Origin of the sequence: Thermoflexus hugenholtzii JAD2 (genome assembly GCF_900187885.1) — a bacterium.
GTDB lineage: Bacteria > Chloroflexota > Anaerolineae > Thermoflexales > Thermoflexaceae > Thermoflexus > Thermoflexus hugenholtzii.
In genome coordinates this window covers 1-44,881 of sequence record NZ_FYEK01000007.1, presented here as the reverse complement: position 1 = coordinate 44,881, position 44,881 = coordinate 1, and the positions used below count along the sequence as shown (strand labels likewise).

Here is a 44,881-nt window from a genome sequence, read left to right as displayed (position 1 = left end):
TGCGGGCCCCCAGCAGCCGCACCTCCCCGGTGGCGTGGAACCCCTGGTCGAGGAACACGCTTTCCTCCACCGTCATCCGATCGGCGCTGAGGGCGTCCCCGTTGGGGTTCTCAAGCCGGGCGCCGCGGCAGATCAACGATCCCCCGATGCGGGCCCCCAGCAGCCGCACCTCCCCGGTGGCGTGGAACCCCTGGTCGAGGAACACGTCTTCCTCCACCGTCATCCCATCGGCGCGGAGGGCGTCCCCGTTGGGGTTCTCGAGCCGGGCGCCGCGGCAGATCAACGATCCCCCGATGCGGGCCCCCCGCAGCCGCACCTTCCCGGTGCAGATCAGACCGGATAGAATCAGAGCGCTGTCTACGACCAGTCCATCCGCGTGAAGCCCCTGCGTGTAAGAGCCGGAGAGGTCGATCCTTCGGGTCCGGGCGTCCGTCAGGAGGATCCCTTCGGGGATGGCGCAGCGGATCAGGAAAAGCCGGTGAGGCAGCGTGGCGCCCTCAAAGTCCAGAGGGCCTTGAATGCGCGCCCCCCGGATGCGGATGCCTTTCGGAGGGACGCAGGCCGCCGCCTGCGCGTCCGTGCACAACCAATAAAGCAGAGCCGCGCGGATCGTCCGCTCCGGCCCCCAGGCGGCCCCCTGCGCCGGATCGTTCTGGCTCTCGTCGGGGGAGGAGAAATCGGCCTCCTCGCCGCCTGCCACGCGCTCCAGGAGCTGCCGCTCCGCCGGGGTGAGCCCCTCTCTCAGGCGATCCGGGAGGATCCCGTCCAGGCGCATGCCAAAACCTCTCCCTCTCGGTCAGATTCGATAGGGATTCGGCCGGATAGGCTTTCGTTCTTTATCCGGGCATCGCCCGGAGCGGAAGGCCTAGCCCCAGGACCATGATCGTTATTAGGAGCGGCTTTCGCCGCGACCTCTTTCCCCATCGAAGGCAAGAGGTTGGGGGCGAAAGCCCCTCCTAATGGGAAGCGTCCCCGGCAGCCCATTATGGCCACAGCCCGCTTGGCCCACAAAACGCCATCCTCCGACGGCCGGGCTGGCCGAACGCGGGACGGGGTGGCCGTCCGCAAATGGGAGCACGAATCCCCGAATGGAGATGGGCGGGAAAACTCCGAAAGCGGAATTCGTGGATTCGTGCCCATCGCTCGCAGACGGCCCCCGATTCGCCCCCCACGCCGGGATTTGACAGGGAGGCCGCCCGGGGGTAAGATCTCCTTAGACCCCTCCCCCGGGGGGAGGGGATCCAGCCTGGAGGAGCCTATGGAGGCCAGGACGAAGGCGGAGGTCCTGCGGCGCCTGCGCAGCGTCGCCGGGCACGTGGAGGGGATCGCCCGGATGGTGGAGGAGGACGCCTACTGCATCGACATCATCCGCCAGATCCAGGCGGTGCAGCGGGCCCTGGCCAAGGTCAACGACCTGGTGCTGGCCCAGCACCTGCGGGCCTGCGTCACCACCGCCATCCGCGGCGAGGACCCCGAGGAGCGGGAGCGGGTGCTGGAGGAGATCGTGGAGGTCTTCGAGGCCGCCCAGAAAATCTGATCCCGGAGGTGAACGATGGAGACCCGGACCTTCGTGGCGCCGAACATCTCCTGCCATCACTGCGTCCAGACCATCGCCCGCGAGCTGAAGGCCCTGGAGGGCGTGCGGGAGGTGCACGGGGACGTGGCCACGCGACAGGTGACGGTGTCCTTCGAGCCGCCGGCCACCTGGGACCGGATCGTGGCCGTCCTCCACGAGATCGGCTACCCGCCCGCCGGCGCCTGAGCCTTCTAAGGTCAGGGGGCGGAAGGAAGAGGGGGGCTAGGATGCGAAGGATCTGGCGATGGCTGTGGATGATCGGGGTGGTGGGGCTGGTCGGGTGCGCGGGCGGGATGGCGGGATCGCCCACCCCCGTCCCCGCGCTCCCGCAGGAGACGCCGACCGCCGCCCCTGCCCCGACGGAGACGCCGATCCCCATCCCGACGCAGACGCCGACGCCTGCCCCGACCCCGACGGTGACGGGGACGCCGACGCCGCGCCCCCGCGCCGCCCTTTACAACTTCGTCCTGCCCGGCTGACCGGTGTGCGCCCGCAACACGCGCCTCGTGCAGGCGCTGCGACCACATTGGGAAGGGGACGTGGAGTTCTTCGAGGTGCGGGCGGACACCCGGGAGGGCCAGGCGCTGTTGCGCCGCTTCGGGATGCCCGGCACCCACGGGCTGGTGGTCCTCGACCGCCAGGGAACGGTGATCTGGCGTAGCTTCGGGCACGATACGACGCCGGAGCAGGTGGAGGAGATGCTGCGCCGGGCGACCCGCTGAAATCCATCGGTCATTTTCGATGGATCGAAGGATGCGACGCAAGGCGTCTCCCTTCGGGGGATCCTGAAGGAAACGAGGAGGGGCAAATGACAGCTGCGCCCCAGGAGGTGGTGCTTCCGATCATCGGCATGACCTGCGCCAACTGCGCCCGGACGGTGGAGCGGGCCCTGAAGCGGGCGCCCGGGGTGGTGGAGGCCTCGGTGAACTTCGCCGCCGAGCAGGCGGTGGTGCTCCTCGACCCCTCCGCGGCGGACCTCCGCCAGGCGGTGGAGCGCGTCCGGGCCGCCGGCTACGAGGTCGCCACCGCCACGGTGGAGCTGCCCATCCGGGGGATGGCCGACGCGAACGACGCCCAGGCCATCGAGCGGATCCTCCACCGCATCCCCGGCGTGCTGGAGGCGGCCGTCAACCTGGCGACGGAAAGCGCCCGCGTCACGATGATCGTCGGCGTGGCCTCGGTCCGTGACCTGATCCGAGCGGTCCGGGAGGCCGGTTATGAGGTGGTAGAAGCGGCGGGGGCGCTGGAGGAGACAGGCGGGGACGCCGAGCAGGCGGCCCGGGAAGCGGAGATGGCCCGCCAGCGCCGCCGCCTCCTCTGGGGGCTCGTCTTCACCCTGCCCACCTTCTGGCTGAGCATGCAGTTCGACCTGCTCCACAACGTCATGCCCGGGATGGCCCGGCCCATGGGTCTGGATGTGCTGTTGCTGCTCCTCAGCACCCCGGTCCAGTTCGGCGTGGGCTGGGATTTCTACCGCGGGGCCTACCGGGCGTTGCGGATGGGCACGGCCAATATGGACGTGCTGGTGGCCCTGGGCACCTCCGCGGCCTACTTTTACAGCCTGGCCGTGACGGTCGCCCTCCTTCTGGGGAGCACCGCCCTCGGCCGCTACACCTACTTCGAGACCGCCGCGGTCATCATTACTCTGATCGTCCTCGGGAAGTATCTCGAGGCCCGGGCCAAGGGGCGAGCGAGTGAGGCCATCCGCGCCCTGATGGCCCTGCAGCCGGAACGCGCTCGCGTCCTGCGGGACGGCCGGGAGGTCGAGATCCCCGCCGCCGAGGTCCGGGTGGGGGATCTCCTCCTCGTGCGCCCCGGCGAGCGCATCCCGGCCGACGGCATCGTCCTGGAGGGCCGCTCCGCGGTGGATGAATCCATGATGACCGGGGAGTCCATCCCCGTGGAGAAGAAGCCAGGGGACCGGGTGCTGGGGGGCACGGTCAACACATATGGCCTGCTGAAGATCGAGGCCGCCCGGGTCGGGCGGGACACGGTGCTGGCCGGGATCATCCGGCTGGTCCGGGAGGCGCAGGGGAGCAAAGCCCCCATCCAGCGGCTGGCGGATCAGGTCTCGGCGGTTTTCGTCCCCACGGTCATCGCCATCGCCGCGCTGGCTTTCCTGGGCTGGCTGCTGATCGGCGGGGCCGGCTTCACCCGGGCGATGGTCAACGCCATCGCCGTGCTGGTGGTCGCCTGCCCGTGCGCGCTGGGCCTGGCCACCCCCACGGCGATCATGGTGGGCACCGGCCGGGGGGCGACGATGGGGATCCTCTTCCGCAACGCCCAGGCCCTGGAGCAGCTGGGGAAGATCACCCTGATCGCTCTGGATAAGACCGGCACCCTCACCCGGGGACGCCCGATGGTCACCCGGGTGATCCCGGGCCCGGGATGGACCGCGGAGGAGGTCCTCAGGCTGGCCGCCAACGTGGAGCAGGGGAGTGAGCATCCGCTGGCCCAGGCCGTGGTGGAGGCGGCCCGGTCCCAAGGGCTCCCGCTGGAGAAGCCGGTTGGCTTCTCCGCCCTGCCCGGCCGCGGCGTGCAGGCCCACCTGAACGGCACCACCATCCGGGTGGGCGGGATCGCCTGGTTGCAGGCGGAGGGGGTGCGCCTCAACGGGCTGGAGGAGGCGGCCCGGGCGCTTCAGGAGCAGGGCCAGACCACGATGCTCGTGGCCCGGGATGGGGAGGCCATCGGGGTGATCGCCCTGGCCGACGCCTTGAAGCCCGAGGCGGCGGAGGCCGTCGCCGCCCTCCACCGATTGGGGGTCCAGACGGTGATGATCACCGGCGACAACCGGCGCACCGCGGAGGCGATCGCCCGGCAGGCTGGCATCGACCGGGTCTTCGCCGAGGTCCTGCCCGGCGACAAGGCGGAGATCGTCCGCCGCCTGCAGGCGGAGGGCCATCGGGTGGCCATGGTGGGGGACGGCATCAACGATGCCCCCGCCCTGGCCCAGGCCGATGTGGGGATCGCCATGGGGACCGGCACGGCGGTGGCGATGGAAACAGCCGATGTCACCCTGATGCGGGGGGACCTGCGCCTGCTGCCCCAGGCGATCCGCCTCTCCCGGGGCACCATGCGCACCATCCGCCAGAACCTGTTCTGGGCTTTCTTCTACAACGTGATCCTGATCCCGGTGGCGGCCCTCGGTCTGCTCCATCCGATGATGGCCGCGGGGGCCATGGCGTTCTCCTCCATCTTCGTGGTGACCAACTCCCTGCGCCTGCGTGGTTTCCGGGGCTGAGGGGAGGTAGATGGCGGACATCTTGCGGAGGTGCACCATGTCCATTCGGGGGATCGGAGGGCGCGGCCTGGCGCTCGGTATTCTCGGAATTCTCATCCTCACAGGATGCGGCACCTCCGCCCCGGCGCGTCCGCCGGGCGGGCTGGGCGGGGAGGTGATCACCGTCTACAAGACCCCCACCTGTGGCTGCTGTGAGGAATATGTCCGGTATCTCCGGGGCCATGGCCTCGCGGTCCACGTGGTGGAGCAGGATGACCTGGAGCCCCTCAAGCGGCGATGGGGGATCCCGGAGGCGATGTGGAGCTGCCACACGGCCCGGATCGGTCCGTATGCGGTCGAGGGCCACGTGCCGGTGGAGGCCATCGCCCGCCTGTGGGCGGAACGCCCCTCGGCCCTCGGGATCGCCCTCCCCGGCATGCCGCCGGGCTCCCCCGGGATGGGCGGCGCCCGGACGGGGCCGTTGACCCTCTACCTCATCGCCCCGGATGGCGCCGCTCATCCCTGGATGCCGTGGTGAACGCCCGCTTTCCGGGCCTCGCCGCCTTGTAGGACAACTGCGAACAGTTGTCCTCTCGCGTGGGAAGTGACCCGGCCGGCCCCTTGGGTTTAAAATGAGAGGAGAGCGCGGGTGTCTCTCTCATGCTTTCCCTCAGGCCTGGAAGCCTTTCCTCCCGAGGGAAAAGGGCGCTCGGAGAAAGGGGTGGGCGATGGCGGAGGTTCGGACGCTGGCGGAAGTGCTGGATGCGTTGACCCGGCCCGGCGAGCTCTACGAGCGGCTCCCGGACGGCTCGGTGCGCTGTTACGCCTGTGGCCACCGTTGTTTGATCCGTCCCGGCCGGCGGGGGATCTGCCAGGTCCGCTTCAACCGGGATGGCACCCTCTACGTCCCCTGGGGATATGTGGCCGCCCTCCAGGTGGACCCCACGGAGAAGAAACCGTTCTTTCATATCCTCCCCGGCTCTTACACGCTCACTTTCGGGATGTTAGGTTGCGATCTGCATTGTAGTTATTGTCAAAACTGGTTAACTTCCCAGGCCCTTCGCGATCCGGCCGCGGGGGTGATGCCGGAGGAGGTCACGCCCCAGCAGCTGGTGGCCCTGGCGAAGCGGTATGGCGCGCAGCTGGTGGGGAGCTCGTATAACGAGCCGCTGATCACCTCGGAGTGGGCGGTGGCCATCTTTAAGGAGGCGGTCGCCCAGGGCCTGCGGTGCATCTACGTCTCCAACGGCAACCTCACCCGGGAGGTGCTGGCGTATCTCCGCCCTTACCTGGTCGGCTACAAGATCGACCTCAAGAGCATGCGCGACAAAAACTACCGGGCCCTGGGGATGCCCCTGAAGAACGTCCTGGAAGGCATCCGCATGGTCTATGAGAGCGGCCTGTGGCTGGAGGTGGTCACCCTGGTGGTGCCGGGCTTCAACGACTCCGACGAGGAGCTGCGGGAGGCGGCCGAGTTCCTGGCCTCCATCTCGCCGGACATCCCATGGCATGTGACGGCCTTCCATCCGGATTACAAGATGACCGATCGGGACTGGACGCCGGCCCGGACGCTGATCCGGGCGGCGGAGATCGGGAAGGCCGCCGGCCTGCGCTACGTTTACGCGGGCAACCTGCCGGGCCGGGTGGGGCCTTTCGAGAACACGTACTGCCCGAACTGCGACGCCCTGCTCATCGCCCGCCACGGCTTTCGGATCCTATTCGATCACCTCAGCGGGCGAGGGACCTGCTATCGGTGCGGGACGCCCATCCCGGGGATCTGGCAGTAGGTGGCTGGATCCCCGGCTTTCCTCGTGGTGCGCGCCCAAATGGGGGAGAAGGGGGACATCGACGATGATCTCCCCGATACGGGCGGATGCCCACTCACGGATTCTGGATCTGAGAGAGGGATAGCGTTTTGGCACGCCTCCGGAAGCAGACCGCTCCCGAACGACGACGCGCCAAGGCCGGCGGGAAGGCCCGGGAGAAGGCCGGGGGCGCCCGCAAGCCGGCGTCTGTCCGTCCGTTCCGGCCCGCATGGCCGTTCTCCCTCACCCTGGAGCAACAGCTGGACCTGCTGGGCCTGATCCTTTTCCTGGGGGGGATCCTCCTGGGCCTCGGCCTGCTGAGCCTGGGTCCGAAGCCGGTGGTGGACGTGTTGATCGCTCTCCTCGGCGGAGGGGTCTTCGTCCTCCCCCTCGGGATGACGGCCAGCGGGGCGTGGCTCCTGATCCGGCGCTTCGAACAGGCCCCTCGTCCCCATCGCTCCCTGGTCCCGGGCTTGCTCATTCTCTCCGGATGGCTTCTGCTGACGCTTCATCTCCTCGGCGGGGCGGGGGGCGCGGCCGGGGCCACCCTCGCTCGCCTCCTGCAAGAGAACCTGGGCCCTGCCGGGACCTGGCTGGTCGGGTTCGGCATACTCTGGGCGGGCCTGATGCTGACCTTCCGCCTCCCGCCGGAGCGCCCGCTGGAGTGGGCGATCCGGGCGGTTCGCTCCCTCCGGGCGATCCGGCCATCGGCGGGCGCGGTTCGGATCCACCGCCCGACTCCTGCGCCTCCCCCGCCGGCTTCGCCTCCCGCCCCGCCAAACCCCCCGCCGCGGATCCTGGGGGAGGGCGCGCCGGAGGCCCTTCCCTCGGTGGGGCCTGAAGCCCAGGAGGAGCCGGAGGAGGAGCGCCTCGAGGTGCCGCTGCCCATCGCCTCGGTGGGGCCGAAGTGGACCCTCCCCCGGCTGGAGGAGATCCTGGATCCGGGGGAGGAGGTGGAGATCGACGAGGGCGAGCTCCGGGAGAAGGCGCGGATCATCGAGGAGACGCTGCGCAGCCTGGGGGTGGAGGCCCGCGTGGTGGAGGTCCAGCGCGGGCCGACGGTGACCCTGTTCGGCCTGGAGCCGGGCCAAATCTCCCGGGGCGGGCGGGCCACCCGCGTCAAAGTGGCCCAGATCGCCGCCCTGGCTGACGATCTCGCCCTGGCCCTGTCCGCGCGCACGGTCCGCGTGCTGGCACCCATCCCCGGGCGGGGCCTGGTGGGCATCGAGATCCCCAACGAGCGCCCCGCCCTTGTCCGCCTGCGGGATGTGATGGAGAGCGAGGCGTATCGCTCCATATCCTCTCCCCTGCGCCTCCCTCTGGGACAGACGGTGTCCGGGGAGCCCCTGGTCGCCGACCTTACGGCGATGCCCCATCTGCTGATCGCTGGGGCGACGGGCTCGGGGAAGTCGGTGGCCCTGAACGCCATCCTGGTTTCGTTGCTGTGCACCTGCACGCCCGAGGACCTGCGGCTGATCCTCATCGACCCGAAGCGCGTGGAGCTGACGCCCTATAACGGCATCCCCCATCTGTGGACGCCGGTGGTGGTGGAGATCGAGAAGGTTCCCCGCGTGCTCCAGGAGGCCATGCGGGAGATGGAGCGGCGCTACCGCCAGTTCGCCGCCATCGGCGTCCGGCACATCGCTGACTACAACCGGCGGATGGCGGAGCGGGGCGAGCCCCGCATCCCCTACCTGGTCATCGTGGTGGACGAGCTGGCCGATCTCATGATCACTGCGCCGGAGGAGACCGAGCGTCGGATCACGCGGCTGGCGCAGATGGCGCGGGCGACGGGGATTCATCTGGTGATCGCCACGCAGCGGCCGAGCGTGGACGTGGTGACGGGGCTGATCAAGGCGAACTTTCCGGCGCGGATTGCCTTTGCGGTGGCTTCGTCGGTGGACTCGCGGGTGATCCTGGACATGCCGGGGGCGGAGACGTTGCTGGGGCGGGGCGACATGCTTTTCCTGCCGCCCGACCAGGGCCAGCCCATCCGCGCCCAGGGATGTTTCGTCTCCGATGAGGAGATCCGACGCGTCGTGACGTACTGGAAGGGCATCCGGGGCCTCCCCCAACCGGCCCCGGCACGCCGGGCGTCTCCGATGCGTGTCCCCCGGCCGGCCCCGGAGCCCGTCCGCGAACCGCCGGCGCGCGAGCCGGAGGAAGAGGGGGATCTTGAGAGCGACGAGGTCCTGCTGCAGCGGGCCATTGAGATCGTGCGGCTTCACCGACGGGCCTCGATCTCGCTGCTCCAGCGCAAGCTGCGCATCGGCTACAACCGGGCGGCCCGCCTGATTGACCTGATGGAAGCCCGCGGATGGATCGGCCCGCCGGAGGAGGGCAGCCGCTGGCGGGGCCTGGAGGGACTGGAACCTCCTTCGGATCCGGGCGAGGACTCGTGAGGGGAGCGCTCCCCTTTTCCCTGCCATCGCCCTGGGGCTTCTCCTGCTCGCCCACACACCGATCCGCTGGGTTCCCGTCCGGCTGCCGCTGGATCTTCCGTCGCCCTGGAGCCCTGTCCGCGTGCTGGCGGCGGCGGTGGAGCAGGCCCTGCAAGGCGGGCTGGGGCGCCCGGCCGGCCGTCCCGTTCCGGAGGAGACGGTGGGGGGCAGCCTGTTCCTCCTGGGTTTCTTCCTGATCGGCCTGGCGTTGCAGCCACTGGATCGCACGATACCGCCTGCCCGTTTTGCGATCCCCCGGCAACGATCCCCGGACGATTCGCCGTGGCCGATGTTCCGTGTCGGCCTGGCTGTCACCGCTCTCACCATGTCCGTGTCCGTCTCCATCGGGCTGCTGATCCCCTCTGTCGCCCGCGGAGGGATCCGTCGGGAGCGGCTGATCCCCTACGTGATGGGAGCCAACATCAGCACCTTCGTAGACACCCTCTTCGCCGCCCTAATGCTGAGGAACCTGGACGCGGCGGGTGGGGTGCTGACGGAGATCCTGAGCGTTGGCTTGATCTCCCTGGGGATCCTCGCCCTGGGCTACGCATCTTACTGCCGCTTGCTCGCAGCCGTCTTCGAGGGCGGGCTGAGGCATCCCCTGCTCCTCGGGTTCTTCCTGACCGCCTTCCTCGGTGTTCCCCTGCTCTTGCTGGCCCTCGGATAGACCTCCCCGCTCCGCGCTATAATGGGCTGACGGAGGAAGCGCAGGCTTGGGGAAGGAGGAGCGTCGAATGCGCGTCACCGAGCCGGGTTACGTGCCGCCCTCGGAGGAATACTGGACAGCTCTGATGGAGCAGGGGGAGTTCGCGCGATGGCCGGCCCCGGAGGCCGAGCCGGAAGAGATCTGGGAGGGCCTGGGGATGGGGCAGGGACGCCCGATCCCGATGCCGGGGCCCTGGGATCTGGGGGCCGGGGAGCCGGACTGGCGGGCTGCCCGGGCCTGTCTGGAGTCGGGCCAGCCCCTTACCGTCACCGTGGTGGGCTACAACCGCGGCGGGCTGATCGTCCAGGCCGAAGGGTTGCCCAGAGGGTTCGTCCCCGCCTCTCATCTCCTGCACTTCCCCAACGCCCTGGACGGGCCCTCCCGCGCCTCCGCCCTCGCCCGGTATATCGGCCAGACCCTGCAGGTCCGGGCCATCGAGGTCGATGAGGTGGGCGGCCGCTTCGTCCTCTCGGAACGGCTGGCCCATCAGGATCCCCGCCGCGTCGAGGCCCTCTTTGCCGAGCTGCGGCCCGGCCAGGTCCGCCGCGGGGTGGTGACCAAGGTGACCTCCTTTGGGGCCTTTGTGGATCTGGGCGGGTTTGAGGGGCTGTTGCATCTCTCAGAGATGTCCTGGGGTCGGATCAACGACCCCGGGGAGGTGGTCCGCGCAGGCCAGGAGCTCGAGGTGCTGGTCCTGGAGGTCAACCCTCAGGAGCGCCGGGTGCAGCTCTCCCTCAAGCGTCTGCAGCCGGATCCCTGGGAGACCCTCCCGCAACGTTATCGGGTGGGCCAGGTGGTGGAGGGGGTGGTCACCACCGTCACGCATTTCGGGGCCTTCGTCCGCCTGGAAGAAGGCGTGGAAGGGCTTCTGCATATTTCGGAGCTGGGGGCGACGGTGGACCATCCCCGGGAGGCGGTGCGGGAGGGCCAGCGGGTGCGGGTTCGGATCCTGAGCATCGACCCGGCGGCTCGGCGGATCGCGCTGAGCCGACGCGGCCTGGAGGCCGACGTTTGATGGATCCGGAAGGATCTCGGTCAGGATGAAACGGCGCACGCGGACGATCCACGCCCGACCGGCTCGCGATCGCCCGCCCCGCGCGGGCCGGAACGGACAGTCCTCCTCGCCCACGCTGCCGGAGTGGGTTCGCCGTCTGGGCCCGCCCCGCTGGTATGGCACGCCGTCCTTCGGGCGACGGGAGCGGCAGATCGTCGCCTGGCTGCTGATCGGCCTGGGGCTGTTCTCGGGGCTGACCTTGCTGGGGCTCAGCCCGGGGCGGTGGAGCGATCTGTGGGCCGGGTTGCTGCGGCGCCTCTTCGGTTGGGGCAGCCTCCCCGTGGCCCTGATCTGGGTCGGAATGGGGGGCTGGATCCTCTTGCGGACGATGGGGCGGGCTCCGCTCCCGAACGGCTGGCGCCTCCTGGCCCTGGAGGTCGCCTCCTTGGGGCTGTTCGGCCTGGCCCACGGCCTGGCCTTGCTGGACGGCGGGGCGCCCTGGGAGATCATCGAGCGAGGCGAGGGTGGGGGAACCCTGGGCTGGCTGGTGTGGACGGCGGTCTCCGCACCGCTGGGACCGGGGGTGGGGATGATCTTTCTGATCGGACTGACCGGGGTGAGCGGCTGGCTCGCACTGGCCCGCTCCGGACGGCCTTCCCTGCCTCCGGTGGAAGCCCCTGCGCCGGCCGCGCCGGCGCCTCAGCCGGCCCCGACGCCTGCCAAGCCCCCTGCGCCCAAGCCTTCCCGGCCGGCCCCGACGGACCTGAAGATCGTCACCGCCTCGCCCTCCCGCCCCGCCCGGGTCAAGCGGGATCGGCGGCTGCCGCCGCTGGACCTGCTGGAGGAAGAGGAGCCGGCGGCGGCCTCCCCGGAGGAGATCCGGCGGAAGGCGGCCATTATCGAGGAGACCCTCCGCCAGTTCGGGCTGGAGGCCCGGGTGGTGGAGGCCACCCAGGGCCCCGCGGTCACCCAGTTTGGATTGCTGCCGGGCTACATCGAACGGCCGGGTCCGGAAGGCGAGGTGCGCCGCCAGAAGGTTCGGGTGGCCCAGATCGCCGCCCTGGCCAACGATCTCGCCCTCGCCCTGGCCGCGCCCTCCCTGCGCATCGAAGCGCCGGTCCCCGGCCGCGGCCTGATCGGCATCGAGGTCCCGAACCAGCAGATCCACGTGGTGCGCTTGCGGGGGCTGCTCGCCTCTCCGGAGTTCCGGAAGGTGGGCTCCCCGTTGGCCATCGCCCTGGGGCGGGATGTGGCCGGCCGGCCGGTGGTGGCTGACCTGGCGGCGATGCCGCACCTGCTGATCGCCGGGACCACCGGTTCAGGCAAGTCGGTGTGCATCAACGCGCTGATCACCTGCCTGGTGTACAACAACACCCCGGAGGAGCTGCGGCTGGTCCTCATCGATCCTAAGATGGTGGAGCTGGTGCGGTGGAATGGGTTGCCGCACCTTTACGGGAAGGTGGAGTTCGAGATCGAGCGCATCGTGGGGGTGCTGCGCTGGCTGACCCGACAGATGGAGGAGCGCTACCGGCAGTTCGCGGCAGTCGGCGCCCGTAACCTGAGCGATTTCAACGCCCGGGCGGAGGCGGCCGGGGAGCCCCGGCTCCCGTATATCGTGCTGTTCATCGATGAGCTGGCCGATCTCATGATGGCGGCGCCGGTGGATGTGGAGCGGACCATCACGCGGCTGGCGCAGATGGCGCGGGCGACGGGGATTCATCTGGTGATCGCCACGCAGCGGCCGAGCGTGGACGTGGTGACGGGGCTGATCAAGGCGAACTTTCCGGCGCGGATTGCCTTTGCGGTGGCTTCGTCGGTGGACTCGCGGGTGATCCTGGACATGCCGGGGGCGGAGACGTTGCTGGGGCGGGGCGACATGCTTTTCCTGCCGCCCGACCAGGGGAAGCCGGTGCGGGTGCAGGGAGCCTACGTCTCCGACGCCGAGGTGGAGCGGGTGGTGCGCTTCTGGCAGGAGCGCTACGCTGATGAGCGGCCGGAGCCCGCCCCCTGGGAGGGGATGGTCACCCCGTTGGAGGTGGGCAGCGGGCGTGCCGTCAGCCGCATCGAGGGCGAGGAGATGGATGAGGAGGCCCTGCTGCGGGAGGCCCTGGAGGTCATCAAGCGCCATCGCGGGGCTTCCACTTCGTTGCTCCAGCGGAAGCTGCGCATCGGCTACCCCAAAGCGGCCCGCCTCATCGACCGCCTGGAGGAGCTGGGGATCATCGGTCCCCCGGAGGCCAGCGGCCGGCTTCGACCCCTCCTCATCCCGGAGAACTGGGAGCCACCCCCGGACTGGTTCCGTCGCGGATAAGCGGGACGGGCTTGACGCTTCCCCATTTCGTGTTAAAATGAAATTGCAGTCTGATCAAACGAAGCCGATGCAACCAGGGGCGCGGGATGCGCCCCTGTGTTGTTGATAAGCGGGTAGGTCCAGGCCTGTTCCCAGCCGGGTGGTCGGGGAGAACGAGAGGATGGCCAAGAGCGAGCTGCTGCTTGCCGTCAACCAGATCGCAACGGAGCGGAACCTCCCCCGCGAGGTGGTGGTGGAGGTGCTCAAGGGCGCGCTGGCCACGGTGTTCCGCCGGATGACGGAAACGGCGAGCACCCAGGCCGTCGAGGTGGAGATCGACCTGGAGAACGGCCAGGTTCGGATCTTCACCCGGAAGACCGTGGTCGAAGAGGTCCGGGATCCGCGCACGGAGATCTCTCTGGAGGAGGCGCGACGGATCCGTCCGGACGTCCAGGTGGGGGAGACCCTGCGGGTGGACGTCACGCCGGCGAACTTCGCCCAGCGGATCGCCGCCCAGAACGTCCGCCAGATCATCCTGCAGCGCATCCGCGAGGCGGAGCGCGAGCACCTCTACCGCTATTTCTCCGAGCAGGAAGGGGAGATCGTCCACGGGGTGGTCCAGGCGGTCACCCCGCAGGGGGCCACGGTGCTGCTGGCCCAGGGCCGGGCGGAGGCCATCCTGCCCCGCAACCAGATGGTGCCCGGGGAGCGGCTCCAGCCTCATCAGCGCATCCGGGCCTACTTGGCCGAGGTGCGCCAGACGCCGCGGGGGCCGCAGATCATCCTCTCCCGGACCCACAAGAACATGATCCGGCGGCTGCTGGAGACGGAGGTGCCGGAGATCTACAACGGCCTGGTGGAGATCAAGGCCATCGCCCGGGAGCCCGGCCAGCGCACCAAGGTGGCGGTGGCCGCCACGCAGCCTAACATCGACCCTGTGGGCGCATGCATCGGCCAGCGCGGCATGCGGATCCAGAGCCTGGTCCACGAGCTGGGCGGCGAGAAGATCGACGTCATCGAGTGGCATCCTGACCCAGCGGTCTTCATCGCCAAGGCCCTGAGCCCGGCTCGGGTGTTGACGGTGCACCTTTTTGAGGAGAAACGATCGGAGCGGACGGCCCAGGTGGTGGTGCCGGACGATCAGCTCTCCTTGGCCATCGGGCGGGAGGGCCTGAACGCCCGTCTGGCGGCCCGCCTCACCGGCTGGCGGATCGACATCCACAGCCTCACCGAGGCCTTGGAGCAGTGGCTGTCGCGGGTGGAAGACCCCGAGCTACGGGAGCGCATGGGCGAGGCGGCCCGCCTGATCCCGGCGATGCAGGAGGCGCTGGCCCGCCATAAAGCGCAGCCCAACCTCACCTGGACGGCCGAGGAGCTCCGGGATGCCCGGACCTTCCTGGAGGCCGCCTACCAGGCCTATATGGCCCGGCGGGAGGCCGAACGGGCTCGCCGCAAGGCCCACAAGGAAGCCCGGGTCGAGGCCCCGCCGGCCGCAGAGGCCCTGGAGCCCGCTCCCGCGGCGGCCGAGGAGCTCCCGGAGGCGGTCGCGGAGGCCGCCCCGTCCCCGGAGCCGGAACCGGTCGCGGTGCAGGCCGCCTCCGCTTTGGAGCCGGAGTCGGTCGTCCTCCCGGAGCCCGCTCCGGATGCCCGGGAGGCGACCCTGGAGCCTGCCGAAGCGCTCTCCGTCCCGGAGGCGCTCCCGGAGCCCTTCGAGGTCCCCGAACCCGAACCAGGGGAGGTGGAAACGGAGATCGAAACGGGGGCCGTGCTGGGAGAGGATGAGGACGAAGATGAGGAGGAAGAGGAACGCCGCCGGCGGAAGAAGGCGGGGAAGGCGAAGGAGCGCCGGCGGGTCCGCTATGAGGTGGACTTCGAGGATGAGACCTGGTTGCGACGCATGCGCGGCGGCCGGGTGCGGGACTGGCTGGAGGAGTAAGGCCCATGCGGGTCATGGTGGTGGATCCGCGGAAGGGGTTCATCCCCGGCCCCTACGTGGTGCGCATGGGGGGTTGGACCCTGGAGCGCTATCTGGCGGAGGCGCCGGAGAGCCAGATCTGGGAGTTTGTGTGCGGAGAGGTCGTGATGCACTCCCCAGCCCCGCCGAGCATCAGGATGGGGTGATCTTCCTATTGCGGCTTCTGGCCGGATACTGTGAGGCGAAAGGGTGAGGAAAGGTGCTGGCCGGCCCCGCGGCCCTTCGGGTGCTCCCGGATGTGGTGCGGGAGCCGGATCTCTTTGTGGTGCCTCAGGAGGAGGTTTCGGAGGCGCGAGGAGCGCCTCTGAGGGTGCGGCCGGCCCTGGTGGTGGAGGTGACCAGCCCGCCCACCCGCAGCATGGATCTCCGGGAGAAGGCCGTGGAGTATCAGGAGGCGGGGATCCCGGCATATTGGGTGATCGACGCAGAGCAGCGGGAAGTGGTGGTCCAGCGGCTCGAGGGAAGCGCGGTGGTGGTGGAACGCCTGCAGGGTGGGAAGTTGCTCAGCCGGGCGGTGCCGGGCTTCTGGCTGGAGGTGGATTGGCTCTGCCAGGAGCCGCTGCCGCCTGTGGCGGCGTGCCTGGAACAGATCCTTTCAGGGGCGTGAGCGCGAGAAGGCCGGGAAGGTGTCGGAATGAAAGGCCTGGGGAAGCGGGCGCGGACGATGGAGGTGGCGGAGCTTTACCCTCCTCCGGGACAGTGGACGGAGGAGGAATACTTCACGCTCCCGGATCGCAATCGGATCGTGGAGCTCTCGGAGGGGAGGCTGGTGGTGCCGCCTCATCCAACATACAGCCATCAGACGGCATTGCAAAACATCTTCCTGGCGCTCCATGCCTTCGTGCAGGAACACCGGTTGGGTGTGGTGTGCTTCGCCCCTCTCCCCGTCCGCCTGTGGGCGGGCAAGATCCGGGAGCCGGATGTCTTCTTCATCGCTCGCGAGCACATGGATCGCATCGGAGAGCGGGTCTGCGGGGTCCCCGATCTCGTGGTGGAGGTGACCTCCCCGGCCACCCGCCGGACGGATCGGGTGGAGAAGTTCGTGGAGTATGCCCGGGCGGGGGTGCGGGAATACTGGATCGTGGACCCGGAGGCCCGAACCGTGGAGATCTACGGGCTGGAAGGCGGCGCGTACGAGCTCGTTGGGAAGTGGGGGTTGGGCCAGCGGGCTCGCTCCCGGCTTCTGGAGGGGTTCGAGATCGAGGTGGATCGGATCTTCGCATCATGAACGGACGGAGATCGGCGCGATCCGGAGCGGAGCGCGATGGTCCGGAAACACATCCCGCAGCGCACATGCGTGGGCTGCCGGCAGGTGCAGGCGAAGCGGGAGATGATCCGCATCGTCCGCACGCCGGAGGGCCGCGTGCAGATCGATCCCACCGGCAAGAAATCCGGCCGGGGGGCGTATCTGCACCCCCGCCGTTCCTGCTGGGAGCGCGCCCTGAAGGATGGGCGCCTAGAGCATGCCCTGCGGATCGAGGCGATACCGGAGGAGGATCGGATGGCCTTGGTGGCCTACGCCTCGACCCTGCCGGAGGAAGAGAATTGATCTGACCCGGAGCGGGGCATCGCGCGAGCCGGGCGCTCCCCGGCTTGTGAGGCCTCCCGGATCCGCCGGCACGGTCGGCTTGGGCCACCGTGCCGGTTTTCGTGCCGGTGTTCCGTGAGGAGCAGACCGGCCGGATGACGGAGATCACCGCATGGCCCGGCCCCTTCGAGGGCCGGGCGCGATTCAGGGCTTATGAAAGGAGGAGGGGATGCGACAGAACGGTCGGAAGGAGATCGAGATCCCGGCGACCATCACGGTGCGCGAGCTGGCCGCCCTGATGTCGGTCAGCCCCATCGATGTCATCAAGGTCCTGATGCACAACGGCATCATGGCCAGCATCAACCAGCGCATCGATTACGAGACCGCTGCCCTGGTGGCCCACGAGTTCGGCTTTGAGCCCCGGGAGCAGCGCCCTCCCGAGGCGGTGGAGGAGGAAGGCCCTTCGCTGCTATGGCAACGCCTCTACGCCGGGGAGGATCCCTCCAAGCTCAAGCCACGGCCGCCGGTGGTGGTGGTCCTCGGGCATGTGGATCACGGGAAGACCACTCTGCTGGATGCCATCCGCCGCACCAACGTAGCGGCCCAGGAGGTGGGGCAGATCACCCAGCGCATTGGCGCCTATCAGGTGGAATACAACGGGCGCAAGATCACTTTCCTGGACACGCCGGGCCACGAGGCCTTCACCCAGATGCGGGCCCGGGGTGCCCAGGTCACGGACATCGCAGTGCTGGTGGTGGCTGCCGACGATGGGGTGATGCCCCAGACCCGGGAGGCCCTGGCCCACGCCCGGGCCGCCCGCCTGCCGATCATCGTGGCCCTCAACAAGATCGACAAGCCCACGGCCAACATCGAACGGGTCATGAGCCAGCTCGCCGAGCTCGGCTTGGTCCCTCAGGAGTATGGCGGCGACACCATCGTGGTGAAGGTCTCGGCCAAGCAGCGCATCGGCATCGAGGACCTGCTGGAGGCGATCCTGCTGGTGGCCGAGACCCGGGAGATCAAAGCGAACCCGGACCGCCCGGCGGTGGGCACGGTGATCGATGCCCGGGTCGACCGGCGAGGGCCGGTGGCCACCCTCCTGGTCCAGAACGGCACCCTGAAGCAGGGCGACATCATCGTGGCCGGCGCGACCTACGGTCGGGTCCGCGCGATGTTCGATGACCGCGGCCGCCCGCTGAAGAAGGCGCCGCCCTCCACCCCGGTGGAGGTGCTGGGGCTCTCGGATGTGCCAGAGGCGGGGGATCTGTTCGAGGTGGCCGAGAGCGAGCGTCAGGCCCGGGAGCTCGCCGAGCGCCGGGCGGCGGAGCGCCAGCGCCAGCGCCAGGTCCGGCGGATGAGCCTGGAGGACCTTTACCGCCGGATGCAGGCTGGGAAGGTCCGGGAGTTCAATGTGATCATCAAGACGGACGTTCAGGGCTCCATCGAACCCATCGCGGGCCTTCTACAGCGGCTGGTGGAGCGGCACGCTAAAGATCAGCTTCAGCTGAACATCCTCCACGCCGACGCCGGTGAGATCAGCGTTTCGGATGTGACCCTGGCCGCGGCCTCGGACGCCATCATCATCGGGTTCAATGTCCCGGTGGACGCGGCCGCGAAACGGCTGGCTGAGAGCGAAGGGGTGGACATCCGGGTGTATTCCGTGATCTATCACATCGAGGAGGATCTGGAGAAGGCCCTGAAGGGGATGCTGGCTCCCACCATCCAGGAGCGGATCCTCGGCCACGCAGAGGTCCGCCAGGTCTTCAAGGTGAAGGGCGGCCAGGTCGCCGGCTGCTACGTCCGGGACGGTGAGATCCGCCGCAACGCCCTGGTGCGGGTCCTGCGAGGGGGCCAGAAGATCCATGAGGGCCGCATCGCTTCCCTCAAGCGCTATAAGGACGATGTGACCGAGGTGCGGGCCGGATATGAGTGCGGCGTCGGGCTGGAGGGATTCCACGACTTCGCCGTGGGCGACATCCTCGAATGCTTCGTCCGGGAGGAGGTGGGCGCGGCCTGACCCCGTCCAGGGGTCCGGCCGCCCCTTCTCCTCGGGGCATCGGGCAGGGAACCTTGACAAACCTCCCCACCCGTGTTACATATTCTTTGTGGAAAGAGCCGAGATAGCTCAGTTGGTAGAGCACCCGGCTGAAAACCGGGGGGTCGGCGGTTCGACTCCGCCTCTCGGCACTGCAGGCGGGCGTAGCTCAGCTGGTGGAGCGCCTCCTTGCCATGGAGGAGGTCGCGGGTTCGAGTCCCGTCGCCCGCTCTGTGGCGGCGTAGCCGAGTGGCCCAGGCGGGGGTCTGCAAAACCCCAGACGTGGGTTCGATTCCCACCGCCGCCTCTGCTTCACGCAACGCCCCGGGCCCTTAAGGGCCTGGGGCGTTTTGCTCTCCGGCCCTCACCCTTTATCGATTCGGGTTCTGGCTCATGAAGCCAATTCGGCTTTCAGGGCACGCCCGTGAAAATAGGAGATCGCGGGGCGACAGAAGAGGAGGTGAGGGAAACGATTCAGACCGCCCCTTGGCAGCCCGCTCGATAGGGAAGATGGGAGTGTCGAAAGAACTTCGACTACGGACGGGAGCGGAGGGCGTGGCGATCGATTATGCGGCCGATGGGCGGATCGCCGGCATCGAGATCCTGGACGCCCGTCAGCGTTTCGGCGACCCGGAAGTGTTCCGGCGGGTTATCCTGGAGGATATCGCGCTGGCCCCGCCGGTCGCTGGCCGGAGAGCATAGCCGCAAGGCCCTTCCCGCCCCACGAGCGCGGACCAAGGGCTGGAAGCAGAAAGAGCCCGCAAGAGGTCCTCAAAAAGATCGCTACTCCGCAGTTCCCGAAGCCACGCCATCTGCAAGATGGATGGGCGCGCTTTCTTGCTCCGGCTCCTTAGGAGACGCGACCGGGCGGTGGCCGAAGGAGGGATTTCGATCCACACCTTCTTGCCGGGGAGGCCCGCTTCTACCGCCGGGAGTCCGTCCCCCTGACGCTCTGGCGGGGGATGCGGTTCTGCCAGTCGAAATAGCGAACGCGGGTCGGATCGTTGCGCTGGCGCTGGAGCCAGTCCTCGAAGGCCTGTTGCTGGCGGGCCTGCAGATAGCCGGGCGCCAGCTCCCGATCCTCGCGGCCGGCCACGAAGGCGATGTGAAAACCCAGGGGCGAGGTGATCACCGGGGTCGTCGAAAGAACCGGCGTGGCGAAGACGATCTTCTCCAGCTCTATCCCATATAGCGACCCCAGCCCGCCCACCGGGGTCCAGCCCGCATCCAGGGCTGTGGCGCTCACCACTTTGCCCGCTTTCACCTCCTCAAATACCGAATCGAACCCCTCGCTCTGAATCCGACGGCGCAGCTCGCCGGCCAGCTCCGGCGTCTCCGCGGTGATCAGACGGACGTTCACCTGCTCCTCGTGGGTCGGCACCTCCCGGGCGAAGGCCTCCCGGAGCTGCTGCTCCAGCAAATCGGCCTCCACCATGGCCCGGTAATCCGCCTCCGTGATCCCCAGCTCCCCCCACTGCTTGAGCCGCGCCGCGTAAAGGGCCCGGAAGCTGGCCTCCGACATCGGCGTGGGCGTGGGAAATGGGGTCGCCGTAGGAGTGCCGGTGAGGACGGTCCCAACGGGAGGGGTGGCCGGGGGTGTCGGGGAGGCCGCCGGCGTGGGCGTTTCCCGGAAGAACCCGAAGCGCCGCTCGATCTCCCAGTCCACCGCCTCCGGCGAAACCCGGATCCCCCGCCGTTCGGCCTCCTGGCGGATCAGCCGCTCGTCGATCATCTGCTGGAGGACCGCCCGGCCCAGGGCCACAGGATCCTCCAGTTGCAGGTTGATCTGAGTGAGCTGCTGCCGGTAGATCGCTGCGATGGTGGCCTGGGTGGGATCGTTGGGGTCCAGCGCCGCGATCTCCTGCCGAAGGAAATCCGCCTGCTGCTGGAGCGCAGCTTGCGCGAACCGGAATCGCTTCTGGAACTCCCGGGTTGAGATGGGCTGGCCATCCACAGTCGCCACCGGCTGTTCCGGCCAGATGGCCTGCTCATAAACCCATCCCCCCGCGATGATCAGCAGGGCGAGCAGAACGACCCCGCCGGCGGCGAGCAGAAGAATCCGCTGCAGGCGAGCTTCCTGTTCCGCCCGGGAGAGGGCCTTGCGGTTGATGCTGCTCGGTTTCCGGGCCATACCCTCGCCTCAGGAGCGCTTGGAGGATGCACACATAAACTCCCCCGGCCCGGCGCTCGGTCGCGCGGCCGGGGGAGCATGCCGGAGATGCCGGAGGGCCCATAGGGCCCCAGGCTTCCGCAGGCGTTCAGGGACCGCCCCAGCCATACTTGCGGACGTGCTCGGCGGTGAAGGGCAGGAGCCCCAGATGGCGTGCCCGCTTGATGGCCACGGAGAGGCGTCGTTGATGCTTGGCGCAGGTGCCGGTCTGTCGGCGCGGCTTGATGCGCGCGCGATCGTTCACGAACCGGCGCAGCAGATCAACGTTCTTGTAATCGATGGCCACCCGCTCGACACAGAAATAGCACAGCCGGGGCGGCTGCGCGTAGCGGCGCGTCGGCGCGGCCTTCGCCGGGGCCGCGGGCGCCGGAGCCGGGGCGGCGCTCTCCACCGCCGCTTCCACTGCCTCCGCGCGGGGTGTTTCGATCTCCTTCCGATCTTCTGTCAAGGCGAACCTCCTCCCATGCGATCTGAGCATCCCCGGGCGCGGTCACACCCGGCGATCTTCTTCGCGGCCAGCATACAGATCTCGCGAATCCATCCCCCGCTTAAAAGGGGAACTCCTCCGCGTTCTCCTCCTCGCCTGCCTCCTCTGCGAAGGATGGCGAGCCGGCTTGACCTTCCCCCAGCACGATCATCTCATTGGCCACCAGCTCCGTCCGATAGTGCCGGCGGCCCTCCGCGTCCTCCCATCCCCGGGTCTGCAGGCGCCCTTCCACATAGACATACATGCCTTTGCGCAGGCGCTGCTTGCAGACCTCCGCCAGTCCACCCCAGGCCACGACGTTGAACCATTCCGTCTCCTCCCGCCGATCGCCGTTGCTGGCGATCCAGGTGCGGGTGGTGGCCACCGGGAACGTCGTCACAGGGCGCCCGTTGGGGGTGAACCGCATCTCCGGATCCCGCCCAACCTGGCCGATGATCATCACCTTGTTCAGCCCACGCATGGAGCCCTTCCCTTCTCTTCTCTCCGGATCCACGAGACGGCCTCGTCCCCGTTCAATCTTCATCCAGACGGACCAGGAGGTGGCGGAGCACCTCTTCGGTGATGCGCAGCGTGCGCTCCAGGGAGGCGGTCGCCGGCGCGGGCATCTCCGCCCGCATGAGGACATAATGCCCTTCCATCTTCTTGCGAATGGGGTAACAGAAACGGCGGCGACCCCAGGGGATGACCTCCTGGATCTGCCCACCGTTCGAGGTGATCACCCCTTTGATACGCTCGATGGTCTGGTCCAGCTGCTCCGGGCTGAGATCCGGATCCAGGACCACCATCAGCTCATAAGGTCGGATGCGCGGCGCAGGCTGGATCAGCACGGAAATGACCTCCTTTCCACGGGTTTGCCCCCGCTCGGGGCGGGAGCGGAAAGGCGCAAAGCCGGAGGGTATCCTACCACATCCGGGGCGATTCGGCAACCATCTCGCGGGAGCTTACCCGAATCCGCCGGTGCTCAGAAGATAGCCCAGGCTGTAGCCCAGGAGCGCTCCTCCGGCCAGGAACGGCAGACCCGCCTGGACCTGTCGCCGGGCGCTCAGCCGGGCGGTCAGGAGCAGCTGCCCCGCCAGGATGCCGATCAGCGTTCCGATCGCCGGCCACGGGGCAGGATGTTCCCGCAAGGCGGAGAGCGTCAGCACGGCGGGCAGGACGGCATCCCCGAACCCCATGGCCAGGATGGGCCCTTGGGTCTTCGCGCGGGGGATCTCCAGTGGGATGATGAACAGCATGGGAAGGCGCTCCTCGAAGGCCCAGCGGGCCAGCTGCTGCATATGCCCCAAGACGTGCACGGCCAGCACGTCGTAGAGGATCATGATCAGAAGCAGGGCCGCAGCGGCCGGCGGGGGAAGCAGAGATCCCAGGTAGATGACGGCCCCGCTGCAAGCCAGGAGACCCGTCAGGTTCGAAAGGGCCCAGGAGGAGCGCCGCCGTCCCTCCCGGATCAGGCCTACGGTCAGTCCTCCCAGCACGAGATCCGCCCAGACCGGCGGGGGAGCCGCGAGGAGCGCGGAGAGCAGCTCGTGCAGGGCGAAGAAAAGCGCTGCCCCGAAGGAGGCGAGCAAGGCGAAGCTCAGGATCCGGGAGAGGAAACGTCGATCCCGCAGCTGCAGGAAGAGCGCGAGGAGGGCTCCTGTGGCAATTGGGATCAGGGCGAGAGGCACGGCGAAGGCCATCTGGTCGCCGATCGGCCGGGCGGCCAGCCGCTCCGAAAGCCGGCGGACGGCTTCCAGGGCCTCCCCCGGGGCAGGGTTCTGGGAGTTCGGGGGGAAGCCGGACCCCAGAACAGCCAGGAAGTGCACGGAGAGGAGGACGGCCATCGCCCCGCCGATGCCGGTCGGCCCGATGGACCCTGGAACGGGATCCGGCGCATCGGCGGACGGCTCGCCGGCTTCCGGAGGCGGTGCGACCCGGGCGACCTGCAGGCGAAGCCCCTGCACCGCCACGACCCGGACCCGCTCGCCGGCCGCGATCCGTTCCCCAACCGCCCGGGCGGTCCACGTTTCCCCCCGCACCCAGACGGTTCCCTCAGGATCCAGATCCGTCTGGGCGATCCCCTCCGCCCCGATCAGGCGCTCCGGGGACTGAAGGGGAGGGCGTCGGCCTATCTGGCGCATCAGGTGCGCCAGGCCGAAAGAGGCGGCCGCTCCTGCCAGGGCGGTCCCGATGAGGATCGCCGGGGCCACGCGTTGCCCGGCGCCGGGCGGCAGCAGGAACAGGCCGCCCAGGCCCAGGGCCAGGGCCCCGGAGAGCCCTAGATACCCCCCGCTCTGGAGGTAGATCTCCCCCAGGAAAAGAAGGGAGCCCAGCAGGATCAGCAGGAGGCCGGCGGCGCTCACGGGCAGCCGGAGCAGGCCGATGACCGCCAGGCCCAGCAGGAGCACGGCGAGGCCTTCCGCCAGCCCGGTCCCCGGGATGCTCCACGCAGCAACGGCGGCCAGGATCCCGCCGACCAGGAGGAGATACGCGACGTTGGGATCCGCCAGCCAGCCCCAGAGCAGCTGCAAAAGGTCCATGCGGGTTTCCGCCTCATCGCCTCATGTCTTGCGCAACACGATGGCCATGGCCTCCTTCAGGCCCTCCAGGGCGGCGCGGCTCTCCGCATCCATGGCGCAGGCGATGATGCAGGCCTCCATATGGCTCTCCAGGAGCCTCAGAATGGCCTGGTTGAGGGCGGACTTGACCGCCGCCAGCTGCACCAGCAGGCTGTTGCAGTCCTGGTGCTCGGCCAACATCCGCCGGACGGCGGCCAGGTGCCCTTCGATGCGCGCCAGGCGGGCGTCTAAGGCACGCTCCTGCTCGGGTGTGAGATACACCTGCACCTGCGGCCCTCCGGTCGTCCGGAGGAGGGCGTCCCGGGTCGGTTTGCGGCGCGGTGAGGATCGTCGGGGCATCCGGCCTCCTGATGGCGATCAGGGTTTTCTTCCAGCATACCACCGGAAGGTAAGCGAGGGAGCCAGGCCATCCCCCGGCGCCCGGAGCGGGGATCCGGCCCCTCTTGTCAAAATGCCCGGAGGTGGTTATAACTAATAACGCAGAGCCCGAACGGAGGGGGAGCGGCCTCCGAACTCAGCGTGAGATCAGCGCTGGCCCCGCTGCGGAGAATCTCAGTCATCTTCAGGCTAAAAGGAGGAGGTTGCGATGAACCGCTCACGTGCCTGGTGGTGGCTCTCGCTGGTCGCCCTGGTGGGCCTGGTGCTCTCGGCCTGTGCCCCGGCGGCCACGCCGACCCCGCAGGTGATCGAGAAAGAGAAGGTCGTCGAGAAGGTCGTCACCCCGACGCCGGTTCCTCGTAAGGTCCTCCGCCTGAACCTGGGCCCCGGTGACGTCCCCACCCTGGATCCCTCCCTGGCGACGGATACCTCCTCGATCCAGATCATCGAGCTGGCCTTTGTGGGCCTGACCCGCCAGAACGAGGAGACGGCGGCGGTGGAGCCCGGGATGGCGGAGCGCTGGGAGGTCTCGCCGGACGGCAAGGTGTGGACCTTCTACCTGCGCAAGGGCATCCCGTGGGTGCGCTGGAACGGTCAGGAGGTGGAGCAGGTTAAGGATGAGAAGGGCGATGTCCGCTATGTGACCGCCCACGATTTCTGGTATGGGGCCATCCGCACCCTGAAGCCCGAGACCGGCGGTGAATACGCCTATGTGCCGGCTTTCTTCATCGAGGGCGCCGCGGAGTTCAACGAGGGGACCATCACCGAGCCTGAGAAGGTCGGCATCAAGGTGATCGACGATTACACGATCCAGTTCACCCTGAAGGAGCCGGTGGGCTTCTTCGCCAACATCGCCGGCCTTTGGATGTTGCGGGCGCAGCCCCAGTGGCTGATCGAGGAGAAGGGGGATCGCTGGACGGAGACCGGCGCTTACCACTCCTATGGGCCTTACGTGATGAAGGAGTGGGTCCATGACAGCCACATCGTGATGGTGGCCAACCCCTTCTGGCCCGACAACATCCCCAGCGTGCCCAAGCCCAAGATCGAGGAGATCGTCTTCCGCATGCTGGATGAGTCCCCGGCTTTCGCTGAGTATGAGGCCGGCAACCTGGACGTGGCGGGCGTGCCGCTGGCGGAGATCGATCGGGTGAAGGCGGATCCCAAGCTCTCCCAGGAGCTGAAGATCGCGCCGATCCTGTGCACCTACTACTACGGCTTCAACGTCACCAAGCCGCCCTTCGATGATGCCCGCATGCGCCTGGCCTTCTCCCTGGCGGTGGACCGCAAGGCCATCGTGGAGAACGTGACCAAGGGCGGCCAGGAGCCGGCCCAGTGGTTCTCCCGGCCCGGTCTGCAGGCGGCGCCCACCCTCCAGACCCATCCCAACCTGGGCGTGAAGTATGACCCCGAGCGGGCCAAGCAGCTCTTCCAGGAGGTCCTGAACGAGAAGTATGGCGGGGATGTGAAGAACCTGCCGCCCATCACCCTGATGGTCAACCAGGTCGAGGGCCATATCAAGATCGCCGAGGCCATCCAGCAGATGTGGAAGGAGGTCCTGGGCGTTGATGTGAAGCTGGAGACCCAGGAGTGGAAGGTCTACCTGAAGACCCTCCAGACCGACCCGCCGCAGATCTGGCGGCTGGGCTGGTGCCAGGACTACCCCCACGCTAGCAACTTCCTGAAGGATGTGTTCTACTCCACCTCCGACAACAACCACACGAAGTGGGGGAATCCGGAGTTCGACCGCCTGGTCGATCAGGCCCTGCGGGAGACCGATGAGAACAAGGCCCGCGAGCTCTACGCCCAGGCCGAGGACATCCTGGTGGCCAAGGACGCGGCTATCATCCCCATCTACTGGTATACCCGCGTCACGGTCACCAAGCCATATGTGAAGCGCACCTTCTCGGTGCTGGGTGGCCTGGAGCATATTGAGAAGTGGGACATCCAGCAGTGAGCCTGGACGTCGGCAGGAGGGGGCGGCGCGCCGCTCCCTCCTGTTCAAATGGAGCGATATGAGGTATAACAGGGGAGGCCGGTGGAGAGGACCCTTGCCGGCCTCCCCTGTTTTCGGGAAGAGGAGATCGATCCAGAGTTCAGCCGAACGGAACTCCGTCTCAGGAGTGAGGGGAGATGCTCCGTTACATTGTGCGGCGGATGCTATGGAACCTCCTGGTGCTGTGGGTGATCACGGTGATCACCTTCGCCCTCATGCACGCGGTGCCCGGGGGGCCCTTCGATCGGGAGAAGCCGCTCCCTCCGGAGATCCGGGCGAACATCGAGGCCAAATATCATCTCGATAAGCCGGTGGTGATCCAGTATCTTTACTACATGCGCGACCTCCTGGTCCCCCGATATTCCCCCACTTTGCCGACCTCCCTCCAGGAGGACGCGCTGATCCGCTGGAAGATCGGGCCGGGCTATTTCCTCTGGATCAACCTGGGCCCGTCCTATTCCTCCCGCAGCCGCTCCGTCAACGACATCATCCGCCAGAACCTGCCGGTGTCCTTTGAGCTGGGCGTCTACGCCCTGCTGGTGGCTGTAGGCATCGGGATCCCCCTGGGCATCCTGGCCGCCCTGAACCAGAACACCTTCCTGGATTACTTCGGGATGAGCCTGGCGATCTTCGGGGTCTCGGTGCCGGTGATCGTATTGGGCCCGATCCTGGTCTCGGTCTTCGGGGTGTGGCTGAAGTGGCTGCCGCCGACGGGGTGGGGGACCCCGGCGCACGCCATCATGCCCTCCATCGCCCTGGGGCTGGCCAGCTCCGCCCTCATCGCCCGCCTCACCCGGGCCAGTTTGCTCCAAGTGATCCGGGAGGACTACATCCGCACCGCCCGGGCGAAAGGCCTCGCCGAGCGCCTGGTCATCGCCCGCCACGCCCTTCGGAACTCCCTCATCCCGGTGGTCACGGTGCTCGGCCCCCTCTTCGCCGCCCTGGTGACCGGGACCTTCGTGACGGAGACGATCTTCGGCATCCCGGGGCTCGGCCGTTACTTCGTCACCAGCATCACCAACCGGGATCACCCGGTGATCATGGGGACCATTTTGATCTACGCCATTTTCCTGGTGATCGCCAACCTGGTTGTTGACATCACCTACGCCTTCCTGGATCCGCGGATCCGTTACACCTGATCTTGAGAAGCGAGGTGGACGATGGCGACGCAGGCGATGCGTCGAGGGGCAGAGACCCTCGCGGTTCCCACTCGTCGGCCGGTGGGGTTCTGGGAGGACGCCCTCTATCGGCTCTCCCGCAACCGGGCAGCCATGGTCGGGGCAGGGATCGTCATCCTGCTCGTCCTGGTGGCGATCTTCGCGCCCCTCATCGCCCCCTATCCCTACGACAAGCAGGTGCTGACCGACCGGGATAAAGTCCCCGCTTGGATGGTGAAGATCTTCCCCTTTATGCAGCCCTATGCGCGGATCAGCGACCGCTATCTGCTGGGAGCGGACTACGTGGGGCGGGACCTCTTCAGCCGCATCATCTACGGGACCCGGGTGTCCCTGACGGTGGCCTTTGTGGGGCCGCTGATCAGCCTCATCGTAGGGACCACTTACGGTCTGATCTCGGGCTACTTCGGCGGGCGACTGGATAACATCATGATGCGTCTGGTGGATGTTCTCTATGCTTTCCCGGGGTTGCTGTTCATCATCCTGTTGATGGTGTTCTTCCGTCAGGTGCCCCAGGAGGCCCGCTCGGTCTGGGACGCCATCCGGATCCAGATGTATAAGATCGACGCTGCCTTCGGAGGGATGTTGTTTATCTTCGTGGGCATCGGGCTGACGGCCTGGGAGAACATGGCCCGCCTGGCCCGGGGGCAGGTCCTCTCGGTCCGGGAGAAGGAGTTCATCGAGGCCGCCCGGGCCATCGGGGCGGGGCACCTGCGCATTATGTTCCGCCACATCCTGCCCAATATCATCGGCCCTCTGATCGTGGCCGAGACCCTGGCCATCCCCTCCTACATCACCACCGAGGCCTTCCTGAGCTTCATCGGCCTCGGGGTGAACCCACCGACCCCCAGCTGGGGGCTGATGATCTCCCAGGGCGCCCAGGCGATCCGCACCTATCCCAACCAGGCCCTGGCCCCCGCCCTCGCCCTGGCCATCACCATGTTCGCTTTCAACTTCCTGGGGGACGGCCTGCGGGACGCCCTGGACCCGCGGATGCGGGGCACGCAGTAAAGGGAGCTCTCCCATACTCCCCGGGCCGGGCGATCCCGGCCCGGGGATTCTCGCACCGGATCCTCACGGCGGAGGCTGCGAATGGGACGCCTGATGAGCGAGGTGGCCATCGTCGGGGTGGGCTGGAGCGGCTTCCGATCGATCACCCCCGACCTCTCCTTCCGGGAGATGATGTTCGAGGCTGCGGCCATGGCCTACGCCGACGCAGGGATCCATCCCCGCCGGGACCTGGACGGCCTGGTCACCGCGGAGGAGGACTTCCACGAGGGCATCGCCATCAGTGATGAATACGTCCCGGACCAGATGGGGGCGGTGCTGAAATCGGTGCACACCATCGCCGGCGATGGCCTCCAGGCCCTGGCCGCGGGGGTGATGCAGATCGCCGCGGGGGCCGCCCGCATCCTGGCCGTCGAATCCCACAGCAAGGCCAGCAACATCCAGAACCTCCCCCAGATCACCGCTCTGGCCATGGACCCGATTTTCCAGCGCCCCCTGGATGCCCACCCCCTCTTCATCGCCGGGCTGGAGATGCGCCGCTACCTGGAGGCCACGCGCACCTCTCTGGAGCATGTGGCTCGGGTGGTGGTCAAGAACCGGCGCAACGCCATGCGCAACCCCCGCGCCGCCTTCCCGGCGGATCTCACCGTCGAAGATGTGCTGAGGAGCGAGCCCCTGGCCGAGCCCCTCACCCGCCTGATGGCCGCTGAGCCGGCCGACGGATGCGTGGTGATCGTCCTGGCGCGGGGGGATATCGCCCGCTCTCTGACCGACCGGGCGATCTGGATCCGCGGGATCGGATGGGCGACCGACTCCTACACCCTGGAGGGGCGGGATTGGGAGGGCGCCCGTTACCTCCGCCGGGCGGCCGAGATCGCCTACCAGCAGGCCGGGATCCGTTCGCCCCGCCGGGCCTTCGATCTGGTGGAGATCGACGACACGTTCGCCTATAAAGAGCTCCAGCACCTGGAAGCCCTGGGCCTCTGCCGTCCCGGGGAGGCCGGATGGTGGACGGCCGAGGGGGCGACTGAAATCGGGGGGGAGTTGCCGGTGAACCCCTCCGGCGGGTGTCTGGGGGAAGGCCATCTCCTGGACGCCTCCGGGCTGGCCCGGCTGCTGGAAGCGGTGCTCCAGCTGCGCGGCGAGGCCGGTCCCCGGCAGATCCCGCACGCTGGCACGGCCCTGGTGGCCTCCTGGCGCGGGCTGCCCACCGCTACCGGCGCGGTGGCCGTCCTGAGTCGGGAGCCCTGACGATGGGCCTTGCCCGGATGTCCCCGGAACGCGTGTCAGTGAACGCCGGCCCTTCGGGCCGACCCGCCATGCCTCCTTGTGGCCGGGCCAGAAGCATCGGGGCGGCGCCTCGAACGGTCCGCCGCCGGGAGGAGAGGGAGAGGTTCCCCGCGCTGCGGGATGAACTTCCCCGCGATCGGCCGGAGGTGCCCATGCATCCGGAGGAGCTACGCGGAAGGCTGGAGCAGCTGGAGAACGAGGTCCTGATGCTTAAGCACGTGCTGCGCTTCATCCTGGCCGCTCACCGCCGTCATCTTCCCTCCTTCTCCGGCCAGCGGGTAGACCCGGAGCTCGTGCGCCAGGTGCGACGGGAGATCCAGGCCCGGTGGCATGAAGAGTGGGAGGATCTGATCCCGCCGAAACCGAGGCTCCTGTGAGAACCTACGTTCTGGATACTCACGCCCTGATCTGGTATCTCACGCGGGATGAGCGGCTCAGCCCGGCGGCCCGGCAGGCTTTCCGGGAGATCGAGCGAGGGGAGGCCAGAGGGCTGATCCCCATCGTCGTCCTGCTGGAGCTGATCCGGATCGAGGAGAAAGAGCTGATCCCACCCCTCTGGGAGGCCGCCCTGGCCACACTGCTTGGTGGGGGGAGATTCGAGGTGGTGCCCCTGGACCTCAACCTGTTGGCGCTGGTGCGGGAGCTGCCGGAGATCGAGGACCTGCACGATCGGGTGATCGTGGCCATCGCCCGGCGCTACGGGGCGGTCCTGGTCACCTATGATGAGATCATCCGGCGCTCCGGCTTAGTGGAAACCCTCTGGTGATGCGGATCTGCCCGAGGAGGTAAGGCCAAATGGCGGGACGGCGAGTGGCCATCGTCGGTGCGGGGATGACCAAGTTCGTGCGCCGGGCCCTGGAGACCGGCCCGGAGCTGGCCTGGGAGGCCGCCCACAAGGCCCTGGAGTCCTGCGAGATGACCCTGGATCAGATCGACGCGGTCGTGCTGGGCTCCGCCCCCGATGCCTTCGACGGGGTCCATATGAAGGTGGAGTATCTGAGCCCGGGGGCAGGCGCCTGGGGCAAGCCCACCATCCGGGGATACGTGGGCGGCGGGACCGGGGTCTTCGCCGCCATCCAGGGCTGGTATCACATCGCCAGCGGGATGTTTGACACAGTGCTGGTGGTGTGTGAGGAGAAGATGTCCTCCTGCCACCCGCACCCGCAGGCGGCCTTCAATTACATTTTCGATCACACCCTGGAGCGCCCCCTGGGCCCCAACCTCCTGTGGATCTTCGCCCTCGAGATGAACGCATATATGACGAAATACGGGCTCACGAAGCGGGACATCGCGATGGTGGCGGTGAAGAACAAGCGCAACGCGGCCGACCATCCGGCGGCCCAGCTGGGCGATCCGAACATCACGGTGGAGGATGTGTTGAACTCAGAGGTGCTGGCCTGGCCGGTGCAGCGGCTGGACGTCTCCCCGACCAGCGATGGGGCGGTGGCCATCGTGATGGCCGCCGAGCACGTGGCCCGGCGGGTGACGAACAAACCGGTCTGGGTGGAGGGCGTGGGCTGGTCCCTGGACACCCAATACTGGACCAATCGGGACCTCTCTTACCCCACGTATGTGGAAGAAGCCGCCCGCAAGGCCTACGCGATGGCCGGCATCAAAGAGCCCCGCAAGGAGATCCACATCGTGGAGCCCTATGATCCCTTCGATTATAAGGAGCTGCATCACCTGGAGGGGCTGCTGCTGGCGGATCGCGGGAAGGCGGCTGAGCTGATCGCCCTTGGGATCGCCAACCGGGACGGGGACATGCCGGTTACGCCCTCCGGAGGGCTCCTGGGGGTTGGGAACCCCATCGCAGCCGCCGGCCTGATGAAGGTGGCCGAGATCTTCTGGCAGCTCCGCGGGGAGGCCGGCAAGCGCCAGGTGCCCGGCCAGCCCCGGCGGGGCCTGGCCCAGGCCTGGGGGGATCTGATGCAGGTCGGCACGGTGATCATCCTGGGAATCTAAGGGGAGGAAAGCCCCATGGAGCGCTGGGTCTACCCCACCACCGGCCTCCGGCCGGAGGATATCGAACAGGGACGGGTGCTCACCACCCGGGCGCCGTTGCGGGGCGAATACGCCTGGGACGCCGGGGTGGCGGTGGGGCGCTTCCTGGCTGAGCTGAAGAACGGCCGGCTGATCGGCCGGCGCTGCCGATCCTGCGGCCGGGTGATGATCCCGCCCCGTATGTTCTGCGAGCAGTGCTTCCGCCCCACCGACGAATGGGTCCCCCTGGCCGATACCGGCACAGTGATCACCTTCTCGGTGTGCACCATCTCCTGGGACATGCGCCGCCTGGAGGTCCCGGAGGTCCCTGCCGTCATCGCCATCGATGGCGCCTCCCCCGGGATGGGGATTCTGCACAAGCTGGGGGAGGTCGGGCAGACCCTCGAGGAGATCCTCCAGCGGGTCCGGGTCGGCATGCGGGTCCAAGCGGTCTGGAAGCCGCCGCACGAGCGGGAGGGTGCGATCACCGACATCCGGTATTTCCGACCCCTGGAAGCCTGAAGGAGGCCCTGATGGCGCTCATCGAACGGATCCTTCACGCGGGGGACGCCCGCGCCTGGCACGGCACGATCCGGCTGGAGGGGGTCTACACCGCAGGGGTGGCCGGGGAGCGCTGGCTGCGCGGCCTGCAGGCCGGCAAGATCTACGGGACCCGCTGCCCCCGTTGTCGATACACCTACGTTCCGGCCCGCCGTTTCTGTGAGCGCTGCCTGGGTGGGCTGGACGAGGGGGCATGGGTGGAGGTGGGCCCGCAGGGGACGCTCCTCTCATGGACGCGGGTGTATCTCGCCCCGGATGGGAGCCGGCTGGCGCATCCCCGCACCCTCGGCCTGATCCGCCTGGATGGCGCCGACGCCCTCTTCATCCACGACCTGCTGGATGACGGAACCCCTTGGGCTGTCGGCATACGGGTAGAAGCCGTCTTCCGCCCGGCCCCGGAGCGGGTCGGCAGCCTCCGGGACCTTCAAGGCTTCCGCCCCATTCGGTAGCGGAAGGCCCCTCGTTTGTTTTGATTTTCACAACCATGGCTTGCGGGGGGAGGGGGGATCCCCTATAATGGGGGCAACCCGCTCGGACCCGGGCGGGGGGGAGGGCCGAGGGCCCTCTATCCGCGGGGAGGGACAGCCGCCATTTCGCCCTTCCTGATTAGGAGGATCCGAGGGATGAATTCCCACTCCTCGGTGCCAAGGTCTCCCCGACGGGGGAGGATTGAGGGCCGTCCGCAACGTCTTGCCATTGAGGATACAGAGTGGATGTCGCGAGTGGGTTCCTGGGTGCGGGCCCGGCTGGAAGGATGGGCCGCCCGGCTGCAGGAGCCCATCCGGAGAGCGGGGGCGTTCGCCCTCGATTTGTGGACCCATTACAGCCGGCATGTCGGGCTGGTCCTGGCAGTGGGCCTGGTCTATCTGGGCCTCGTCCAGGGCCGTGCGGCTCCGGCCTGGCTGTTCCAGCCGGTGCGTCTCCCTCAGGCCGCCTCGGCTCAGCCGGCTTCCCCCGAGGTGCTGCAGGCCCTGCTCCGTCGATCCGCCTATCTGGGCGGAACCCGTCGGAACAGCCCGGCCTTGCTGATCCGCCAGGTGGATCTCCACACCGAGATCCCAGAACGGCCCCGGCGGGGCATCATCACCTACACGGTCCAGGCGGGTGACACCCTCTTCGGCATCGCGGAGAAATTCAAACTGCGGCCTGAGACCATCCTCTGGGCGAACTACGATGTCCTCCAGGATGATCCCCACATGCTGGAGATCGGCCAGGTCCTGAACATCCCTCCGGTGGATGGCGTGCTTCACGTGGTCAAAGAGGGGGAGACCCTGGAGGCCATCGCCCAGAAATACAAGGTGAGCCCGGAGGCCATCCGCAACGCGGAGTGGAACGGCCTGATGGAAGGAGGAGAGCCCCAGGTGGGGCAGGTGCTGATCGTGCCGGGCGGCACGCGTCCCTTCGCCGGATGGACCCCGCCTCGTCAGGCCTATGTGGTGGTGGCGGGCGGCAAGCGGCTGCCCTCGGGGGCCTGCCCTAGCGTGCAGGTCCCCCCGCTGGGCACGGGAAGTTTCGTCTGGCCGGTTAACAGCCGCTGGCGGTCCGGCTATGATTTCACCGCCTACCATCCGGGGGTGGATTTCGCCGGCCGTCTGGGCGATCCGGTCTATGCAGCGGACGCCGGCACCGTGGTTTACGCCGGCTGGAGCACCGTTGGCTATGGCAACCTGATCGTCCTGGACCATGGGAACGGCTACCAGACGTATTACGCACACCTCAGCGCCATCTTCGTCGGTTGCGGGCAGCAGGTGGCCAAGGGGGCGACCATCGGCCTGGTGGGCTCCACCGGGCGTTCCACCGGGCCGCACCTGCACTTTGAGATCCGAGGACCCGGCGGCTTCGTGAACCCCTGGCGCGTGCTTCCGTAGTTCAGCGTCGCCTCTCGGTAACTCGGTAAAGGATGAGGCTGGGAGGGCTCACAGTCCTTCCCAGCCTTTGTTTTTCCTCGCGCATGAGGCGTGAGCATGGCGCGTTGCTTACAATAAACTCAAACACGCATGCGTCGGAGGCAGGGGATGACCTGGGAAGCGGTGGTGCCCATCCTGGGGGTGGGGATCCTGGCGGCCCTGGGGGCGTATTTCGTGGGGATCGCGGGGGTGTATGAGCAGCTGCCGGCGACCCGGCGGCGGGCCCATCTCGGATGGTTCCTGCTCGGCCTGGGCTGGGCCGCCTTCGGCTTCATCCCGTCCCCGCTGCTGCTGGGCCCGGACCTCCGGTTCACCGTCAACATGGCCCAGTTCGTGGCCTTGACCGGCCTGGCTGCCCCCCTGCTCTGGATGGGCCTGCCGGAGCCTTTCTTCCGCCCCTTGGTCCGGTGGCCTCCCCTGGCCGGGGCGGGCCGCTGGCTCATCCGGCCGATCCCGGCCTATCTGGCCGCCAACCTGATCTTCTTCGCTTGGCACACGCCGGCCCTCTTCGAGGTGTCCTCCCGCAGCGTGGCCCTCTGGGCCCTCAAGCAGTTCCTGTTCCTGCTCGCCGCGATGCTGGCCTGGGGGCCGGTGCTGAGCCCGACCCCGGCCTGGCCCCGCCTCTCCGAGCCCGGCCAGGTCCTCTATCTGTTCTTCTTGGCCATGCCGACCACCTTGTTAGGCGCTCTGTTCACGTTTCCAGACACCCGGATTTACAACCCCTCCGCCCTGGGCTTCGAAGTGTGCGCGCCGTCCTCCCTGGAGGACCAGCGGCTGGCGGGGCTCTTCATGTGGGTGCCGGGCGCGCTGATCTACCTGGGCGCCCTGACCGTGGTGTTCTTCCGCTGGTTCGGGAAGGAAGAAGCCCGGGCCTGAACGGCCCCGGTTTCCGGGCTCAAGAGTCGCTGGCCCACGGCGGGGCACGGCGGGGCCGCCGGGCCTCCTCGCCGCCGTTCAGCAGGCGGCGGCCCCGCTGGAGGTCGGCCTCGTGCTTGAGGAGGACCGTGAGCGTGCTCTCTAGGGTCTTGCGGTCCAGGTGCTGGGCGTTCAGGGCCACCAGGGCCCGAGCCCAATCCAGGGTCTCGCTGATGCTGGGCTGCTTTTTGAGATCCAGGCGGCGCAGGCGCTGCACCAGCTCCACCGCCTGCCGGGCCAGCTGAGGGGCCAGCTCGGGCACTTTCAGCCGCACGATGGCCAGCTCCTGCTCCAGGGACGGGTAATCGATGAACAGATAAAGACAGCGCCGCTTAAGGGCCTCGCTCAGCTCCCGCGTGTTGTTGCTGGTGAGGAAGACGGTCGGGATGTGCTTGGCCCGCAGGGTCCCCAGCTCGGGGACGCTGACCTGGAAGTCGCTGAGGACCTCCAGGAGAAAGGCCTCGAACTCGGCGTCGGCGCGGTCGATCTCGTCGATGAGGAGGACCACCGGCTCGTCGGAGAGGATGGCTTTGAGCAGGGGCCGGGGGAGCAGAAAGCGCAGGGAGAAGAAGACATCCTCCTCCTGAGCGATGCGGTCGGCGGCCTCCCGCAGGGTGGCGGCATCGGCCAGGACCGCGTTGAGCTTGTCCCGCAGCAGCTGGGTGTAGAGCATCTGCTTGGCGTATTCCCACTCGTAAAGGGCCTTGGTCTCATCCAGCCCCTCATAGCACTGCAGGCGGATGAGGGGGCGCCCCGTGGCCGCGGCCCAGGCCTTGGCCAGCTCCGTCTTGCCCACCCCGGCGGGACCCTCGATCAGCACGGGCTTGCCCAGCCGTTCGGCCAGGAAAACTGTGGTGGCGATCTCATCGGAGGCGATGTATTGCTGAGCCGCCAGCCGTTCCTGGACCTCCTCAATCGAAGAGACCATGACCCCCTCCCGAACCGCCGGCAAAGTCAGACAGCCGCCCGCCCCGGCCTTACCGCTTATTCTAATCCCCTCATCGAAAACCGGCGAACCTCGCTCTGTGCCAGTATTCACAAATCTGAGGAATGCGAGGGGTGGTTTCTGAACCTCTTCTGAACTTTTCGGGAATAAACTCCTCTGCAGATCGCGGTGCGTTGAGGAGGCGATGGGGCGGCAGGGGGCGCGGGCGGCTTCGTTCGTGGTGCGGGTCTGGCTGGAGGAGTCCCGCGCCGAGGGCCGGTTGCGGGGCGAGATCTCCGACCTCCGCACCGGGGAGGTCCGGCCCTTCGGCGATGAGCTCCATCTCCTCCGTTGTCTCTGGGATTGGGTTCGGCAGCCCGACATCGGGCGATCCTCACCCTCTTCTCGGAAGGAGGTTCCCATGAGCGAGCTGACGGCGCGGGATGTGATCTTGCGGATGCCCGAGGCCTTCCAGCCGGACAAGGCCCAGGGCGTGAGCGCCACCATCCAGTATTCCCTCACCGGGGAGGGCGGCGGCGACTGGTATCTGGTGATCTCCGAGGGGACCTGCACGGTCCACGAGGGAAAGGCGGAGAAGGCCGACGTCACCCTCACCATGGACGCCCGGGATTTCGTGGACATCGCCACCGGGAAGCTGGATGCGATGAAGGCCTTCATGAGCGGCAAGCTCAAGGTCAGTGGCAACATGATGCTGGCCACCCGTCTCACCTCGTTCTTCCGCATCGGCTGACCCGGGCCTCGGGTTGAAGCGGAGTGTGGAGGAGGTGGCCATGGAGGAGCGGCGATGGCATCGCTTCTATGATTTCTGGGTGCCGCGCTCCCTGACCTACCCCCGGCAGCCCCTGAGCGCCCTCATGGACTTCGCCGCCAACCAGTATGGGGAGCGCACGGCGACGATCTTCTACGGCGCGGAGATGAGCTATCGGGACCTGCGGGCCCATTCCCTCCGTTTGGCCACCGCCCTGGACGCCCTGGGGATCCGGCCGGGGGATCGGGTCGGGATCATGCTCCCGAACTGCCCCCAGTTCTTCATCGCCTTCTACGCCATCCTCCGCCTGGGTGCCGTGGTGGTTCCCCTGAACCCCCTCTACGTGGAGCGGGAGCTCCGCTACGTGGTCGAAGACAGCGGGATGCGGGCCCTGATCGCCCTGGACACCATGGCGCCCAAGGTCATGGCGGTGCGGGAGCAGGCCGGGCCGGAGCTCGTGATCTTCGCCGGCCTCCAGGACTACATGCCGGAGCCCGTCCGCCCCATCTACCTCGAGCGGGTCCGGGCCCAGGGGATGAGCACGGAAACCCCGGCCGGCCCCGGCCTGTATCGGTGGACGGAGCTGATGGAGCGGGCAGGGGAGCGCTTCTTCCAGCCGCCGGTGAACCCGCTGGAGGATGTGGCGGTCCTTCCCTACACCGGCGGCACCACCGGCCTGCCGAAAGGGGTGATGCTCACCCATTTCAATCTCTTCGCCAACGTGATCCAGGCCTACGTCTGGGCCCGGGAGTTCGTCCGCCGTGGGGAGGAACGCTATCTGGTGGTGCTCCCCCTCTTCCACTCCTTCGGCATGACCTCCCTGATGAACGTGGGGATGTTCAACGGGGCGTCTTTCATCCTGCTCCCCCGCTTTGATGTGGAGGAGGCGCTGAACGCCATCCGGACCTATCAGCCGACCTTCCTCCCCGCGGTGCCGACGATGTATATCGCCCTCCTCAACCACCCCCGGGCGGCCGAGTCCGGCCTAGGCTCCATCCGTCTCTGCAACAGCGGGGCCGCCCCTCTGCCCGTGGAGGTGATCCAGCAGTTCGCCCGCTTCTCCTCCGGCACCTTCATCGAAGGCTACGGCCTCACGGAGGCCTCGCCCATCACCCACATCAACCCCATCATGAACCTGAAGAAGCTGGGCAGCATCGGCCTCCCCATCCCGGACACGGACGCGCGCATCGTGGACGTGGAGACGGGGACCCGGGAGCTGGCGCCCGGGGAGATCGGGGAGCTGGTGATCCGAGGACCTCAGGTGATGAAGGGCTACTGGAACCGGCCGGAGGAGACCGCCCAGACCCTGCGGGACGGCTGGCTCTACACGGGGGACATCGCCCGGATGGACGAGGACGGCTACTTCTACATCGTCGACCGCAAGAAGGACATGATCCTCACCGGCGGCTTCAACGTCTACCCGCGGGAGGTGGAGGAGGTCCTCTACGCCCATCCGGCCGTCCTGGAGGCGGCGGCGGTGGGAGTGCCGGATCCTTACCGCGGCGAGGCGGTGAAGGCCTACGTGGTCCTGCGGCCGGGAGCCCAGGCCTCCGAGGCGGAGATCCTGGAGCACTGTCGGCGGAACCTGGCCCCCTACAAGGTCCCCCGGGAGATCGAGTTCCGGGATTCCCTGCCGAAGTCTATGGTCGGGAAAGTGCTCCGCCGGGTGCTGCGGGAGGCTGCCCCTGCGGCGCCGCCGCCCCCGGTCACAGTGCCCCCCGACGTCTCCATCCGCGCCTTCTTCACCGAATGGGTCCCCCGGCTCTTCGAGGCGGCGTCCGCCACGCCCCCCGAGGGGATGGAGGGGACGGTGCTCCGAGTTCGTTACCGCGTGGGGGAGGAGGTCTTCACCCTGCGGGTGGAGGACGGGAAGCGCCTGACGGTGATCGAGGGGGAGACCGACGAGACGCCCCACGTGGAGCTGCGCATGGGGACGGAGGAGTTCCGGGAGGTCCTGGCCGGACGCCTCTACCTCGGGGAGCCGCCCTATCTGGCCTTCCGCTCCCGGCGCCGGTTCGAGGCCCTGCAGCGGGTGAAGGGGACGGTGCGTCTGGAGCTGGAGCGGCCGGACGGCACCCTGTGGCAGGCGACGGCCATCTACAACGGGGCGGCGGAGCCGGCCGGGACCCTGCGCATGAGCGCCACGGATTACAGCTCGATGCAGCGTGGGGAGCTGGACGGCCAGGTGGCTTTCGCCACCGGCAAGCTGCGGTGGGAAGGGGATTTCACGTTGCTGATCGGCCTGCGGACCTTACGTGAATAGCGGGCGTGGTCTCCTGCCGCGCCCTGAGTGAAGAATGGTGAAATCCAGGGGGACAGGGCGGCGGGCGGGAGGGCGAATCCCTCCCCCGCCCCCGCCGGTTCCCGGGAGGGATAGCACCATGATTTCGTTCGAGCCGACGGATGAGCAGCGGATGCTGATCCAGACGGTCCGGGCCTTCGCCGAGGAGCACCTGCGCCGGGTGGCCCGGGAGAGCGATGAGACCGGTCAGGTCCCGGAGGATGTGATCGCGCGGGGATGGTCCATCGGGCTGTTGCCCAGCATGATCCCCGAAGCGTATGGGGGCTTCGGCGAGCCCTCGGCGTTGACCAGCGTGCTGGCCCTGGAGGAGCTGGGCTGGGGGGATTTCACCATCGCCCTTTATCTGCTGGCGCCCCACGCGGTCGCCCTCCCCGTCCTGCTGTATGGGACCGAGGAGCAGAAGCGAACGTATCTGCCTCGTTTCTGCGGGGAGCGTTTCGTGCGAGCGGCGGCGGCCTTGATCGAGCCGAGCTTCCTGTTCGACCCCTTCCATCTTCAGACCACCGCCCGCCGGGAGGGGGAGGAATACGTGCTCCATGGGACCAAGATCGGGGTCCCCTTCGGGGCGGAGGCGGAGTTGCTCCTGGTCTACGCCAGCGAGGACGGGCGCACCCAGGCCTTCCTCGTGGAGCCGGGGACGCCGGGGCTGGTGGTGAAGGAGCGGGACCGTTACGCGGGGATCCGGGCCCTGCCCACTTATGAAGTGGTCCTGGAGGGCTGCCGGATCCCACGCTGTCAGCGGATCGGAGGCGAGGAGGGGATCTCGATGGAGCGGCTGCTGGAGCGGTCGCGGGTGGCCCTGGCGGCCCTGGCCGTTGGGCTGGCGCGGGGGGCCTTTGAGTACGCCCGGGATTACGCCAAGCAGCGGGTGCAGTTCGGCGAGCCCATCGCCCATCGCCAGGCCATCGCCTTCATGATCGCGGAGATGGCCATCGACATCGACGCCGCGCGCCTGATGGTCTGGGAGGCCGCATGGAAGCTGGACCGCGGGGAAGATGTGGCCCGGGAGGCGTATCTGGCCAAGCTCTTCGCTGACGACATGGCCCTGCGAGTGACGGACGGAGCGGTGCAGACCTTGGGCGGCCACGGCTACATCCGGGATCATCCGGTGGAGATGTGGCTGCGCAACGCCCGCGGCCTCCCCATGCTGGAGGGTCTGGTGATGGTGTGAGGAGCTGGCAGAGGATCGTTGACGACTCTCTCGGTCTTCCGGAGGGAGGTGACGCATGATCAGCTTTGAGATCCCGGAGGAGATCCAGCAGCAGCGTGAGATGGCGCGGATGGTGGCCGAGCAGCTGATGCGGCCGAACGCCCGCTATTACGACGAGCACGAGCACGAGATCCCGTGGGACTTCATTAACACGATGTGGCCCATCGTGCAGCAGGACTGGATCCGCATCGTGCGGCGGGCGGAGCGGCAGCTGGCCGGGGAGCAGCCAATGGAGAAGAAGCGCGAGGGGCCGCGCTACGATAACCTGCGCATGATCTTCCTGGTGGAGATGCTCACCTGGGGCGATGCGGGCCTCTACCTCTGCATGCCCGGCCCGGGCCTGGCCGGCTATTCCATCAACGCGGTGGGCACGCCGGAGCAGAAGGTCCGCTTCCTCAAGCGCTACACCGAGGGCGGCCCCAAGTGGGGGGCTATGGCCGTGACCGAGCCCGGCGCCGGCTCCGACGTCTCAGCCATCCAGACCACAGCCAAACGGGAGGACGATCACTGGGTGCTCAACGGGGAGAAGATCTTCATCACCAACGGGTATCTGGCCCTGGAGGCCTCCGAGGGGATCGTCGTGGTCTGGGCGACCATCGATAAGACGGCGGGGCGGGCCGGGATCAAGCCCTTCGTGGTGGAGGCGGGCACACCCGGCGTGAGCATCACCAAGCGGGAGCGCAAGCTGGGCATCCGGGCCAGCGACACGGCGGCCATCCGCTTCGACAACGCCCGCATCCCCCTCGACAACATCCTGGGCAGCCCGGAGATCCTGGACACGGCGCGCACCGATGGGTTCAAGGGCGTGATGGTGACCTTCGACGCCTCCCGGCCGGTGGTGGCCGCCGGCGCCCTGGGCATCGCCCGCGCCGCCATCGAGTTCACCAAGGAGGTCTTGGAGAAGGAGGGGATCCGCATCCGCTACGGCCTCCCTCGCCATCAGCTGACGGCCATTGAGCGGGATGTGATGGAGATGGAGGCCATGCACAAGGCGGCCTGGCTGCTCACCCTGCGGGCCGGCTGGATGCTGGATCAGGGGAAGCCCAACGCTCTGGAGGCCTCTATGGCCAAGGTGAAGGCCGGCAAGGCGGTGACCTGGATCACCTACAAGGCCGTGGAGATCCTGGGGCCGCTGGGCTACTCCACCCGCTATCTCGTGGAGAAGTGGATGCGGGACGCCAAGATCAACGACCTCTACGAGGGGACCGGCCAGATCAACACCCTCATCGTCGCCCGCCGCGTGCTCGGCCTGACCAGCCGCGAGCTGAAGTGAGCGGAAGCAGGGAAAGGAGGCCGCGCCCTCCCGGGATATTGTGTATGGTGTATAATGAATACACATATCCCCGAACCGGAGGGGGACGATGCTGCGTCGGATTCAGGCGGTTCTGGAAGAGGAGCAATACCGGTGGCTGCGCAACGAAGCGGAGCGGCGGGGCGTTTCCGTCTCCGCGCTGATCCGGGAGGCGATCGAAACGCTGCGGGCTCATCAAGGTTGGCGGCCGTTGGACGAAAGCCCCTTCTGGGAGCTGGTGGGCGCGGGGCGGAGCGATCAGAAGGGGCCGGCGATCAGCGAGCATGTCGACGACTGGATCTACCCCCTTCCGCCTCATCGCCGGCCCCGTTCGCGCCGCTCCCGATCCCGCGCGTAAAGGGAGCCACCGATGCGGCGCCGGATCTTGGTGGATACCAGCGCCCTCTTCGCGCTCGTGGATTCGCGGGACCCTCACCATGCTCTCGCTCGCGAAACAGCCCTTCAATATCGGAACGCGGAGCATATCCTCTTGGATCTGGTATGGATGGAGACCATTACCCTGGTCAAACGGGCCTTGGGCCCTCAAATGGCGATCGAAACAGGAAAGAAACTGTTGGAGGGACCTCCTTTCATGTTTTATCCCGTTAAGGGAGACGATTTCTGGGAATCTTGGATGATATTCCAGCGTTTCAGCGACAAAGAGTGGAGCTTTGTGGATTGTGCGATTCTGCATATGGCTCAGCGCCTGGGAGTTCCGGAAGTTTTCTCCTTCGATCGGCATTTCGATCAGATGAGTGGTCTGGGAATCCGACGCATCCCGTTGCGTCTGCGTTAGGGAGGCAGGCTCTGGATGCGGATCGATCTGCGGGAGCAGGTGGCCATCGTCACCGGGGCGTCACGGGGGATCGGGCGGGCCATCGCCCGGGCCCTGGCCGAGGCGGGCGCGAAGGTCGTGCTCTCCAGCCGCCGGGCGGAGAACCTGGCCCCGGTCGTGGAGGAGATCCGCGCCCTCGGCGGGGAAGCCCTGGCGGTGCCGGCTCACACCGGCCGCATGGCGGAGGTCGAGCGGCTGGTGGAGGAAACGGTGAAGGCCTTCGGGCGGGTGGACATCCTGGTCAACAACGCGGCCACCAACCCCCATTTCGGCCCCACCCTGGAGGCCGATGAGGGCCAGTGGCAGAAGATCCTGGAGGTGAACCTCCTGGGCTACTGGCGGATGGCCAAGGCGGTGGTTCCGGTGATGCGGGCCCAGGGGCGGGGCAAGATCCTCAACATCGCCTCGGTGGCCGGGCTGCGCCCTTCCCCCGGGATGGGGCTTTACGGGATCTCCAAGGCCGGGGTGATCATGCTCACGCAGCTTCTGGCCCTGGAGCTGGCCCCGGATCGCATCCAGGTGAACGCCATCGCCCCCGGGGTGATTCGCACCCGCTTCAGCGAGCTCCTCTGGAGCACGCCGGAGATCGCCGAACGCATCCTGCGGGCCACCCCCCAGGGGCGCTTCGGGGAGCCGGAGGACGTCGCCCGGCTGGCCCTGTTCCTGGTCTCCCCCGCCGCCGATTTCATCACCGGAGCGGTCTACGTCGTGGACGGCGGGCTCTCCCTGACCGGCGGGCTGGCCTAACCCCAGCGTGTGGCGGAGGAAACCCGATGCCCACCGCCCGGGAGCTCGGACCGGAGGGCTGGAAGCCTTACCTCGAGGCGGCCCGGCGGCGGCCGCGGCCGACGGTCGCCATCGATCTGGAGGAGCGCGCCCGCCTGCTGGATCGCGCCCGGGAGGCCGCGCGGGCGCTCAAAGCGCAGTTCGGGGCCCGGCGGGTGTGGCTCTTCGGCTCCCTGGCCCACGCGGCCTGGTTCGACCCCGACTCCGATGTGGACCTGGCTGTGGAGGGCCTTCCCCCGCAGGATTTCTGGAAAGCCTGGTCGGCCGTGGAGGACATCATCCGGGAGCGCCCGGTGGATCTCATCGACTGGGACATGGCCAGCGACTCCCTGCGCCAGGCGATCGAGGAATTCGGGATCGAACTATGAAGGAGACACATTGGTGGCAGGCTCTGCGGATGGAGCTGTTGGCTTTCGCGGATTTCCTTGAACGGCTCCATTCAGGATAACGGAGGCACCGATGACCGTAGCGCCGCGGACGTGCTGGGTGTCCGGTGAGGTGCGGCTGCGCGTCCTGGAGTGGCCGGGGGAGAAGGGGACGATCCTGGCCCTTCACGGCCTGACAGGTTACGCGGAGACGTTCCTCCCGCTGATCCCGGCCCTGAACCCCCCTTACCGGGTGCTGAGCATGGACCTGCGGGGCCGGGGGGAGAGCGAGCAGCCCGCGGATCCCCAGGCCTACGGCCTGGAGGCCCACCTGCGGGATATCGCCGCGGTGCTGGAGGCCCTGGCCCCGGAAGGGGCGCTGCTCATGGGTCACTCCCTGGGCGCGATGCTCAGCCTGGCCGTCGCCGCAGCGCACCCGCACCGGGTTCGAGGGCTGATCCTGTTCGATGGAGGGCCGCTCCCCTCCCGGGCGTTCTCCGAATCCCTGAACCAGGTGCTGAACGCCCGCGTGGAGGAGCTGCCCTCCCTGGAGGCCTTCCGGGAGCTGGTCCGCTCGATGCCCTTCCTCCAGCCGTTCGACGAGCGCCTGATGCCGATCCTGGAGGCCGGGTTGATCCGCGAGCCGGATGGCCGGGTGCGGGTGAAGTTCCCCTCCCGGCTGGGGGCCCAGGAGGCCACGGAGCTGGGGGCGATCTGGAACGAACGCCTGCGCGGGTATGCCGGGCGGATTCGCTGCCCGGCCCTCCTCCTGAAAGCGCCCGTGGGCACCTTCGGGCCTCACGACCGTTTCTTCACCGAGGCCGAGGAGGGTCTGCTTCGGGAGGTGATCCCTCAGGTCCGCGTCGTGGAGGTCCCCGGCACCACCCACTACACCATCGTGCTGGGGCATCACCCCGAGCGGGATCGCCTCGTGCGCGCCTTCGTGGAGGAAGTGCTGGGATGAGGGAGGACGGGCTTCTGCGGGATTTCGGAGGGGAAGGGCCTCTTCTCCATCTGGCGGTGGCCAATGGGTTCCCGCCCGCCTGCTATCGCCCGTTCATGCGCGCCCTGGGGGAGGTTGGCCACGGGGTGAGCCTCCTCCCCCGCCCACTATGGCCGGAGCGGCCCCGGCCGGAACGCGGGGTGACCTGGTATACCCTGGCGGACGACCTGATCGCCGCCTTTGAGGCCCGGGGGTGGCGGGGGGTGGTCGGGATCGGCCACTCCATGGGCGGGGTGATCACGATGGTCGCTGCCGTCCGGCGCCCAGAGCTCTTCTCCGCCATCGTCCTGATGGACCCTGTGCTGATGGATCCGAAGGTGCTGGCGCTGTTCCGGGTCATCCGGTGGCTGGGTCTGGGGCCCCGCCTGCATCCCCTGGCCCGGCGCGCCCGGCGCCGCCG

Annotated in this window: 46 protein-coding genes, 3 tRNA genes and 1 pseudogene; 42 read left to right on the top strand and 8 right to left on the bottom strand. The window is 68.1% G+C overall.

All coding sequences use genetic code 11. The features are described from left to right. Positions 1-775 (bottom strand): annotated as a pseudogene (locus CFB18_RS02695) (hypothetical protein); the annotation flags it as partial. A gap of 483 nt (positions 776-1,258) precedes the next feature. Here CFB18_RS02695 and CFB18_RS02690 point away from each other — a divergent pair. The 21 genes from CFB18_RS02690 (at position 1,259) to CFB18_RS16370 (ending at position 19,275) form a co-directional block, all read left to right on the top strand. After that, positions 1,259-1,537, top strand: a complete 279-nt coding sequence (locus CFB18_RS02690; RefSeq protein ID WP_088570273.1) for a metal-sensitive transcriptional regulator — start codon at positions 1,259-1,261, stop codon at positions 1,535-1,537. A 15-nt stretch (positions 1,538-1,552) separates the two neighbouring features. Then, entirely contained in the window at positions 1,553-1,762 is a 210-nt protein-coding gene (locus tag CFB18_RS02685) for a heavy-metal-associated domain-containing protein (RefSeq protein WP_088570272.1), read from the top strand. Positions 1,763-1,803: 41 nt separating this feature from the next. Further along, positions 1,804-2,055 (top strand): hypothetical protein, encoded by a 252-nt coding sequence (locus tag CFB18_RS14875; protein ID WP_143597492.1) that lies wholly within the window; start codon positions 1,804-1,806, stop codon positions 2,053-2,055. Positions 2,056-2,115: 60 nt separating this feature from the next. Further along, positions 2,116-2,298, top strand: a complete 183-nt coding sequence (locus CFB18_RS02675) for a peroxiredoxin family protein (RefSeq protein WP_088570271.1) — start codon at positions 2,116-2,118, stop codon at positions 2,296-2,298. A gap of 86 nt (positions 2,299-2,384) precedes the next feature. Continuing rightward, positions 2,385-4,820: a heavy metal translocating P-type ATPase gene (locus tag CFB18_RS02670; RefSeq protein WP_088570270.1), complete on the top strand. Its 2,436-nt coding sequence runs from the start codon at positions 2,385-2,387 to the stop codon at positions 4,818-4,820. Positions 4,821-4,857: 37 nt separating this feature from the next. Further along, entirely contained in the window at positions 4,858-5,337 is a 480-nt protein-coding gene (locus CFB18_RS02665; RefSeq protein WP_088570269.1) for a DUF411 domain-containing protein, read from the top strand. Between the two features lie 190 nt (positions 5,338-5,527). Beyond that, complete coding sequence (amrS, locus tag CFB18_RS02660) at positions 5,528-6,586, top strand: AmmeMemoRadiSam system radical SAM enzyme (protein WP_088570268.1); 1,059 nt, start codon at positions 5,528-5,530, stop codon at positions 6,584-6,586. 128 nt (positions 6,587-6,714) lie between these two features. Next, a complete protein-coding gene (locus CFB18_RS02655) occupies positions 6,715-9,006 on the top strand; it encodes a DNA translocase FtsK (RefSeq protein ID WP_088570267.1) in 2,292 nt (763 codons plus the stop codon). A gap of 121 nt (positions 9,007-9,127) precedes the next feature. Beyond that, positions 9,128-9,712 carry a hypothetical protein gene (locus tag CFB18_RS02650; RefSeq protein ID WP_088570266.1) on the top strand — a complete coding sequence of 195 codons (585 nt, stop codon included), beginning with the start codon at positions 9,128-9,130 and terminating at the stop codon, positions 9,710-9,712. A 67-nt stretch (positions 9,713-9,779) separates the two neighbouring features. Continuing rightward, positions 9,780-10,766 carry a 30S ribosomal protein S1 gene (locus CFB18_RS02645; protein WP_088570265.1) on the top strand — a complete coding sequence of 329 codons (987 nt, stop codon included), beginning with the start codon at positions 9,780-9,782 and terminating at the stop codon, positions 10,764-10,766. 25 nt (positions 10,767-10,791) lie between these two features. Next, positions 10,792-13,056, top strand: a complete 2,265-nt coding sequence (locus CFB18_RS02640) for a DNA translocase FtsK (RefSeq protein ID WP_088570264.1) — start codon at positions 10,792-10,794, stop codon at positions 13,054-13,056. 160 nt (positions 13,057-13,216) lie between these two features. After that, complete coding sequence (nusA, locus tag CFB18_RS15525) at positions 13,217-14,971, top strand: transcription termination factor NusA (protein WP_200808048.1); 1,755 nt, start codon at positions 13,217-13,219, stop codon at positions 14,969-14,971. Positions 14,972-14,976: 5 nt separating this feature from the next. Continuing rightward, positions 14,977-15,156, top strand: a complete 180-nt coding sequence (locus tag CFB18_RS02630) for a hypothetical protein (RefSeq protein ID WP_088570263.1) — start codon at positions 14,977-14,979, stop codon at positions 15,154-15,156. Between the two features lie 53 nt (positions 15,157-15,209). Then, positions 15,210-15,617: a Uma2 family endonuclease gene (locus CFB18_RS02625; RefSeq protein WP_088570262.1), complete on the top strand. Its 408-nt coding sequence runs from the start codon at positions 15,210-15,212 to the stop codon at positions 15,615-15,617. Positions 15,618-15,644: 27 nt separating this feature from the next. Continuing rightward, the gene (locus CFB18_RS02620) at positions 15,645-16,238 is read left to right on the top strand and encodes a Uma2 family endonuclease (RefSeq protein WP_088570261.1); all 594 of its coding nucleotides are present in this window, start codon (positions 15,645-15,647) and stop codon (positions 16,236-16,238) included. A 36-nt stretch (positions 16,239-16,274) separates the two neighbouring features. Beyond that, on the top strand, positions 16,275-16,559 hold the full coding sequence (gene rnpM / locus CFB18_RS02615; RefSeq protein WP_088570260.1) for an RNase P modulator RnpM: 285 nt from the start codon (positions 16,275-16,277) through the stop codon (positions 16,557-16,559). A 208-nt stretch (positions 16,560-16,767) separates the two neighbouring features. Continuing rightward, a complete protein-coding gene (gene infB, locus CFB18_RS02610) occupies positions 16,768-18,555 on the top strand; it encodes a translation initiation factor IF-2 (RefSeq protein ID WP_088570259.1) in 1,788 nt (595 codons plus the stop codon). A gap of 97 nt (positions 18,556-18,652) precedes the next feature. Then, positions 18,653-18,725: transfer RNA gene (locus tag CFB18_RS02605), tRNA-Phe, on the top strand. Between the two features lie 6 nt (positions 18,726-18,731). Next, positions 18,732-18,804: transfer RNA gene (locus CFB18_RS02600), tRNA-Gly, on the top strand. A gap of 4 nt (positions 18,805-18,808) precedes the next feature. After that, a tRNA-Cys gene (locus CFB18_RS02595) sits at positions 18,809-18,880 on the top strand. A gap of 86 nt (positions 18,881-18,966) precedes the next feature. Further along, entirely contained in the window at positions 18,967-19,275 is a 309-nt protein-coding gene (locus tag CFB18_RS16370; RefSeq protein ID WP_320410122.1) for a DUF2283 domain-containing protein, read from the top strand. 220 nt (positions 19,276-19,495) lie between these two features. On the opposite strand, the gene CFB18_RS02585 is transcribed toward CFB18_RS16370, so the two are convergent. From CFB18_RS02585 to CFB18_RS02560, 6 genes are all read right to left on the bottom strand, one after another. After that, the gene (locus tag CFB18_RS02585) at positions 19,496-20,704 is read right to left on the bottom strand and encodes a peptidylprolyl isomerase (RefSeq protein ID WP_088570257.1); all 1,209 of its coding nucleotides are present in this window, start codon (positions 20,702-20,704) and stop codon (positions 19,496-19,498) included. 127 nt (positions 20,705-20,831) lie between these two features. Continuing rightward, a complete protein-coding gene (gene rpsR / locus CFB18_RS16455) occupies positions 20,832-21,191 on the bottom strand; it encodes a 30S ribosomal protein S18 (RefSeq protein ID WP_322794808.1) in 360 nt (119 codons plus the stop codon). Positions 21,192-21,291: 100 nt separating this feature from the next. Beyond that, positions 21,292-21,690, bottom strand: coding sequence for a single-stranded DNA-binding protein (locus CFB18_RS02575; RefSeq protein WP_088570255.1), 399 nt, complete (start codon positions 21,688-21,690; stop codon positions 21,292-21,294). A 52-nt stretch (positions 21,691-21,742) separates the two neighbouring features. After that, positions 21,743-22,057, bottom strand: coding sequence for a 30S ribosomal protein S6 (gene rpsF / locus CFB18_RS02570; protein WP_200808046.1), 315 nt, complete (start codon positions 22,055-22,057; stop codon positions 21,743-21,745). Between the two features lie 114 nt (positions 22,058-22,171). Further along, positions 22,172-23,749, bottom strand: a complete 1,578-nt coding sequence (locus tag CFB18_RS02565; protein ID WP_088570254.1) for a presenilin family intramembrane aspartyl protease — start codon at positions 23,747-23,749, stop codon at positions 22,172-22,174. A gap of 21 nt (positions 23,750-23,770) precedes the next feature. Then, a complete protein-coding gene (locus CFB18_RS02560) occupies positions 23,771-24,127 on the bottom strand; it encodes a metal-sensing transcriptional repressor (protein ID WP_088570253.1) in 357 nt (118 codons plus the stop codon). Positions 24,128-24,374: 247 nt separating this feature from the next. Between CFB18_RS02560 and CFB18_RS02555 the strand changes: the two genes are divergently transcribed. The 11 genes from CFB18_RS02555 (at position 24,375) to CFB18_RS02505 (ending at position 34,956) form a co-directional block, all read left to right on the top strand. Continuing rightward, positions 24,375-26,120 carry a peptide ABC transporter substrate-binding protein gene (locus CFB18_RS02555; RefSeq protein WP_088570252.1) on the top strand — a complete coding sequence of 582 codons (1,746 nt, stop codon included), beginning with the start codon at positions 24,375-24,377 and terminating at the stop codon, positions 26,118-26,120. Between the two features lie 176 nt (positions 26,121-26,296). After that, the gene (locus CFB18_RS02550; RefSeq protein ID WP_088570251.1) at positions 26,297-27,298 is read left to right on the top strand and encodes an ABC transporter permease; all 1,002 of its coding nucleotides are present in this window, start codon (positions 26,297-26,299) and stop codon (positions 27,296-27,298) included. Positions 27,299-27,319: 21 nt separating this feature from the next. Continuing rightward, the gene (locus tag CFB18_RS02545) at positions 27,320-28,345 is read left to right on the top strand and encodes an ABC transporter permease (protein WP_200808045.1); all 1,026 of its coding nucleotides are present in this window, start codon (positions 27,320-27,322) and stop codon (positions 28,343-28,345) included. Between the two features lie 81 nt (positions 28,346-28,426). Further along, positions 28,427-29,593 (top strand): thiolase C-terminal domain-containing protein, encoded by a 1,167-nt coding sequence (locus tag CFB18_RS02540; protein ID WP_200808044.1) that lies wholly within the window; start codon positions 28,427-28,429, stop codon positions 29,591-29,593. A gap of 191 nt (positions 29,594-29,784) precedes the next feature. Beyond that, positions 29,785-30,009, top strand: coding sequence for a hypothetical protein (locus CFB18_RS14870; protein WP_143597491.1), 225 nt, complete (start codon positions 29,785-29,787; stop codon positions 30,007-30,009). Next, positions 30,006-30,398 (top strand): type II toxin-antitoxin system VapC family toxin, encoded by a 393-nt coding sequence (locus CFB18_RS02530; protein ID WP_159461535.1) that lies wholly within the window; start codon positions 30,006-30,008, stop codon positions 30,396-30,398. Before CFB18_RS14870 ends, CFB18_RS02530 begins: the two co-directional genes overlap by 4 nt. Before the next feature lie 29 nt (positions 30,399-30,427). Next, entirely contained in the window at positions 30,428-31,594 is a 1,167-nt protein-coding gene (locus tag CFB18_RS02525) for a thiolase domain-containing protein (protein WP_088570248.1), read from the top strand. Positions 31,595-31,609: 15 nt separating this feature from the next. Beyond that, entirely contained in the window at positions 31,610-32,134 is a 525-nt protein-coding gene (locus CFB18_RS02520) for a Zn-ribbon domain-containing OB-fold protein (protein ID WP_088570247.1), read from the top strand. 11 nt (positions 32,135-32,145) lie between these two features. After that, a complete protein-coding gene (locus tag CFB18_RS02515) occupies positions 32,146-32,622 on the top strand; it encodes a Zn-ribbon domain-containing OB-fold protein (protein ID WP_088570246.1) in 477 nt (158 codons plus the stop codon). A gap of 264 nt (positions 32,623-32,886) precedes the next feature. Further along, positions 32,887-34,041, top strand: coding sequence for a peptidoglycan DD-metalloendopeptidase family protein (locus tag CFB18_RS02510; RefSeq protein WP_159461534.1), 1,155 nt, complete (start codon positions 32,887-32,889; stop codon positions 34,039-34,041). Between the two features lie 147 nt (positions 34,042-34,188). Continuing rightward, the gene (locus CFB18_RS02505; protein WP_159461533.1) at positions 34,189-34,956 is read left to right on the top strand and encodes a cytochrome c oxidase assembly protein; all 768 of its coding nucleotides are present in this window, start codon (positions 34,189-34,191) and stop codon (positions 34,954-34,956) included. Positions 34,957-34,975: 19 nt separating this feature from the next. Here CFB18_RS02505 and CFB18_RS02500 read toward each other — a convergent pair whose 3' ends face one another. Beyond that, positions 34,976-35,923 carry an AAA family ATPase gene (locus CFB18_RS02500; RefSeq protein ID WP_200808043.1) on the bottom strand — a complete coding sequence of 316 codons (948 nt, stop codon included), beginning with the start codon at positions 35,921-35,923 and terminating at the stop codon, positions 34,976-34,978. 202 nt (positions 35,924-36,125) lie between these two features. Here CFB18_RS02500 and CFB18_RS02495 point away from each other — a divergent pair, with 202 nt between their 5' ends. The 10 genes from CFB18_RS02495 to CFB18_RS02450 all read left to right on the top strand — a co-directional run. Next, positions 36,126-36,671, top strand: coding sequence for an SCP2 sterol-binding domain-containing protein (locus CFB18_RS02495; protein ID WP_088570243.1), 546 nt, complete (start codon positions 36,126-36,128; stop codon positions 36,669-36,671). A 40-nt stretch (positions 36,672-36,711) separates the two neighbouring features. Beyond that, positions 36,712-38,952, top strand: a complete 2,241-nt coding sequence (locus CFB18_RS02490) for a long-chain-fatty-acid--CoA ligase (protein WP_088570242.1) — start codon at positions 36,712-36,714, stop codon at positions 38,950-38,952. 118 nt (positions 38,953-39,070) lie between these two features. Then, positions 39,071-40,162 (top strand): acyl-CoA dehydrogenase family protein, encoded by a 1,092-nt coding sequence (locus tag CFB18_RS02485; protein WP_088570241.1) that lies wholly within the window; start codon positions 39,071-39,073, stop codon positions 40,160-40,162. 55 nt (positions 40,163-40,217) lie between these two features. Further along, positions 40,218-41,474 carry an acyl-CoA dehydrogenase family protein gene (locus tag CFB18_RS02480; protein WP_088570240.1) on the top strand — a complete coding sequence of 419 codons (1,257 nt, stop codon included), beginning with the start codon at positions 40,218-40,220 and terminating at the stop codon, positions 41,472-41,474. Between the two features lie 88 nt (positions 41,475-41,562). Next, positions 41,563-41,850 (top strand): ribbon-helix-helix domain-containing protein, encoded by a 288-nt coding sequence (locus CFB18_RS02475; RefSeq protein ID WP_088570239.1) that lies wholly within the window; start codon positions 41,563-41,565, stop codon positions 41,848-41,850. A 12-nt stretch (positions 41,851-41,862) separates the two neighbouring features. After that, the gene (locus tag CFB18_RS02470) at positions 41,863-42,288 is read left to right on the top strand and encodes a type II toxin-antitoxin system VapC family toxin (RefSeq protein WP_088570238.1); all 426 of its coding nucleotides are present in this window, start codon (positions 41,863-41,865) and stop codon (positions 42,286-42,288) included. A 15-nt stretch (positions 42,289-42,303) separates the two neighbouring features. Further along, on the top strand, positions 42,304-43,074 hold the full coding sequence (locus CFB18_RS02465; RefSeq protein WP_088570237.1) for an SDR family oxidoreductase: 771 nt from the start codon (positions 42,304-42,306) through the stop codon (positions 43,072-43,074). A gap of 26 nt (positions 43,075-43,100) precedes the next feature. Then, entirely contained in the window at positions 43,101-43,481 is a 381-nt protein-coding gene (locus CFB18_RS02460; RefSeq protein WP_088570236.1) for a nucleotidyltransferase family protein, read from the top strand. 91 nt (positions 43,482-43,572) lie between these two features. Then, positions 43,573-44,442, top strand: coding sequence for an alpha/beta fold hydrolase (locus CFB18_RS02455; RefSeq protein WP_088570235.1), 870 nt, complete (start codon positions 43,573-43,575; stop codon positions 44,440-44,442). Continuing rightward, positions 44,439-44,881 (top strand): alpha/beta fold hydrolase (locus CFB18_RS02450; protein ID WP_143597490.1); only part of this gene is annotated, 443 nt, incomplete at its 3' end. The genes CFB18_RS02455 and CFB18_RS02450, both read left to right, overlap by 4 nt.

What these genes read in the sequence shown, in the direction of transcription:
- CFB18_RS02690 (WP_088570273.1), top strand. Translation starts at nt 1,259, where the DNA reads ATGGAGGCCAGGACGAAGGCGGAGGTCCTGCGGCGCCTGCGCAGCGTC.
- CFB18_RS02685 (WP_088570272.1), top strand. Translation starts at nt 1,553, where the DNA reads ATGGAGACCCGGACCTTCGTGGCGCCGAACATCTCCTGCCATCACTGC.
- CFB18_RS14875 (WP_143597492.1), top strand. Translation starts at nt 1,804, where the DNA reads ATGCGAAGGATCTGGCGATGGCTGTGGATGATCGGGGTGGTGGGGCTG.
- CFB18_RS02670 (WP_088570270.1), top strand. Translation starts at nt 2,385, where the DNA reads ATGACAGCTGCGCCCCAGGAGGTGGTGCTTCCGATCATCGGCATGACC.
- CFB18_RS02665 (WP_088570269.1), top strand. Translation starts at nt 4,858, where the DNA reads ATGTCCATTCGGGGGATCGGAGGGCGCGGCCTGGCGCTCGGTATTCTC.
- amrS (WP_088570268.1), top strand. Translation starts at nt 5,528, where the DNA reads ATGGCGGAGGTTCGGACGCTGGCGGAAGTGCTGGATGCGTTGACCCGG.
- CFB18_RS02645 (WP_088570265.1), top strand. Translation starts at nt 9,780, where the DNA reads ATGCGCGTCACCGAGCCGGGTTACGTGCCGCCCTCGGAGGAATACTGG.
- CFB18_RS02640 (WP_088570264.1), top strand. Translation starts at nt 10,792, where the DNA reads ATGAAACGGCGCACGCGGACGATCCACGCCCGACCGGCTCGCGATCGC.
- nusA (WP_200808048.1), top strand. Translation starts at nt 13,217, where the DNA reads ATGGCCAAGAGCGAGCTGCTGCTTGCCGTCAACCAGATCGCAACGGAG.
- CFB18_RS02630 (WP_088570263.1), top strand. Translation starts at nt 14,977, where the DNA reads ATGCGGGTCATGGTGGTGGATCCGCGGAAGGGGTTCATCCCCGGCCCC.
- CFB18_RS02620 (WP_088570261.1), top strand. Translation starts at nt 15,645, where the DNA reads ATGAAAGGCCTGGGGAAGCGGGCGCGGACGATGGAGGTGGCGGAGCTT.
- rnpM (WP_088570260.1), top strand. Translation starts at nt 16,275, where the DNA reads ATGGTCCGGAAACACATCCCGCAGCGCACATGCGTGGGCTGCCGGCAG.
- infB (WP_088570259.1), top strand. Translation starts at nt 16,768, where the DNA reads ATGCGACAGAACGGTCGGAAGGAGATCGAGATCCCGGCGACCATCACG.
- CFB18_RS16370 (WP_320410122.1), top strand. Translation starts at nt 18,967, where the DNA reads ATGAAGCCAATTCGGCTTTCAGGGCACGCCCGTGAAAATAGGAGATCG.
- CFB18_RS02585 (WP_088570257.1), bottom strand. Translation starts at nt 20,704, where the DNA reads ATGGCCCGGAAACCGAGCAGCATCAACCGCAAGGCCCTCTCCCGGGCG.
- CFB18_RS02575 (WP_088570255.1), bottom strand. Translation starts at nt 21,690, where the DNA reads ATGCGTGGGCTGAACAAGGTGATGATCATCGGCCAGGTTGGGCGGGAT.
- CFB18_RS02565 (WP_088570254.1), bottom strand. Translation starts at nt 23,749, where the DNA reads ATGGACCTTTTGCAGCTGCTCTGGGGCTGGCTGGCGGATCCCAACGTC.
- CFB18_RS02560 (WP_088570253.1), bottom strand. Translation starts at nt 24,127, where the DNA reads ATGCCCCGACGATCCTCACCGCGCCGCAAACCGACCCGGGACGCCCTC.
- CFB18_RS02555 (WP_088570252.1), top strand. Translation starts at nt 24,375, where the DNA reads ATGAACCGCTCACGTGCCTGGTGGTGGCTCTCGCTGGTCGCCCTGGTG.
- CFB18_RS02550 (WP_088570251.1), top strand. Translation starts at nt 26,297, where the DNA reads ATGCTCCGTTACATTGTGCGGCGGATGCTATGGAACCTCCTGGTGCTG.
- CFB18_RS02545 (WP_200808045.1), top strand. Translation starts at nt 27,320, where the DNA reads ATGGCGACGCAGGCGATGCGTCGAGGGGCAGAGACCCTCGCGGTTCCC.
- CFB18_RS02540 (WP_200808044.1), top strand. Translation starts at nt 28,427, where the DNA reads ATGGGACGCCTGATGAGCGAGGTGGCCATCGTCGGGGTGGGCTGGAGC.
- CFB18_RS14870 (WP_143597491.1), top strand. Translation starts at nt 29,785, where the DNA reads ATGCATCCGGAGGAGCTACGCGGAAGGCTGGAGCAGCTGGAGAACGAG.
- CFB18_RS02525 (WP_088570248.1), top strand. Translation starts at nt 30,428, where the DNA reads ATGGCGGGACGGCGAGTGGCCATCGTCGGTGCGGGGATGACCAAGTTC.
- CFB18_RS02520 (WP_088570247.1), top strand. Translation starts at nt 31,610, where the DNA reads ATGGAGCGCTGGGTCTACCCCACCACCGGCCTCCGGCCGGAGGATATC.
- CFB18_RS02515 (WP_088570246.1), top strand. Translation starts at nt 32,146, where the DNA reads ATGGCGCTCATCGAACGGATCCTTCACGCGGGGGACGCCCGCGCCTGG.
- CFB18_RS02510 (WP_159461534.1), top strand. Translation starts at nt 32,887, where the DNA reads ATGTCGCGAGTGGGTTCCTGGGTGCGGGCCCGGCTGGAAGGATGGGCC.
- CFB18_RS02505 (WP_159461533.1), top strand. Translation starts at nt 34,189, where the DNA reads ATGACCTGGGAAGCGGTGGTGCCCATCCTGGGGGTGGGGATCCTGGCG.
- CFB18_RS02500 (WP_200808043.1), bottom strand. Translation starts at nt 35,923, where the DNA reads ATGGTCTCTTCGATTGAGGAGGTCCAGGAACGGCTGGCGGCTCAGCAA.
- CFB18_RS02495 (WP_088570243.1), top strand. Translation starts at nt 36,126, where the DNA reads ATGGGGCGGCAGGGGGCGCGGGCGGCTTCGTTCGTGGTGCGGGTCTGG.
- CFB18_RS02490 (WP_088570242.1), top strand. Translation starts at nt 36,712, where the DNA reads ATGGAGGAGCGGCGATGGCATCGCTTCTATGATTTCTGGGTGCCGCGC.
- CFB18_RS02485 (WP_088570241.1), top strand. Translation starts at nt 39,071, where the DNA reads ATGATTTCGTTCGAGCCGACGGATGAGCAGCGGATGCTGATCCAGACG.
- CFB18_RS02480 (WP_088570240.1), top strand. Translation starts at nt 40,218, where the DNA reads ATGATCAGCTTTGAGATCCCGGAGGAGATCCAGCAGCAGCGTGAGATG.
- CFB18_RS02475 (WP_088570239.1), top strand. Translation starts at nt 41,563, where the DNA reads ATGCTGCGTCGGATTCAGGCGGTTCTGGAAGAGGAGCAATACCGGTGG.
- CFB18_RS02470 (WP_088570238.1), top strand. Translation starts at nt 41,863, where the DNA reads ATGCGGCGCCGGATCTTGGTGGATACCAGCGCCCTCTTCGCGCTCGTG.
- CFB18_RS02465 (WP_088570237.1), top strand. Translation starts at nt 42,304, where the DNA reads ATGCGGATCGATCTGCGGGAGCAGGTGGCCATCGTCACCGGGGCGTCA.
- CFB18_RS02460 (WP_088570236.1), top strand. Translation starts at nt 43,101, where the DNA reads ATGCCCACCGCCCGGGAGCTCGGACCGGAGGGCTGGAAGCCTTACCTC.
- CFB18_RS02455 (WP_088570235.1), top strand. Translation starts at nt 43,573, where the DNA reads ATGACCGTAGCGCCGCGGACGTGCTGGGTGTCCGGTGAGGTGCGGCTG.